The 56,698-nt window shown below is 71.5% G+C and carries 53 protein-coding genes, 1 tRNA gene and 6 pseudogenes (2 of these 60 cut by a window edge); 24 read left to right on the top strand and 36 right to left on the bottom strand.

What is annotated here, in order from left to right; translation table 11 throughout:
• Both ACZZ0J_RS14905 and ACZZ0J_RS14900 read left to right on the top strand, forming a co-directional pair.
• Nucleotides 1-574 carry the 3' portion of a DUF6882 domain-containing protein gene (locus tag ACZZ0J_RS14905; RefSeq protein WP_463437539.1) on the top strand. 125 nt of this gene lie to the left of the window's left edge, so the window shows 574 of its 699 coding nt (coding positions 126-699); its start codon lies beyond the left edge, outside the window; the stop codon is at nt 572-574.
• A gap of 107 nt (nt 575-681) precedes the next feature.
• Nucleotides 682-2,742: a cytochrome c oxidase assembly protein gene (locus ACZZ0J_RS14900; protein ID WP_463437538.1), complete on the top strand. Its 2,061-nt coding sequence runs from the start codon at nt 682-684 to the stop codon at nt 2,740-2,742.
• 73 nt (nt 2,743-2,815) lie between these two features.
• Here ACZZ0J_RS14900 and ACZZ0J_RS14895 read toward each other — a convergent pair whose 3' ends face one another.
• The 4 genes and pseudogenes from ACZZ0J_RS14895 to ACZZ0J_RS14880 form a co-directional block, all read right to left on the bottom strand.
• Entirely contained in the window at nt 2,816-5,731 is a 2,916-nt protein-coding gene (locus ACZZ0J_RS14895) for an Ig-like domain repeat protein (RefSeq protein WP_463437537.1), read from the bottom strand.
• Between the two features lie 221 nt (nt 5,732-5,952).
• Nucleotides 5,953-6,300, bottom strand: a complete 348-nt coding sequence (locus ACZZ0J_RS14890) for a hypothetical protein (protein WP_111085404.1) — start codon at nt 6,298-6,300, stop codon at nt 5,953-5,955.
• Nucleotides 6,290-6,466 (bottom strand): hypothetical protein, encoded by a 177-nt coding sequence (locus tag ACZZ0J_RS14885; protein ID WP_463437536.1) that lies wholly within the window; start codon nt 6,464-6,466, stop codon nt 6,290-6,292. The genes ACZZ0J_RS14890 and ACZZ0J_RS14885 overlap by 11 nt, the downstream gene beginning before the upstream one ends.
• A pseudogene (locus tag ACZZ0J_RS14880) lies at nt 6,463-7,385 on the bottom strand (DUF6177 family protein). The gene ACZZ0J_RS14885 and the pseudogene ACZZ0J_RS14880 overlap by 4 nt, the downstream one beginning before the upstream one ends.
• Before the next feature lie 199 nt (nt 7,386-7,584).
• On the opposite strand from ACZZ0J_RS14880, the gene ACZZ0J_RS14875 reads away from it, so the two are divergent.
• From ACZZ0J_RS14875 to ACZZ0J_RS14825, 11 genes are all read left to right on the top strand, one after another.
• A tRNA-Gly gene (locus tag ACZZ0J_RS14875) sits at nt 7,585-7,658 on the top strand.
• A gap of 14 nt (nt 7,659-7,672) precedes the next feature.
• Nucleotides 7,673-8,290 carry a GntR family transcriptional regulator gene (locus ACZZ0J_RS14870; RefSeq protein ID WP_194648383.1) on the top strand — a complete coding sequence of 206 codons (618 nt, stop codon included), beginning with the start codon at nt 7,673-7,675 and terminating at the stop codon, nt 8,288-8,290.
• Nucleotides 8,291-8,471: 181 nt separating this feature from the next.
• Nucleotides 8,472-9,257, top strand: a complete 786-nt coding sequence (locus tag ACZZ0J_RS14865; protein WP_463437535.1) for an MFS transporter — start codon at nt 8,472-8,474, stop codon at nt 9,255-9,257.
• Nucleotides 9,248-9,919 (top strand): MFS transporter, encoded by a 672-nt coding sequence (locus tag ACZZ0J_RS14860; RefSeq protein WP_463437534.1) that lies wholly within the window; start codon nt 9,248-9,250, stop codon nt 9,917-9,919. The genes ACZZ0J_RS14865 and ACZZ0J_RS14860 overlap by 10 nt, the downstream gene beginning before the upstream one ends.
• An 80-nt stretch (nt 9,920-9,999) precedes the next feature.
• A complete protein-coding gene (locus tag ACZZ0J_RS14855; RefSeq protein ID WP_123672130.1) occupies nt 10,000-10,902 on the top strand; it encodes an ABC transporter substrate-binding protein in 903 nt (300 codons plus the stop codon).
• Nucleotides 10,899-11,909: an ornithine cyclodeaminase family protein gene (locus ACZZ0J_RS14850; RefSeq protein ID WP_463437533.1), complete on the top strand. Its 1,011-nt coding sequence runs from the start codon at nt 10,899-10,901 to the stop codon at nt 11,907-11,909. The genes ACZZ0J_RS14855 and ACZZ0J_RS14850 overlap by 4 nt, the downstream gene beginning before the upstream one ends.
• Before the next feature lie 67 nt (nt 11,910-11,976).
• Nucleotides 11,977-12,900 carry a class A beta-lactamase gene (bla, locus tag ACZZ0J_RS14845; protein ID WP_463437532.1) on the top strand — a complete coding sequence of 308 codons (924 nt, stop codon included), beginning with the start codon at nt 11,977-11,979 and terminating at the stop codon, nt 12,898-12,900.
• 112 nt (nt 12,901-13,012) lie between these two features.
• Complete coding sequence (locus ACZZ0J_RS14840) at nt 13,013-14,281, top strand: NAD(P)/FAD-dependent oxidoreductase (RefSeq protein WP_463437531.1); 1,269 nt, start codon at nt 13,013-13,015, stop codon at nt 14,279-14,281.
• Nucleotides 14,278-15,414, top strand: a complete 1,137-nt coding sequence (locus ACZZ0J_RS14835; RefSeq protein ID WP_463437530.1) for an FAD-dependent oxidoreductase — start codon at nt 14,278-14,280, stop codon at nt 15,412-15,414. The genes ACZZ0J_RS14840 and ACZZ0J_RS14835 overlap by 4 nt, the downstream gene beginning before the upstream one ends.
• Nucleotides 15,411-16,970 carry an ABC transporter substrate-binding protein gene (locus tag ACZZ0J_RS14830; protein WP_463437529.1) on the top strand — a complete coding sequence of 520 codons (1,560 nt, stop codon included), beginning with the start codon at nt 15,411-15,413 and terminating at the stop codon, nt 16,968-16,970. The genes ACZZ0J_RS14835 and ACZZ0J_RS14830 overlap by 4 nt, the downstream gene beginning before the upstream one ends.
• Nucleotides 16,967-18,334, top strand: a complete 1,368-nt coding sequence (locus ACZZ0J_RS14825) for a M20/M25/M40 family metallo-hydrolase (RefSeq protein ID WP_463437528.1) — start codon at nt 16,967-16,969, stop codon at nt 18,332-18,334. The genes ACZZ0J_RS14830 and ACZZ0J_RS14825 overlap by 4 nt, the downstream gene beginning before the upstream one ends.
• Nucleotides 18,335-18,349: 15 nt before the next feature.
• Here the strand turns inward: ACZZ0J_RS14825 and ACZZ0J_RS14820 are convergent, their stop codons facing one another.
• The 7 genes and pseudogenes from ACZZ0J_RS14820 to ACZZ0J_RS14790 all read right to left on the bottom strand — a co-directional run.
• A complete protein-coding gene (locus ACZZ0J_RS14820; RefSeq protein ID WP_463437527.1) occupies nt 18,350-21,133 on the bottom strand; it encodes a hypothetical protein in 2,784 nt (927 codons plus the stop codon).
• A gap of 5 nt (nt 21,134-21,138) precedes the next feature.
• Nucleotides 21,139-21,972, bottom strand: a complete 834-nt coding sequence (locus ACZZ0J_RS14815; RefSeq protein ID WP_463437526.1) for an HtaA domain-containing protein — start codon at nt 21,970-21,972, stop codon at nt 21,139-21,141.
• Nucleotides 21,973-22,040: 68 nt separating this feature from the next.
• Nucleotides 22,041-23,429, bottom strand: a complete 1,389-nt coding sequence (locus ACZZ0J_RS14810; protein WP_463437525.1) for a hypothetical protein — start codon at nt 23,427-23,429, stop codon at nt 22,041-22,043.
• 62 nt (nt 23,430-23,491) lie between these two features.
• Nucleotides 23,492-23,662 carry a hypothetical protein gene (locus tag ACZZ0J_RS14805; protein WP_463437524.1) on the bottom strand — a complete coding sequence of 57 codons (171 nt, stop codon included), beginning with the start codon at nt 23,660-23,662 and terminating at the stop codon, nt 23,492-23,494.
• A complete protein-coding gene (locus ACZZ0J_RS14800) occupies nt 23,659-24,462 on the bottom strand; it encodes a heme ABC transporter ATP-binding protein (RefSeq protein WP_463438197.1) in 804 nt (267 codons plus the stop codon). Before ACZZ0J_RS14800 ends, ACZZ0J_RS14805 begins: the two co-directional genes overlap by 4 nt.
• The gene (locus ACZZ0J_RS14795) at nt 24,459-25,562 is read right to left on the bottom strand and encodes a FecCD family ABC transporter permease (RefSeq protein ID WP_463437523.1); all 1,104 of its coding nucleotides are present in this window, start codon (nt 25,560-25,562) and stop codon (nt 24,459-24,461) included. The genes ACZZ0J_RS14800 and ACZZ0J_RS14795 overlap by 4 nt, the downstream gene beginning before the upstream one ends.
• A gap of 145 nt (nt 25,563-25,707) precedes the next feature.
• Nucleotides 25,708-26,685: pseudogene (locus ACZZ0J_RS14790) on the bottom strand (heme/hemin ABC transporter substrate-binding protein); the annotation flags it as partial.
• A 62-nt stretch (nt 26,686-26,747) separates the two neighbouring features.
• On the opposite strand from ACZZ0J_RS14790, the pseudogene ACZZ0J_RS14785 reads away from it, so the two are divergent.
• The 3 genes and pseudogenes from ACZZ0J_RS14785 to ACZZ0J_RS14775 all read left to right on the top strand — a co-directional run.
• Nucleotides 26,748-27,224 (top strand): annotated as a pseudogene (locus tag ACZZ0J_RS14785) (glycerate kinase); the annotation flags it as partial.
• A 125-nt stretch (nt 27,225-27,349) separates the two neighbouring features.
• Nucleotides 27,350-27,841, top strand: a complete 492-nt coding sequence (locus tag ACZZ0J_RS14780; protein WP_463437522.1) for a glycerate kinase — start codon at nt 27,350-27,352, stop codon at nt 27,839-27,841.
• A gap of 114 nt (nt 27,842-27,955) precedes the next feature.
• Entirely contained in the window at nt 27,956-29,002 is a 1,047-nt protein-coding gene (locus ACZZ0J_RS14775; protein ID WP_463437521.1) for an NAD(P)-dependent alcohol dehydrogenase, read from the top strand.
• 75 nt (nt 29,003-29,077) lie between these two features.
• On the opposite strand, the gene ACZZ0J_RS14770 is transcribed toward ACZZ0J_RS14775, so the two are convergent.
• The 4 genes from ACZZ0J_RS14770 to ACZZ0J_RS14755 form a co-directional block, all read right to left on the bottom strand.
• Nucleotides 29,078-30,484, bottom strand: coding sequence for a hypothetical protein (locus ACZZ0J_RS14770; protein ID WP_463437520.1), 1,407 nt, complete (start codon nt 30,482-30,484; stop codon nt 29,078-29,080).
• Nucleotides 30,474-31,298, bottom strand: a complete 825-nt coding sequence (locus tag ACZZ0J_RS14765) for a TIGR03943 family putative permease subunit (RefSeq protein WP_463437519.1) — start codon at nt 31,296-31,298, stop codon at nt 30,474-30,476. Before ACZZ0J_RS14765 ends, ACZZ0J_RS14770 begins: the two co-directional genes overlap by 11 nt.
• Entirely contained in the window at nt 31,285-32,241 is a 957-nt protein-coding gene (locus tag ACZZ0J_RS14760; protein ID WP_463437518.1) for a permease, read from the bottom strand. The genes ACZZ0J_RS14765 and ACZZ0J_RS14760 overlap by 14 nt, the downstream gene beginning before the upstream one ends.
• A 140-nt stretch (nt 32,242-32,381) precedes the next feature.
• Complete coding sequence (locus tag ACZZ0J_RS14755; RefSeq protein ID WP_463437517.1) at nt 32,382-32,960, bottom strand: TetR/AcrR family transcriptional regulator; 579 nt, start codon at nt 32,958-32,960, stop codon at nt 32,382-32,384.
• 100 nt (nt 32,961-33,060) lie between these two features.
• Between ACZZ0J_RS14755 and ACZZ0J_RS14750 the strand changes: the two genes are divergently transcribed.
• Together ACZZ0J_RS14750 and ACZZ0J_RS14745 are read left to right on the top strand one after the other, a co-directional pair.
• On the top strand, nt 33,061-33,375 hold the full coding sequence (locus ACZZ0J_RS14750; protein WP_123293830.1) for a DMT family transporter: 315 nt from the start codon (nt 33,061-33,063) through the stop codon (nt 33,373-33,375).
• Between the two features lies 1 nt (nt 33,376).
• Complete coding sequence (locus ACZZ0J_RS14745) at nt 33,377-33,745, top strand: DMT family transporter (RefSeq protein WP_463437516.1); 369 nt, start codon at nt 33,377-33,379, stop codon at nt 33,743-33,745.
• Between the two features lie 142 nt (nt 33,746-33,887).
• Here the strand turns inward: ACZZ0J_RS14745 and ACZZ0J_RS14740 are convergent.
• From ACZZ0J_RS14740 to ACZZ0J_RS14730, 3 genes and pseudogenes are all read right to left on the bottom strand, one after another.
• Nucleotides 33,888-35,026: pseudogene (locus ACZZ0J_RS14740) on the bottom strand (CE1758 family FMN-dependent luciferase-like monooxygenase).
• An 85-nt stretch (nt 35,027-35,111) separates the two neighbouring features.
• The gene (locus ACZZ0J_RS14735) at nt 35,112-35,342 is read right to left on the bottom strand and encodes a hypothetical protein (RefSeq protein WP_463437515.1); all 231 of its coding nucleotides are present in this window, start codon (nt 35,340-35,342) and stop codon (nt 35,112-35,114) included.
• Entirely contained in the window at nt 35,267-35,722 is a 456-nt protein-coding gene (locus tag ACZZ0J_RS14730; protein WP_463437514.1) for a phosphatase PAP2 family protein, read from the bottom strand. Before ACZZ0J_RS14730 ends, ACZZ0J_RS14735 begins: the two co-directional genes overlap by 76 nt.
• Nucleotides 35,723-36,249: 527 nt before the next feature.
• On the opposite strand from ACZZ0J_RS14730, the gene ACZZ0J_RS14725 reads away from it, so the two are divergent.
• Nucleotides 36,250-36,699, top strand: a complete 450-nt coding sequence (locus ACZZ0J_RS14725) for a DUF4383 domain-containing protein (RefSeq protein ID WP_165901145.1) — start codon at nt 36,250-36,252, stop codon at nt 36,697-36,699.
• A gap of 75 nt (nt 36,700-36,774) precedes the next feature.
• On the opposite strand, the gene ACZZ0J_RS14720 is transcribed toward ACZZ0J_RS14725, so the two are convergent.
• The 12 genes and pseudogenes from ACZZ0J_RS14720 to ACZZ0J_RS14665 form a co-directional block, all read right to left on the bottom strand.
• Nucleotides 36,775-38,100 (bottom strand): ATP-dependent DNA helicase, encoded by a 1,326-nt coding sequence (locus ACZZ0J_RS14720; protein WP_214547865.1) that lies wholly within the window; start codon nt 38,098-38,100, stop codon nt 36,775-36,777.
• Complete coding sequence (locus ACZZ0J_RS14715) at nt 38,097-40,034, bottom strand: cytochrome c oxidase assembly protein (protein WP_463437513.1); 1,938 nt, start codon at nt 40,032-40,034, stop codon at nt 38,097-38,099. The genes ACZZ0J_RS14720 and ACZZ0J_RS14715 overlap by 4 nt, the downstream gene beginning before the upstream one ends.
• Nucleotides 40,035-40,209: 175 nt before the next feature.
• Entirely contained in the window at nt 40,210-40,497 is a 288-nt protein-coding gene (locus ACZZ0J_RS14710) for an HU family DNA-binding protein (RefSeq protein WP_111085379.1), read from the bottom strand.
• 279 nt (nt 40,498-40,776) lie between these two features.
• Nucleotides 40,777-41,082: a 30S ribosomal protein S14 gene (gene rpsN / locus ACZZ0J_RS14705; RefSeq protein WP_111085378.1), complete on the bottom strand. Its 306-nt coding sequence runs from the start codon at nt 41,080-41,082 to the stop codon at nt 40,777-40,779.
• Nucleotides 41,083-41,084: 2 nt separating this feature from the next.
• The gene (rpmG, locus tag ACZZ0J_RS14700) at nt 41,085-41,255 is read right to left on the bottom strand and encodes a 50S ribosomal protein L33 (protein WP_017886456.1); all 171 of its coding nucleotides are present in this window, start codon (nt 41,253-41,255) and stop codon (nt 41,085-41,087) included.
• Nucleotides 41,255-41,491: a 50S ribosomal protein L28 gene (gene rpmB, locus ACZZ0J_RS14695; RefSeq protein WP_111085377.1), complete on the bottom strand. Its 237-nt coding sequence runs from the start codon at nt 41,489-41,491 to the stop codon at nt 41,255-41,257. The genes rpmG and rpmB overlap by 1 nt, the downstream gene beginning before the upstream one ends.
• Nucleotides 41,492-41,719: 228 nt before the next feature.
• Nucleotides 41,720-42,412: an alpha/beta fold hydrolase gene (locus ACZZ0J_RS14690; RefSeq protein WP_132099422.1), complete on the bottom strand. Its 693-nt coding sequence runs from the start codon at nt 42,410-42,412 to the stop codon at nt 41,720-41,722.
• A gap of 10 nt (nt 42,413-42,422) precedes the next feature.
• The gene (locus ACZZ0J_RS14685; protein WP_123293457.1) at nt 42,423-42,866 is read right to left on the bottom strand and encodes a Fur family transcriptional regulator; all 444 of its coding nucleotides are present in this window, start codon (nt 42,864-42,866) and stop codon (nt 42,423-42,425) included.
• Nucleotides 42,863-43,849, bottom strand: coding sequence for a metal ABC transporter permease (locus ACZZ0J_RS14680; protein WP_463437512.1), 987 nt, complete (start codon nt 43,847-43,849; stop codon nt 42,863-42,865). Before ACZZ0J_RS14680 ends, ACZZ0J_RS14685 begins: the two co-directional genes overlap by 4 nt.
• A pseudogene (locus ACZZ0J_RS14675) lies at nt 43,849-44,684 on the bottom strand (metal ABC transporter ATP-binding protein). The gene ACZZ0J_RS14680 and the pseudogene ACZZ0J_RS14675 overlap by 1 nt, the downstream one beginning before the upstream one ends.
• A gap of 47 nt (nt 44,685-44,731) precedes the next feature.
• Nucleotides 44,732-45,643 carry a metal ABC transporter solute-binding protein, Zn/Mn family gene (locus ACZZ0J_RS14670; protein WP_463437511.1) on the bottom strand — a complete coding sequence of 304 codons (912 nt, stop codon included), beginning with the start codon at nt 45,641-45,643 and terminating at the stop codon, nt 44,732-44,734.
• A 187-nt stretch (nt 45,644-45,830) separates the two neighbouring features.
• On the bottom strand, nt 45,831-47,099 hold the full coding sequence (locus ACZZ0J_RS14665; protein ID WP_123310652.1) for a PTS transporter subunit EIIC: 1,269 nt from the start codon (nt 47,097-47,099) through the stop codon (nt 45,831-45,833).
• Between the two features lie 178 nt (nt 47,100-47,277).
• Here ACZZ0J_RS14665 and ACZZ0J_RS14660 point away from each other — a divergent pair, with 178 nt between their 5' ends.
• Nucleotides 47,278-47,514: a PTS transporter subunit EIIB gene (locus ACZZ0J_RS14660; RefSeq protein ID WP_071253138.1), complete on the top strand. Its 237-nt coding sequence runs from the start codon at nt 47,278-47,280 to the stop codon at nt 47,512-47,514.
• On the top strand, nt 47,511-47,963 hold the full coding sequence (locus ACZZ0J_RS14655) for a PTS sugar transporter subunit IIA (protein WP_463437510.1): 453 nt from the start codon (nt 47,511-47,513) through the stop codon (nt 47,961-47,963). The genes ACZZ0J_RS14660 and ACZZ0J_RS14655 overlap by 4 nt, the downstream gene beginning before the upstream one ends.
• Here the strand turns inward: ACZZ0J_RS14655 and ACZZ0J_RS14650 are convergent.
• From ACZZ0J_RS14650 to ACZZ0J_RS14625, 6 genes and pseudogenes are all read right to left on the bottom strand, one after another.
• Complete coding sequence (locus ACZZ0J_RS14650; RefSeq protein ID WP_463437509.1) at nt 47,855-48,784, bottom strand: GntR family transcriptional regulator; 930 nt, start codon at nt 48,782-48,784, stop codon at nt 47,855-47,857. The genes ACZZ0J_RS14655 and ACZZ0J_RS14650 overlap by 109 nt on opposite strands.
• 129 nt (nt 48,785-48,913) lie before the next feature.
• On the bottom strand, nt 48,914-49,444 hold the full coding sequence (locus ACZZ0J_RS14645) for a GNAT family N-acetyltransferase (RefSeq protein ID WP_463438195.1): 531 nt from the start codon (nt 49,442-49,444) through the stop codon (nt 48,914-48,916).
• Between the two features lie 208 nt (nt 49,445-49,652).
• Nucleotides 49,653-51,254: a dihydrolipoamide acetyltransferase family protein gene (locus ACZZ0J_RS14640; protein WP_463437508.1), complete on the bottom strand. Its 1,602-nt coding sequence runs from the start codon at nt 51,252-51,254 to the stop codon at nt 49,653-49,655.
• 46 nt (nt 51,255-51,300) lie between these two features.
• Entirely contained in the window at nt 51,301-52,260 is a 960-nt protein-coding gene (locus ACZZ0J_RS14635) for an alpha-ketoacid dehydrogenase subunit beta (protein ID WP_111087054.1), read from the bottom strand.
• Between the two features lie 86 nt (nt 52,261-52,346).
• On the bottom strand, nt 52,347-53,483 hold the full coding sequence (locus ACZZ0J_RS14630) for a thiamine pyrophosphate-dependent dehydrogenase E1 component subunit alpha (protein WP_111087051.1): 1,137 nt from the start codon (nt 53,481-53,483) through the stop codon (nt 52,347-52,349).
• Nucleotides 53,484-53,506: 23 nt separating this feature from the next.
• Nucleotides 53,507-54,585 (bottom strand): annotated as a pseudogene (locus ACZZ0J_RS14625) (histidinol-phosphate transaminase).
• A gap of 50 nt (nt 54,586-54,635) precedes the next feature.
• Here ACZZ0J_RS14625 and ACZZ0J_RS14620 point away from each other — a divergent pair.
• The 3 genes in view from ACZZ0J_RS14620 to purB are tightly spaced (at most 47 nt apart) and all read left to right on the top strand, a layout consistent with a single transcriptional unit that may run on beyond the window.
• The gene (locus ACZZ0J_RS14620; protein WP_111087052.1) at nt 54,636-55,034 is read left to right on the top strand and encodes a phage holin family protein; all 399 of its coding nucleotides are present in this window, start codon (nt 54,636-54,638) and stop codon (nt 55,032-55,034) included.
• A gap of 47 nt (nt 55,035-55,081) precedes the next feature.
• Nucleotides 55,082-55,594 carry a low molecular weight protein-tyrosine-phosphatase gene (locus ACZZ0J_RS14615; RefSeq protein ID WP_111087056.1) on the top strand — a complete coding sequence of 171 codons (513 nt, stop codon included), beginning with the start codon at nt 55,082-55,084 and terminating at the stop codon, nt 55,592-55,594.
• A gap of 19 nt (nt 55,595-55,613) precedes the next feature.
• Nucleotides 55,614-56,698, top strand: the 5' portion of a protein-coding gene (gene purB, locus ACZZ0J_RS14610) for an adenylosuccinate lyase (protein WP_463438193.1). The gene runs 277 nt beyond the window's last position; 1,085 of the gene's 1,362 nt are visible here — the first part of the coding sequence; its start codon is at nt 55,614-55,616; its stop codon lies beyond the right edge, outside the window.

The raw sequence follows: 56,698 nt of genomic DNA, 5'->3' as shown, positions 1-56,698 counted from the left end.
CACCCTGCAGTTCGTCGGGCCGCACCCGGGCGAGTTCCGGATCCAGCTCCTGGGCTCGGCCGCACCGGGGCCGCGCAGCTGGCTCTGGGGCTGGGCGAACCCGTCGCAGTACCCCGCGTCGGTGCTCGCCGCCGCCAACGCCACCCGCGCGCTGGGCGAACGGCTCGGCATCCCGGAACTCGTGCAGGGCGAGGTCCCGTTCGGCGAGCACCGGCAGGCCGACGCCGCAGACGCCGGGTACGAGTTCGCGTGGGACATGTCGATCGCGGCACGGCTGGCGACGGGTTCGTGGTTCGGCTTCGGCGGGCACGTCGGCGGAGGTGCCCGCCTGTGGGTGCTGTTCGAGGGCCTGCTCTTCGCGCCGCCGACGGTCCCCCGGATGGTCCGGGTGTTCGGTGAGGGCCTGCAGACGACCGAGGTGCACGACCACCGCCGCGCTGTGGGGAGCTGGGCGTCGCTCCGCGGTGTGCCCTGGGACGGGCGCACGCTGACGTTGGCGGACGGGACCATCACGGTCGACTTCGACGAGCTGGGCCGGATCCGCGACCTGCAGGGGTCGTCGGCGCGACCCTGAGGCGGGCCGCAGCGCGCGCTGCGGACTGACACCGCTCCTCCAGACCGACCCGCCTACCATGGAGGGTCCGCGGTCTCGCGGACGCACGCGTCCCTGGAACAAGGTTGATGACCGTCACGTCCCCCGCAACCCAGCCCGGAGGCCCGGCGCCGGAATCCGCGCCCGTCACCGCGCGCACGTCCACCGTCGCGACCGTGCTGGTCGTCGCCATCCCGCTCGCGGTCGCGTGCTCGATCCTCGGCCTGACGATCACCGGGGCGTTCACCGCGAACCAGCAGCTGGTGTCCGCCGGCGACGTGGTCGAGTACGGCCTGCCGATCGCCCGCGTGGTGCACGACACCATGGCGGCGCTGACCGTCGGCCTGCTCATCGTCGCCGCGTTCGCGCTGCCGGCACAGAAGAAGGACCACCGGGCGCTCTCGAGCGTGCAGCACCGCGCCACACGCTGGGCGGCGGCGACCGGATCGGTCTGGTTCCTCGCCGCGGCCGTCACCGTCGTGCTGACCGGCGCCAACACCCTCGGCGTCCCGATCACCAGTCCGGTGTTCGCCCGGAACTTCATGCTGTTCGCGTTCCAGGTCGAGATCGGGCAGGCGCTCGTGGTCTCCGCGGCGGCCATCCTCATCGCGACCGTGGTCGCCGCGTTCGCCACCCGGGTCACGACGCTCGCCGTCGCCACCGTGTTCGGCCTCTTCGCGCTGCTCCCCCTGGCACTGTCCGGTCACGCCGCCGGCTCGCTCGAGCACGCCAACGCCGTGAACTCCCTCGCGATCCACCTGATCGGGGTGTGCGTCTGGGCCGGCGGGCTCGTCGCCGTCGTGCTGCTGCGCACCCGCACGAAGGGCGCGACCGGGCGGGTGGTCTCCCGCTACTCCACGCTGGCCGGGTGGTCGTTCGGCGCCGTCGCGTTCTCCGGCATCGTCAACGCCTCGCTGCGACTGACCGGTCCGCTCGACCTCGTCACGACCCCGTACGGCGCACTCATCACCGTCAAGGCCGTCATCCTGGTGCTGCTCGGCGTCGCCGGTGTCGTGCAGCGCCGCAAGCTGGTGCCCGGGCTGCTCCGCGCGCCGCTCGACCGCCGTCGGTTCACCCGGTTCGCGCTCGCCGAGATCGTGTTCATGGCCGTGGCGATCGGCGTCTCGGTGGCCGTGTCCCGCTCGCAGCCGCCGATCCCGCAGACGCCCGAGACCGGTGAGGACACCCGCTCCGGCCTGATCGGGTTCCCGTTCCCGCCGGCCCAGACGATGCACACGTACCTGACGCAGTGGCACATCGACTGGGTGTGGCTCGGGCTCGCCGTCGTCGGGGCGGTCTGGTACCTGCTCGCGGTGCGGAAGCTCCGGAAGCGCGGCGACAAGTGGCCCGTCGGGCGCACCATCGCCTGGGTGATCGGCTGCGCCCTGTTCATCTGGACCACGTCGGCCGGACCGGCTGTGTACGGCATGATCCACTTCTCGTCGCACATGGTCCAGCACATGCTGCTCATGATGTTCGTGCCGCTGCCACTCGTGCTCGGCGGCCCAGTGCTGCTCGCCATGCGCACCCTGCCGGTCCGCAACGACGGTTCCCGCGGGGCCCGCGAGTGGCTCATGCTCTTCGTGCACTCCCGGTACATGCAGTTCATGGGGAAGCCCGCCGTCGCCGGTGTGATCTTCGCCGGGTCGCTCGTGGTGTTCTACTTCACGCCGGCGTACCAGGCGGCGATGCAGTCGCACGAGTGGCACGTCGCGATGGTCGTCCACTTCGTGCTGAGCGGCTACCTGTTCTTCTGGGTGTTCATCGGCGTCGACCCGGGGCCGAAGCGTCCGCCGTACCCGATCCTGATCATCGCGCTGCTCGCGACGCTGGCCTTCCACGCGTTCTTCGGCGTCGCCGTGATGACCTCGCAGTCGGTGTTCGCGATCGACTGGTTCCACGCTCTCGGCCAGACGAACGATGCCGCGCTGCTCGACGACCAGCACACCGGCGGCGGCATCGCCTGGGGCGCCTCCGAGCTGCCGATGGTCTTCGTCGCGCTGCTCGTGGTGCGGAACTGGATCCGTACGGACAAGCGCGACGCGAAGCGGCTCGACCGCAAGGCCGAACGCGACGGCGACGCCGACCTGAAGGCGTACAACGAACGTCTGGCGGCGATCAACGCGTCCGACACCGCGCGCCGCGACTGACGGACACCAGGCGCACGAACAGGACGGCGCCCCGGGCAACTGCCCGGGGCGCCGTCCTCGTCCGTGCGGTCCGTTACTCCGCGGTGGTGTCGGCGACCGTGCCGCGAGCGGCCCGGGTGCGACGGACCATCAGGAGCACCAGGCCCGCGATGAGCAGCGCTGCGGCGAGTGCCATGGCGGTGCCCACGGCCACGGGCGAACCCGTGAACGCGAGCGCACCGGTGGTGGTCGGCGCCGGCGTGGCGGACGCGGTTGCCGACGGTGCCGATGCGGGCGCCGAGGTCTCCGGCGTGGTCGGCTCGTCGGTCGGCCCCGGCGTCGGCTCGACGGCGGGGAGTGCCGCGACGACGATCTCGAGCGCGCTGCTCGACGCGGCGAACGACGCGTCACCGCTGTAGGCAGCCGTGACCGTGTTCGTGCCGACCGGCAGGGCGTCGGTCTCGCAGGTCGTCTCGGGCAGCGTGACGGTGCACAGGACGGAGCCGTCCGCGGCCGTGAAGGTCACGGTGCCGGTCGCGCCGGCGGGCAGGCCGGATGCAGTCAGGCGGACCTTCGAGCCGACGACCGGAGCCGTCGCGTCGGTGCTCGCCACGAGCGCCGTCGACTGCGCGGTCACGACCAGCTCGAACGGCGCACCATCGGCGGCCTCGTAGTTGTCGTCGCCGCTGTAGTGGGCGTGCACGGTGTACTCGCCACCCGGCAGGTCGGACGGGATCGCGCACGTGGTGTCGGGCAGCGTCGCGGTGCACAGGACGGTGCCGTCGTCGGTGACGTACTCGATGGTGCCGGTGGCGTCCTCCGGCACGTTCGGGGTGTCGAGCGTGGTGGTGTCGCCGTGCGTGACCGTCACCGTGGTGTCGGGTACGGTCGGCTCGCCGCCGTCGCTCGGGTCGCCGCCACCGGTGCCGGGCTGGGCGCCGATGGTCGCCGAGGCCTTGCGGACGGTCAGGTCCACTGCGACCGAGGTCGAGCCGGCGTGCAGCGCGCCGCCGGAGTAGACGGCGGTCACCGTGTGCGTGCCGGCGCCGAGGCCCTCGGCCACGCAGCTCGTGTCGGGGAGCGTCGCGGTGCACAGGACGGTGGTGCCCTCGCGGTACTCGATCGTGCCGGTCGGCGCGGCGACCGTCTCCGAGCCGGAGCCCAGGCCGGTGGCGTCGAGCGTGATCTGCTCGCCGTACGCAGCGGACGTCGGGCTCGACTCGACCACGACGGCCGTCGGCACCTTGGTCGCGGTGAGCGTCCCCGTGCCGGTCGCAGCGGTGTGGTCCGCGTCACCCTCGTAGGTCGCGGTGACCCCGCGGGAGCCGACCGTCGACGTCGACGTGTCGCACGAGGCCGCACCGTCGACGATCGTCGCCGTGCAGAGCACCGCGCCGGTCTCGGTGTCGGTGAACGTGACGGTGCCGGTCGGCGCGGTGGCACCGGTCTTCGCGGACGACGCGACCTGGGCGGTCAGCGTGACCGTGTCGCCCACGGTCGCGGTGGCGTCGTCGACCGTGACCGTCGTGCCCTGCGGCTCGACGGTCAGGCCGCGGGTGACGGTGACCGCCTCGGCGTCCGTGGACGCCAGGACGGTGGAGATCGTCGCGGAGCGCGCGGCGCCGGTCACCGTGTACGGGATGGAGAGCGTCGGCAGCACCGTGCCGGGTACGACAGGCGATCCGGCGTCGACGGCCTGGTCGCACGTGACGACCTGCCCGACGGGCGGCTGGCAGGTCCAGCCCGCGCCGGTCACGCCGGAGACGTCGGGCGTGACGCCCGTCGGGAACGTGGTGGTCGTGCGCACGAGCTGCGACTCGGAGCCACCGTCGGCGGAGACGGTGGGGGTGACCGTGTACGCGCCGGAACCGGCGTGCGCGACGCTGGCCGTGCCTCCCGTGCTGGCGGTCAGCACCGGCACCGGACCGGCGGCCGTCGTGGTGCGGAGGTAGTTGACCTCGTGGATGTCGTTCTGTCCGCCGGTGCCCGCGACCCATCCGTAGGTGAGCTTGTAGGGGTAGCCGGTGGCGGGGTCGACCCACGACGGGTCGACGTTCGCGGCGTTGCCGGTGGTGAGCTTCGGCAGGGCGCCACGGACGACCTGCTGCGTGCCGCCGATGGAGGTGAAGACGACCGCGTACTGCCCCGCGGGGACGGACACCGCGGTGTTCTCCTGCGCGGCGAGCGCCGACGACGTCGGGTTGATCACGATCTCGACGGGGACCTTGGCCTGCGCACGGTCCGTGACGCCGGTCTTGTTGAGCGAGCCGTTGACCACGGTGCGGGACTGCACGCAGTAGCCGGTGCCGCCGTCGCCGGGGCCTCGGACGGTCACGGCGTTCGCCGTGAGGGTCCGGTTCGTCCCCTGGTCGGTCGTGCAGCCGGTGCCGCCGAACTCGCGGTTGCCGAAGTTGCCGAAGCGGTCGAGGCCGATGCCGAGGTACGCGTGGGAGAGGCCCTGCGCGTTGTTCGCGGTGCTCGCGCTGTAGCCGAGCGAACCGCCCAGGTAGCCGATCTTCGCCGGCACGGTCGGGTTGTACGGGTCGGTCGCGGCGAGGTAGAAGACGATGCCGTCAGCCGAGGTGCCGTTGTACTGGTAGCTGTCGAAGACCGCGTCGACGCCCTTGGTGATCGGGACGGACTGCTTCGCACCGAGGCCACCGGCCTGGTTGTTCTCCGCACCGGTCAGGCGGAGCGCGCCGCTGCCGTCCGCGTCCGTGGCACCGGCACACGTCGGGACCGAGCCGGTGTTCGACGAGCCGGCTGCCGGCTTCGCCGTGAGGCACGCGACGTTCGCGGCACCGGACTGCGTCGACGGCAGGATGTAGGCGGTGCCGGCGCTCGCGCCGGTGAACCCCTCGTTCACGAAGGTGGTCTGCGCGGGTGCCGCGGCGGACGCGGTGGTCGTGCCGAGCCCGACGAGCGCGACGCCCGCGAGTCCGGCGACGACCACGCCGGTGAGGATCTTGCGAGCGCGCGCGACGGCGCGCCCCTGGTGGTGTGTACGCACTGGAGCCCTGTTCAGTGAGAAGGGTGCCGACGAGGAGCGTGCTCGCCCGGCTCGTCGGCTCGGGTCCTCACACCGTAGAGCGGTGCTGGGTACTCGCGGGCCTCGAAACCTGCGTTCTCACCACAACTGGGGGCACCGCGTGGCCGATCCGCGCGACGAGTCACTCCGGCAGTCGTCGCGTCGGGCCGCATCGGTTCCGTCAGTCGTCGCGCCCGGCTCCGTCAGTCGCCGTGGACGATGCAGACCGCGTCGAGGTCGAGTGCGGCCTCGAGTGCCGCCGAGATCCCGGACTCGCCGTCCGACCCCGCGGGGGTGACGGTGTCGACCCACCACAGCGGCGTCGCGATCGTGGGAGCGTCCGGCAGGATCCGTTCGACCTCGTCGAACGAGTCCACCCGCCGCACCCCGAGCACGGTGATCACCGGGTGCGTGGCGTCGCGGCAGACCTGCAGCATCGGGCCGTCGTCGAGGGCGCGGACACCCCAGGACTCGTCGTGCAGGAGCAGCGCCTCGGCGACCTCCCGCGGCTCGACCGGCTGGCGGCAGAGGATGGTGACGTCACGCGGCACCCTGACCGCCTGCCACGCGGGTGTCCCGCACGTGCCCGTCGAGCGTGCCCTCGTCGTGGGCCGGGTCGAGGGGCGCTCCGCCGACGAGCTGCAGGAAGCGGTCCTCGTCGATGCGGTCGAGGAAGGACTCGAGGGCTTCCCAGCCGTCCTCGAAGCGGACGATCATGCCGCCGTCGGCGACGTGCGTGTCGCCTGCTCCGGACCGGGTGCCGAACGTCGCCGTCGTGGTGCGCGGTGGCGGCCACACCCGTCGCGGTCCAGGAACTCAGAGGCTTCGGGTCCGACGACCACGGCGAGCGGCGACGGCTCGCCGTGCGACACCGCGCGGATCAGGTGGTCGGCATCGCCCCGGCGCTGCATCACCACTCCGAAGACGGGCACGACCTGGTCGGCGACCTGCTGCACGGCGTCGAACAGGCGGTTCGCGAGCTCCGGGTCGGTGTTCTCCTCGGGCACGGTCAGGACGGCGGACATCGTCTCGACGACGACGCCACCGACCAGGTGGGCGGTCATGGTGGCGGAGAAGCCCTCGCCGACGGCGTACGAGGTCGACACCCCGGGCGCCTCGTGCTTGGCGTACTGCGTGACGACCCATCGGTCCCACGGCACGGTGAGCGGTTCGGCGGTGCCCCAGCGGGTGGGGCAGGTGCCGACGGTGTGGCACAGGGCCTCGATCGCGGACCCCATGTCCACGGCTCGCTCGGCGTGGTGGCGGAGCGTCAGGTCGATGCTGATCTGGCGGACGGAGTCGGCCGCGACCGGGTGCTCGGGCGACGGTGTGCCGACGAGTTCGGGGCCGCGGTGCACGAAGTCCTCGATGCCCGAGGCTGCTGCACCCGTCCGGCCGTCGCGCAGTGTCCCGTCGAAGTCGGCGACGGCCCACGCGGCACCGTAGGCACCGAGCGCGTGCCGCAGGGCGGGGTGATCGCGGATTCGCGCCCGGTCCGCAGCACGACCATGCGGCCGGCGTCCGCCGAACGACGGAGCAGTGAGGCGAGGGCGTCCGTCAGCCACACGACCGGCGAGGCGGACTCGACCACGATGGCGGGACCGACCACGTCGTCGATGAGGGGATGCCTGACCATCCGGGTCCTCCTCGGGTTCTTCGGCGCTGGAACTCCCTGGACGGTACACACGACGACGACACCTGTCCGTCAGGCTGGCGTGCTCACAGCGGAGACTCGGGAGGCACGACACACGCCCGACAGGAGGCGTACGGTGCGCGGTCGGCTGGCTTCCAGGCGAGAATCCGCTAGGCTTGCCGAGTCCCGTTCTGCGGGGCGCGCGAGTGTAGTTCAATGGTAGAACTCCAGCTTCCCAAGCTGGTAGCGCGGGTTCGATTCCCGTCACTCGCTCCAACTAGCATCGTGCTGTGGAGTCCAAGCCGGCATCTGTCCTCAAGGCGATCAGGGCCGAGATCATCGCCGGCACGCTCGCCCGTGGCTCCCGGCTGAAGGAAGACGCCCTCGCCGAACGCTTCGGCGTCTCGCGGGTCCCCGTGCGCGAAGCACTCCGGCAGCTCGAGACCGAGGGGTTCGTCGAGTCCGAGAAGTTCAAGGGCGTCCGGGTCGCCGACTCCTCGACCGAGGTGGTCATCGAGCTCATGCAGATCCGCCGGGGGCTCGAGGTGCTCGCCGCCGAGCTCGCCGCGCGTCGCCAGGGTGGCGAGTGCGCCGACCTGCTCCGCGCCGTCGGTCGTGAACACCGGTCCGACCAAGAGGTCGAGGCTGCGCACTCACCGCGGTTCGCGTTCCACGGGCTGGTGGCACGCGCCTCGGGGAACAGCCGGCTCGAGACGATGATCGACCACCTGATCCACCAGACGGCGTGGGCGTTCGAGCGGGTCACGCAGGACGAGGTGGCGTCGAGCAGCGACGACCACACGGCCGTTGCCGGCGCGATCCTGCGCGGTGCCTCGGTGCAGGCGGGGCTGCTGATGGACGAGCACCTGCGTCGCGACGAAGCGATCTACCGGGCCCTGAACCCGTAAGAACGTATACAAAACGCCCCGCGAGCTTGGCGGGAGTGCGTCTGGATGCTTGAATATCCAGGTGATTCAGGCAGCCGTAACGAACCGTCTCGTGTTCGAAACCAGCCCGAAACAGCTTTTCGTATACAAAAGAGTGACCGCACGGTGCACCCACCTCACTCTTCCCCCGCTGGAGTTACGAATGACTGCTGTAACCCGCTCCACCGCACCAACCCGAACCGCTTCCGCTGCCCGAACCGAAGGCGGCATCGGATCCGCCCTCGACTCGATCGGCTTCACCCGGGCCCAGTTCTGGGTCCTCATGCTCATCCTCGCCGGGGAGTTCTTCGACACGCTCGAACAGAACTCCGTCGGCGCGATGGCCACCAACATCAAGGCCTCGCTCGCCATCGGCGACGTCCAGCTCTCCACGATCAACACCGCCACCGTCCTGGGTGGGCTGGTCGGCCGGTTCCTGGCCGGCTGGCTCGCCGACAAGTACGGTCGGCGGTTCTCGCTCGGGCTCAACCTGCTCGTCTACACGCTCGGCGGCCTCCTCAGCGCCGTCTCCTTCAACTTCGACATGCTGCTCGTCAGCCGGTTCATCGTCGGGATCGGCGTCGGCGGCGAGTTCATGATCGGCATCGCGATGCTGTCAGAGATGGTGGCCACCAAGTACCGCGGCGGCCTCATCGCGACCATCAACGTCGGTGCCGGCGGCATCGGCAACTTCATCTCCTACGGACTCTTCCTGCTGCTGCTCGGCCCGCTGGCCGTCCCGCTCGGTGGCGACGACCAGGTCTGGCGCTGGACGTTCGTGATCCTCGCGATCCCGGCGCTGTTCGTCGTCCTGTACCGCCGCAAGCTGCCCGAGACGCCTCGCTGGCTGCTGTCGAAGGGACGGGTGGACGAGGCGAACCGCTCGCTCGCGGTCCTCGCCTCGAACACGCTCACCCCGCCCGCCGACGCTGCTCCCCGGTGCGCCTGACGCCGGCCGACCTGCCCCCGGTCGCCCTGCACTCGTCGCCCGCAGCGGTGTTCCACAAGCTGGTGCTCCGTCGGACGATCGCCATCGGCGTCGCCTCGTGGATGGCCTTCGGCGTGCAGGTCACGCTGAACTTCCTGATGCCGACCCTGCTCGTCGAGCGTGGGTACACCGTGTCGCAGAGCCTGCTCTACACGATGATCATGAACATCGGATCGCTCCTCGGGTGCACGGCAGCGGCGCTCCTGGCGAACCGCGTCGGACGTCGGCCCCTCATCGCCGTCGCGGGCATCCTCGGCTGCCTCACCGCCCTGGCGTTCGCGGCCTTCGGCAACGACACCGCCGCGATCCTGGTGCTCGGCGCCCTGTTCCAGTTCTTCACGATGCTGACGAACACGACCCTCGCGGCGTGGACCGCCGAGGTCTACCCGACCGCGATCCGTGCCTCCGGCGCCTCGATCGTCAACGGCATCGGCAACATCGCCGGAGCGGTCATGCCGTTCGCCGCGATCGCGCTGTACGGCTCCTGGGCCTTCGCCGGCGTCTTCGGACTCGCCGCCGTCATGTACGCGGTCCTCGTCGTCGCGTCGCGCTTCGCCCCGGAGACCCGCGGCCGGTCGCTCGAGGACGTCAACGAGAACGCCCTCTCGACCACCACCGCCTGACCCACCTGACCACCCGCACGAACCGCACCACCCCGGTGGGCCGGACACCCCGGCCCACCACCCCACGATCGGAGAACACCATGGACACCCTCAAGATCTCGGCGACCGCGAACGGCCTCAACTACCTGCCCGAGTACGTCGCCGACGTGGGCGGACTGTTCGCCGAGCGCGGCCTGTCCGTCACCGCGAAGGCCTGCGACCCGTGGACCGGCGTCCTCGACGACATCGACTCGCACGAGGCCGACCTCGCCCTCGGCGGTCTCTGGGTCCCCGCGATGTACGCCGGGACCCCGCGCAAGCTGTCGGTCGTGGGCCAGCTCAACCACGGGTTCCCGATGACCATCGTCGCCCGCGACGAGACGACCCCGATCACCCTGGACTGGCTCGCCGGCAAGGTCGTCCTGGCGCCCGGCGCCGGCGGCAGCGCCCCGTACGAGTTCACGGCCGGACTCGTCCGCGAGGCCGGGTTCGACGTCGCGGCGACCCGCTTCGTCCGCGACCTGTCGACCGCGATGCTCATCGAGCTGTACCAGGGCGGGCTCGGTGACGCGATCATCCTCGACCTCGTCTCCGCCCAGGAACTCGTCGCCGCCGGTGGGGGCACGATCGTCTTCCGGCACCTCGACGCCGGTGGGGTGATGCCGAACAGCGTCTACTACACGCGCACGGACCGCATCGACGAGCTCGGCGACCGGGTCGACCGGTTCATGGACGGCATCGCCGCCGCGATGGCCAAGATCACCGCGGGCGACGCCGACGCCGAGATCGCGGCCGTGCTCGCCGCCCGGTGGCCGGAGAAGGACGCCGCCCTGCTGCGACGGGCCGCCGACGAGATGGCTGCGGGGGGCGTCTGGGACTCCGCGGTCGTCGACCGCGAGGCCTCGGACCGCTGGATGCGCATCCTGTTCGACGGTGGCCTCACGACCCACACCCCGTCGCTCGAGGAGCTGCTCGGCGCCTCGACCGCCGTCACCGCGTCGTGACCGTCGTCCTCGGCGCCACCGACGTCGCCGGTCTCATCGACGCCGTCGACGTCGTCGGGGCCGTGGAGGCCGTCCACGCCGACCTCGGGACCGGCGCGATGCAGCAGCCGGCTCCGGTCGCCCTGACCGGCGCCGACGACGCGCTCTTCCTGCCGATGGCCGTGCGCTCCGACCGACTCGGGCTCGTCGCCGTCAAGCTGATGGCCGACATCCCCGACAACGGTGCGCGAGGGCTGCCGTCGCAGCGGTCCACGATCCTGGTGTCCTCGTCGGTCACCGGTGAGTGCGTCGCCGTGCTCGACGGCATGACGATCACCCGGGCGCGGACCGCGGCGGCGACCGTCGTCGCGACGAAGCACCTCGCCCGATCAGCCAGCCGGACCCTCGGGATCCTCGGCGCGGGCAACCTCGCCGTCGAGCACGTCCGTGCCTTCGAGGCGACGCGACCGTTCGAGCGGATCGTCCTGTGGTCACGGTCGTCCGGAACGGTCACCCGGTTCCTCGAGGCCGTCGGACCGGACGTGGCCCGACGGTGCGTGGTCGTGCCGGAGGTCCGGCGCGTGGTCGAGGAAGCCGACGTGCTCTGCACCCTGACGCCCTCGGTCGACCCGATCGTCCGCGGCGCCTGGTTGTACGCCGGCCAGCACGTGAACGCGGTCGGGGCACGTCCCCGCCCGACGCACCGGGAGCTCGACGGCGCGGCGATGGCACGTGGCACGCTCTTCGTCGACAGCCGGGCCACCGCCTGGACGAAGTCGGGTGACCTGCTCGAGGCCGTGGTCGAGGGCGCGGTCCCGCAGGACCTCCACCCGGCGGAACTCGGCGAGGTCGTCGCCGGACGCGCACCCGGCCGGACCGGGGACGACGAGATCACCGTGTTCGACTCGGTCGGGCTCGGCGCGCAGGACCTCGCCGTCGCGGCCCGGCTGATCGACCTCGCACGCGAACGGGGTGTCGGGACGCAGGTCTCCGTCGCCCGGGTCGGGGTGCCGGTTCCCGGCGTGTGACCAGGGTCGAGCGGCAGGGTGCTCCCATGCGCCGTGCTCTCCCCTGGTCGTCGGCGGCACCGTCGCCGTGCTCGTCCTCGCCGGGTGCTCCGGTGGCGGCCCCGGTGCACCGACCGCGTCGGCCACGTCGTCCGCACGGTCCACGAGCACACCGACGAGCACCCCTGCGACGACGCCGCCGCGGACGGACGCCGCGACCACCGCCGCGGTCCGCCGGGCACTCGCGGGCCTCGAACGCGAGTACGACGCCACGGTCGGCGTCGTCGCGACCGACACCGTCACGGGTGAGACGGTCGCGTACAACGGCGACCGACGCTTCGGCTACGCCTCGACCATCAAGGCGTTCGCCGCGGCACAGTTCCTGCGCTCGGTGCCCGCGGACGCCCGGAACGAGGTCGTGCACTGGACGGCCGCGGACGTCGCCGCTGCCGGGTACTCCCCCGTGACGGAACAGCACGTGGCCGACGGGCTGTCGTACGGGCAGTTGGCCGAGGCAGCCGTCCGGATGAGCGACAACACGGCCCTGAACCTCGTGCTCACGCGCATCGGCGGTCCGAGCGGCCTGGACACCGCGTTGACCGAGCTCGGCGACACCACCACCGAGGTGGTCCACGGTGAGCCGGACCTCAACACCATCGAGCCGGGCAGCACCGAGGACACCACGACCCCGGCGGCGTTCACCGCAGCCCTGGCGACCGTGCTCGACGGCAGCACCCTGGACCGCGCCGACACCGCGCTGCTGGTCGACTGGATGGGCGGCAACGCGACCGGCGACGCACTCATCCGGGCCGGGGCACCCGACGGCTGGGTCGTGGTCGACAAGTCCGGGGGCGCCGGACCGATCCGGAACGACGTGGCGCGGGTGACCCCGCCCGGCGGCGACCCGATCGTGCTCTCGGTCCTGACGACGCGGAACGACCCCGACGCCGCCTACGACGACGCCCTGGTGGCCCGGTCGACATCGGCGGTGCTCGACGCGTTCGACCGCTGATCGACCGCCGAGCGACCGCTGATCGACCGGGGCAGCGATCGCCGTTCTGCACCGCGTCACACGGCGTCATGAACGACACCTGTCGGGGACCTCGGGACACTACGCTCGCTCCATGTCCTCCTCCGGATCCCCCGTGGTCGTCGTCGGCGCCGGCATCATCGGGCTGAGCGCCGCGTGGCACCTCGCCGCGCTCGGGCAGCGGGTCCTGCTCCTCGACAGCGGCACGGTCGCCGGGGGCACCACCACCGCAGGTGCCGGGTTCGTCGGCCAGTGGGCAGCCGGGTACGCCTGGTACTGGAACGAGTCCGAGCGCGACGTCGAGCAGTACGGCATCGACTTCTACCGCGACCTCGCCGGCGCCGGCCACGGCCCGACCGGGTACCGGCAGAACGGCAACGTCTGGCTGACCGTCACCGAGCAGGGTCGGGCCGACCACCTGCCGCCGTTCGAGCAGCACCCGCTCCGGCCGGCCGGGGCGCGGACTCTCACCCCGGCCGAGGCGGCCGACCTCGTGCCCGGACTCGACCCGGCCGCCGTCACCGCGGGCTTCCTCCATCCGGACGGCATCCAGATCAGTGCGCCGGACACGGCCGCAGCGCTGGTGCACGCGGTCCGTGCGCGGGGCGTCGAGATCCGCGAGCACACGCCGGTCGCCGGTCTGGAGGCCCGTGGGGACTCCGTCACGGGCGTCCGGACCGCGAACGGCGAGGTCATCGACGCCGCGAAGGTCGTGCTCGCCGCCGGCAGCTGGACGAACACGCTCCTCGCCCCCTTCGGGCGCGAGCTGCCGACGGTCCGGGTCGTCGCCAGCCGGCTCGTGACGACGCCGTTCGGTCTGCCGGGCACCCTGCCGACCCTGATGCTGCCGGAGCTGCACGGCCTGTGGATCCGTGAACACCGCGGCGGTCTGACGTACGGTGCCGGCCCCGGGTACGAGCCGCTGCACGTCGGCGGTGCGGACCGGAGCGACGAACCCGACCGCCGCCCGGTGCGCTCGGACCTGCTCGACGCCATGCGGACGTACCTGCACCCGATCGTCGCCCGGCTGCTCCCCGCCGCCGCGAGCGTGCTCGGGGTCGACGAGACCCCCACACAGGGCGTCGTCTCGATGACCGCCGACCGGAACTTCATCGTCGGCGCGGTCCCCGAGCTGGACGGACTCGTGGTGGCCGGTGGCGACAACGAGTCCGGCGTCACGCACGGACCGGGGCTCGGGCGGATCGCGGCGGAACTGAGCGTCACGGGCACGACCACCCTCGGCGACGCGAGCCGCTACGCCCCGGCACGGTTCCCGGCGGCGGCGCCGACCGAGGCCGAGGTGGTGGCGATGATGCCGGCGCGACGCGAGGCCGACGCCCGACGAGCCGGAGCCCTGGCATGAGCGACGTGCTGAGCGACCGGGCCCCGACGCACGTCGTGATCGGCGGCGGGGTCGTCGGCGCCGCCACCGCGTACGCCCTCACACTCCGCGGCGAGCGCGTCCTGCTCGTCGAGCAGCACGCGCGCGGGCACCACAACGGCTCGTCCCACGGCGCGACCCGGATCTTCCGGCAGGGCTACGCCGACCCCGAGTACGTGGCCCTGACCTCCCGCGCCCTGGTGCTGTGGGAAGCGCTCGAGGGCGCTGCGGACGAGGAGCTCATCGTCCGCACCGGTGCCGTCGACCACGGCCGCGCCGAGGTCGTCGACGCCATCGCCGCCGCGCTGACGGACGCCGGCATCCCGCACGAGACCCTCAGCCCGGACGCCGCAGCCGCACGCTGGCCGGGGATCGCGTTCGAGGGGCACGTGCTCGCGCACGCCACGGCCGGTCGCATCCGGTCCAACCGCGCCATCGAGGTGTTCCTCACCCTGGCGGAACGGACGGGGCTCGCCGAGCTGCGCTTCGACACGCGGGTCAGCGGGCTCGAGGACCACGGCGACGACGTGACGGTGACGCTGTCGGACGGGTCCACCCACCGCACCGCGTCCGTGGTGGCGGCCGTGGGGTCGTGGGCCCCCGCGCTGGTCGGCGACCTGCTCGCCGGACGCGGGGCGGGCCTCCCGGCCATCCGCGTCACCCAGGAGCAGCCCGCGCACTTCCCCAGCCGTCTGCCGGACCACGCGTGGCCGAGCTTCGTGCACTGGGCGGCCGACGACGACGTGTACGGCCTGCTCACCCCGGGCGAGGGCGTCAAGGTCGGGTTCCACGGCACCGGCCCCGTCGTCGATCCGGACCACCGCGACTTCACGCCCGTGCCGGCCGAGGCCGAGCGGCTGCAGGCCTACGCCGCGCGGTACGTGCCCGGTGTCGACGCGACGAAGCCGACCTTCATCAGCTGCCTGTACGACAACTCCCCCGACGAGGACTTCGTGATCGACCGACGTGGTCCCGTCACCGTCGCGACCGGGTTCTCCGGCCACGGCTTCAAGTTCGCACCGCTGCTCGGCGACATGATCGCCGACCTCGCGACCGGCGGGGCCGCACATCCCCGTTTCTCCCTCTCGAAACCATCCCCCTCAGGAACCCCGTGACGACCCGACTCCTCTCCGCGCTCGCGCTCTCCGCTGCCGTCGCCGCCGTGCTCACCGGCTGCGCCTCGACCGGGGCGTCCACCGACGTCTCCGACGGCCTGGTGATCGGGACCACCGATCCCGTCACCTCGCTCGACCCGGCCGGCGCCTGGGACCGCGGCAGCTACACGGTGCAGACGCAGCTGTACCAGCACCTGCTCACCTACCCGGCCGGCAAGACCACGACGAGTCCCGAGGTCGCCGAGTCGTGTGACTTCACCGACGGCACCCACTACGTGTGCCGGATCCGCGACGGGCTCACGTTCTCGAACGGTGACGCCCTGACGGCGAAGGACGTCGTGTTCTCGTTCGAGCGCCAGGTCGGCATCGGCTCCGAGAACGGTCCGGGGTCGCTGCTCGCCAACATGGCGTCCGTGGCGGCCGACGGCGACGAGGTCACGTTCACCCTGAAGCAGGCGAACGACCAGACGTTCCCGTACGTCCTGGCGAGCATGGCCGGGGCGATCGTCGACAGCAGGGTGTTCTCGAAGACGAAGGTCCACGCGGACGACGGGGTCGTCGGGTCCGGTCCGTACGCGCTGCAGCAGTCCGCCGACGGCGGGGCGACCATCGCGTTGACGGCGAACAAGGAGTACGACGGCACCGCGCCGGAGTCGTCGAGCGTGACGATCAAGCAGTACACGAAGTCCGCCGACCTCAAGCTCGCGGTGCAGGAGGGTGACGCCGACGTGGCGTACCGCCAGCTCACGCCGACCGAGGTCACCTCGTTGTCCGAGGACGACGGCCTGCAGCGGGTCCAGGGCTCGTCGGGCGAGGTCCGGTTCCTCGGCTTCAACCTCGACACGATGCCCGGTGACGACACCGCGCAGAAGACCGCGATCCGCCAGGCCGTCGCCGCGACGGTCGACCGCGCGGCGATCGCGAAGGACGTCTACCAGGGCACCTACGCTCCGGCCTACTCGATCGTGCCGTCCGACTTCACCGGCGCGACCGATGCGTTCCAGACGGAGTACGACGGCGCCGACCCCGCGGCCATCCTCGAGAAGGCCGGCGTGCGCACGCCCGTCGCGCTGCCGATCGAGTACACGACCGACCACTACGGCTCCGGGTCGGACGACGAGTACGCACTCATCAAGCAGCAGCTCGAGGACACCGGCCTGTTCACGGTCGACCTGCAGTCGGCGAGCTGGGACACCTACGTCGGGAACGTCGGCAAGGGCGAGTACCCGGTCTTCCAGCTCGGGTTCTTCCAGGACTACCCCGACGCCTCGTCGTACCTGACGCCGGCCTACGGTTCCGAGGACGTCAACCTGCTCGCGAACCACTTCGACGACCGGGCCGTGCAGCAGCTGGTCGCCGCGCAGGCGGTCGAGGCCGACGCGACCGAGCGGACCAAGCAGATCGAGGAGATCCAGCAGGACACCGCCGAGTCCGTGCCGCTCATCCCGTTGCTCGCCGGGCAGGAGAACGTCATCGGGCAGAAGTCGCTCACCGGGCTGACGAAGTCGGTCGACGCCTCTGGTGAGTTCCGCATCTGGGAGATCGGGCGCTCGTGAGCACCGGTGACGCAGCGCTGCGCGACGCGGTCCGCGCCGGGATGCCCGCGGGGCTCGACGAGCTCGCGGCGCTCGTCGCCATCCCGTCCGTCCACGATCCGGCCGTGCAGTCGCTCGACGACTGCCGCCGCGTCGCCGAGCGCGTGCGGGGTGCGTTCGACGGCCTCGGCCTGACCTCGCGCCGCGTCACGACGTCGGACGGCTCGCAGGCGGTCCTCGCGACCCACCACGCGCCGCCCGGCGCCCCGACGGTCCTGCTCTACGCCCACCACGACGTCCAGCCCGCGGGCGACCTCGCGGCGTGGACGAGCGACCCGTGGACCCTGACCGAGCGCCAGGGCCGGCTGTACGGTCGCGGCGCTGCTGACTGCAAGGGCGGGGTCGTCACCCACCTCGTGGCGCTGCGGGCGCTGCTCGACGTGCACGGATCGTTCCCGGTCGGACTCGTCGTGGTCGTCGAGGGGTCCGAGGAGCAGGGCACCGACGGCCTCGAGGAGTACGTGTCCACCCACGCAGCGGACTTCGCCGACGTCGACGCAGCCGTCGTGATGGACGCCGGGAACGCCGCCGTCGGGGTCCCCGCGCTCGTGACCACCCTGCGCGGCACGGCGTTCGTCGAGCTGCGCGTCCGAGCGCTGCACGGCAACGTGCACTCGGGGATGTTCGGCGGTGCCGCACCCGATGCCGTCGCGACCCTGGTGGCCCTGCTCGCCACGCTGCGCGACGACGCCGGGGACACCACCGTCGACGGACTCGAGGCCTCGCAGACCTGGGACGGCCTGCCCTACGACGCCGACCGGTTCGCCGCCGATGCCGGGCTGCTCGACGGCGCGGTGCCGATCGGGTCCGGGGACCCGGCATCCCAGGTCTGGGCACGGCCGGCGCTGACCGTCGTCGGCATCGATGCGCCGGCCGTCGCCGGGTCGTCGCCGTCCGTGCAGGCGACCGCCGGTGCCGCGCTGAACCTCCGGGTCCCGCCGGGTGTCGACCCCGCTGCCGCCGGCGAACTGCTCGTGGCGCACCTGCTGCGGCGAGCGCCCGCCGGGGTCGAGGTCACCGCGCGGGTCACGGGCACGGGCGACGGCTTCCGGGCGACGGCGGGGCAGTACTCATCGGCGTTCCGGAGCGCACTGGCGTCGTCGTACCGGGTGTCCTCCGTGGGCTCCCTCGGCGGCGGCGGATCGATCCCGCTCTGCGCGACACTCGAGCGGGCGATCCCGGGGGTCGAGGTCATCCTCGCAGGGGTGTCGGAGCCTGCTGCGAACGTGCACGCGCCGGACGAGAGCGTCGATCCGTCCGAGATCGAGCACATGGCCCTGGCCGAGGCGTCCTTCCTCGCCGGGCTCGGGCGCGCCCGCAGCTGACGTCACACGACGTCGTCAGACGCCCGCCGCAGCCGATGCCACCACCGGCTTCCGACGCGTCCGAACCTGCAGCACCCCGGTCAGCAGCAGCACGACCAGGCCGATCGCGAGCACCACGAGCCCGCCGAGGAACCCGATCACCACGAGCAGCAGGGTCTCGGTGGTCATCCCGCCGCCTGCGCCGCCGTCTGCCGCCGCCGTGACGGACCCGGCTCCGGAGTCGGCCGACTGGGCGACCGCTCCGACGCCGTCGACCACGGTGAACGGCACCGCGACGACCGTTCCCTGGTCACCGACGAGCACGACGTGGTGGTCGCCGCCCTCCAGTCCGGTGGTGTCGACCGAGGCGGTGGCCGTGGCGTCCTCGACGGCGAAGTCGTCGCCCTGCACCGGTTCGGAGTAGGTCCACACGCTCCCGCCCTCGTCGTCGCCCGTCCACGGCAGGCGGAGCTCGAACTGGTCACCGGCGGTGACCTCGTCGGGGATCCCGGCGTCGGCGGCCGCGACGGTGGGGATGTCGCCGGCGTCGATCTTGCGTGCCAGCTCGTCGGAGTCCGCGGCGGGGGCCGTGGGTGGCTCGGCGGCCGAGGGTGCCTTCGCGCTGTTCCGGGGCTGGGCGGCGGTGTTCCGCGGCACAGCGGTCGGCGCGGCGATCGGCGCGGCCGTCGGCGCCGTGTCCGAGGCGTTCGTGATGGTCGGTGCGGTGGCGGCCGGCGGCAGCTGCACGACGGGCGGCTGGATGACCGTGCCGCCGTTGCCACCACCCGTGTTCGGACCGGTCGGCAGGGTGCCGGGGACCGTCTGTCCGGCGAAGTACACCGGCGTGAAGGTCTCGAGCGCGGCGTCGGCGGCGCCGTGCGCACCGATGGTGAGGACACCGCACTGCACGGCCCCGGACAGGCAGTCGACGCGCTTGGTCGACTGGCCGGTGAACGTGGAGCGCGCGATGACGCCGCCCTGCGTGAAGCCGGCGTTCTTCGTGCCGCTGAGCTTCGCGGTCGCCGCGGCGCCGGTGCCGGTGTTGTCGGGCCAGGCGACGAAGCCCTGGCCGTCCTGCCCGGTGCCGCCGGACCCGGGGACGTAGTCGTAGCCCGCGCCGGCCGCTCCCCCGGCGCTCGGGTGCTTCGTGACGTACCCGAACAGCACGTACAGCCCGGAGCCGTTCGTGTTCTTCGTGAAGCCCGAGCCCGTCACGGTGAGCTTCGAGCCCGCCGCGGCGGTCGAGAGTCCGGTGGCCGGCCGCACGTTCGTCGAGGCGCCCCGAGCGTTCTCCGCCCCGGTGATCGACCCGTCCGCGCCGACGACGGTCGACCCGCCGCCGCCGTTCCCGCCACCCGGGTTCGTCGGCGCCTGCACGGTGACGCGCAGGGTCGCGGTGTCCGAAGCGACCCGACCGACGACGGTCGCACCGAGGACGTTCGTGGCGACCGCGCGGTACCGGTCGCCGTTCAGCCCCTCGGTGGCGGTGATGCGGAGTGTGCTGGTCGTCGCGCCGGCAACCGAGGGACCGTCCTGCAGGTCGGCCCAGCCGGACGGGGTGTGCTGCTGCCACTGCACGGTGGGCGTCGGGGTCCCGGTCGTGGTGACCGCGAAGGACACCTGCTGCGGCGTGGCGGGGGTCGTGCTGCCGTCGGTTCCGGTGGTCGCACCGGTCAGCGTCACGGCGACGTCGGCTGGCTGCGCCGTGACGGTCGGGGTGGTCACGACCCGGAACGTGCGGAGCCCCTGGTCGGCGGCGTCGGTCGCGGCGTTCACGACGCCGACCACCGCGCGGCCGTCGGCAGCGACCACGATCGGGTCGCCGGTGTAGCTGGTGCCGGGCGTGTACTCGGCACCGAGCGTGGGCGCGGCGCTGCCGTCGATCGCGTACGCGCGGACGACGTTGCCGGTGTCGGTGCTGCCGGCGGCCGACACCCAGAGGCGCTTCGCGGACTCGTCGACGGCCAGGTACGCGGCACCGCCGACCCGGTCGATCGAGGTCGTCACAGCCGGGGTCCCGCGCAGCGACACAGCTCGGAGGGTGGCGTCGCCGTCGTTGCTCCACCACGCCCGGCCCCGGGAGTCGACGACGGTCCCGCCGGCGGCCCCGGACGTCGCGGTGGCGCCGATCGACACGTCGGCGACCGAGGCTCCGGTGTCGAGGGCGACGACGCGGGCGAGCGCGGCGGCCTGGTCGAAGACGACGGCGCGCTTGCCGGCCCAGTCGACGCCGACCGAGGAGATCGTCCCGGTGACCGAGCCGATCAGGGTGGCCGTGCGGGTGACGGCGCGGACGGTCCCGCCAGCGGGGCTGGTGCCGACCTCGGACACCGCATCCGAACCAGAACCAGAACCGGAACCAGCGCCAGAGTCAGCACCAGAACCCGAACCCGAACCAGCGCCAGAGTCAGCACCGGAACCAGAACCGGATCCGGCACCCGCCCCGACGGCGGCCACCCGCAGCAGCCCCGCGGACCCGCTGTTCGCGGCCGGGGCGACCTGCGCGACGATCGAGCCGTCGGCGGGGTCGATCGCGAACGCCTTCGCGGCGGGCACCGCGACGGAGGGCTTCACGTGCACGACGTCCCGGTACGCGGCGTCCGTGCCGCGCACGACGACGACGTAGCCCTGGACGTTCGCGCCGGTGCCGCCGAACTCCGCGGCGGGCAACGACGCGGTCGCGACGATGTTCCCGGTCGACGGGTCGACGCTCGGCTTCGAGGTGGCGACACCGGGGTCGATCGGCCCGGCGACGCGCTTGCCGTCGTCGTCCACGACGAGGTAACTCGCCTTGGCGGTTCCGGCAGCCGGTACCTGCACGACGGTCAGGCGCGCGCGGCGTCCCGCACCACCGTGGTGACCCGGCCGATCGTGCTGTCACCGACCGTGGTCTGCACGCCGGTGCTCACGAGTCCCTGGACGCCGGGGTCGCTGAACCCCTGGTCGCCGTCGGCGCCGCCGTCACCGTCCGTCCCCTCGGCAGCCCAGTCGCCCGTCACGGCGACCGAGAGCGGGTCCAGCGCGGTGCCCGCGGCGTAGAACTGCGTCGGGTTGCCGCCGCCGGTGACGTCGGCTGCGAAGGCCGCTGCACCCGCCGCGGTGATCGTGGTGGGCAGACCGGTCCACGAGTACGCCCCGTCGGTGACCGATCGGGTGCCCTTGGTGACGTCGATCGTCGCGAACGCGATGCGCTTCGTCCCCGGGTCGGACGTCGTGGCACCGGTCGTCGGGTCCACCAGCCGCACGTCGACCCCGGCCGTCAGGGTGCCGGTGGTCGGCGTGAGCTCGATCGCCGGGTCGCGCAGCGAGATGACGAACGTGTGTGCCCGGTAATCGAACACCGCGGCACCGGAACCCGTGACGGTGAGCTTCCGCGTGGCGGGGTCGTAGCTGCCGCCCGATGCGGTGAACCGGAACGTGCCGTCGGCGTTCCTCGACGCACCGCCGGACACCGACTGCCCTGCGGCCGGCACGTAGTTCCGGAACGACTGCTTGAACCCCCAGTCGAGCGTGCCGCCCGTGACGGACGTGCTCGGACCCGAGGCGGCGGTCGCCGCGGTGGGCACGGTGCCGGCGATGGCCGCGGTCAGGCCGATGATCGCGGCGACGGTGGCGCTGAGCGCGCGGAGGCGACGGGCCGGTCTGGTCTGGGTGTGCATCGGTTCCTCGGGTCGGGGTGGTGCGCGTGGGAGACGGTGCCCCGGGCGGACCCGGGGCACCGCGTGGGTCACCAGGTGACGGGGACCTGGACCTCGTCGAGGTCGACCGGGTTGTTCGCGACGCCGTGCGCCGAGAACGTCTGGACGAAGCACTCGTACTGCCCGAGCGCCGCGTTGGCGGTCGCGGTCTTCGTGGCGTCGTAGTCGCAGCTGACGGTGGCGGCCGCGTCGCCGGTGTGGTGCGGGTCCGCGGTGTAGGACTTCGCGACGTCGATCGTCGTGGTGAAGCCGCCGCCGGCCGTGAAGGCGCTCTTCGACACCCACTGGGCGGAGCCGAACCAGCCGGAGTTGGTGGCGTAGTCCGCCTGCTTGGGCCCGTAGACGACGTAGACGCCGAAGCCGCGCCCCTGCGCGTTCCCGTCGAAGCCGCTGCCGGTGACCGTGACGGTGCCGTCCGAGACGCCGTGGAGCGCCCCCGAGCCGTCGGTCACGACCGAGGCCGGACCGCTGACGGACAGGCTGGCGCCGTAGTCGTTCGTGACCGCGGTGGCCGCGGACGCGCTGACCGCGGGCAGGACGGCGATGCCGACCGCGGCGACCCCTGCCGCCAGCGTGATCCCGAACGAGCGTGCGATTCGTGTCATGTTCGTGTTTCCCTCTCGATGTGGGCGCCCCCTGTGAGCACCCGGGTCCGGTGGTCCTACGGCGCGACGTCGGTCGCGGTGCGTCGTGCGGTGCGACGGGAGTGCACGATCGCGAAGACGACGAGCGCCGCGACGGCCACGACGAGCGCGGACAGGCCGCCGAGGACGATCCGCAGCACGCCCGGGTCGATCCCGCCCGAGGAGCCGTCGGCAGCCGCGGCCGACGAGGGAGTCGCCCCGGTCGGCGTGGTGGGGGTCGCCGACGCGGTCGGCTCCGGCGGTGGCAGTCGGCTTCGCCGATCGCGCGGATGGCTTCGTGGTCGCGCGGGTGTCGGCGCTCGCCTCGGACGACGGCTCGGCGGACGGACGGGAGGCACTGCCCGCGTCCGTCGTGTCGGCCGGCGTCTGCCCGGTGGTCGCCCTGGTACCGCCGCCGGCCAGCGTGCCGCCGCTGCCGTACAGGTTCTGCACGGAGACGGGTGTGAACGACTCGTTGTTCGCGTTCGCGACGCCGTGCGCGCCGATCGTGATGATCCCGCACTGCACGACCCTGCAGTCGACGGTCTTCGCGGCGCCGTTCCGGTCGAGCGCCTGGAACGTCGAACCGGGGACCTTGAGGGTCGCGGACCAGGTGCCCGTGGCGGAGTCGACCGTGCCGCCGTTCGCCGCCGATGCGGTGGTGCTGCCCTCGAAGGCCACGAAGTCGAGGTACCCGGTGGGGTTGGACTCGTCGTCGGGCACGTAGCTGTAGTCCGCGCCCGTCGCCCCGCCCTTGCTCGGCTGCCAGGTGCCGTTCACGGTGCCGAACGCCACGTAGATGCCGCCGTACCCGTTCTTGATGCCCTGGAACCCGGAACCACGCAGTCGCAGCGTCGTCAGGTAGGTCGAGTCGACCTGGTTCGTGACCGCGGGGTGCCCTCGATCGCGACGCTGACACGGCCGGCTGCCGATGCTGGGGCGACGCCCACCAGGGCGGCGCCCCCGGCACCGAGCGCGACGAGCAGTCCGGCGAGCGCGAGCCGCAGCGGGCGGGTGCGGGTGGTCACGAGGAGGCCTCCTGGAGGGTTCGGGACGGCACGACGACGGGCGTACCGGTGTTCGGGTCGGGCACGACGGTGACCGGGTGCCGGTAGACGGTGCCGATGCGGTCGGCGGTCAGGACGTCGATCGGGGTGCCGTCGGCGACGATCCGGCCGCCGGCGAGCATGGCGACGCGGTCGGCGTACGCCCCGGCGAGGCTCAGGTCGTGGAGCACCACGACGACGGCACCACCGGCCCGGGCGTGCGCACGGGCGACGGCCAGCACGGCCTCCTGGTGTCGCAGGTCGAGGGCGGCGGTCGGTTCGTCGAGCAGCAGCACCGGGGTCGACTGCGCCAGGACCCGGGCGAACGAGGCCCGGGCGCGCTCCCCGCCCGACAACGAGGGGAACGCCTGGTCGATCCGGTCGGCGAGTTCGACCTGGTCGAGCACCCGCGCGACCACGGTGTCGTCGTCGACCGCGCGCGGGGTCCCCCGCCACGGAGCACGGCCCATCCGGACGACCTCGCCGACGCGGAACCCGAAGGCCACGGCGGTGTCCTGCTCGAGCACGGCGCGCCGACGAGCGGTGGCGAGCGGTGCTTCGCCGCCGGTGCGCACGCCGTCGATCGCGACCGTGCCGCTGTGCGCGAGGTCACCGGCGATCGCCCGGAGCAGGGTCGACTTGCCGGCACCGTTCGGACCGACGAGCGCCAGGACCTCGCCCGCGCGCACCGTCAGGTCGACGTCCGTGAGCAGCGGTCGCCCGTCGATGACGACGCCGATCCCGGAGGCGACCACGGCGCCGACAGCGCTCGTCTCGGTCATGCCCAGCCTCCCGACCGTCGGCGCGCGCGGCGGAGGAGCCAGAAGAAGAAGGGACCGCCGACGAGCGAGGTCAGCATGCCGATCGGCAGGTCCGCGTACGGCACCAGGGTGCGCGCGAGCAGGTCGGCGATCGTCAGGAGCAGGGCGCCGCCGAGCGTCGAGACGAGCAGCAGCGGGCCGTGCGCCGGGCCGATGACCATCCGCATCAGGTGCGGGACGACGAGCCCGACGAACGCGATGATGCCGGCGAACGCGACCGCTGCGCCGACGAGCAGGGCGACCACCACGATCGCGACGACCCGGACGGCCTCGACCCGCACCCCGACGTGCCGCGCGGCCCGGTCGCCGAGGGCGAGCAGGTCGAGCGAGCGCGTCAGCACGACGGCGCCGACGAGGCCCGCACCGATGACGGGGGCGATCGCTGCGGCCTGGTCCCACATCGAGCCGTTCAGGGACCCGAGCTGCCAGAACACGATCTGCTCGCGCGCCTGCTGGTCGCCGAGGAACGTGAGGAAGGCGAGCCCGGCCCCGGTGAACGCGTTCACGGCGATGCCGGTGAGCAGGAGCGTGACGACCTCGGTGCGGCCACCGGCACGGGACAGCCCGTAGACGAGCAGCGTCGCGACCAGGCCAGCGGCGAAGGCCATCAGCGGCGTCGTCCAGTACCCGGCGAACTGCAGCCCGAACACGATCGAGGCGCAGGCTTCGAACGCCGCGCCGCCGGACACACCGACGACGCCGGGGTCGGCCAGGGGGTTCGCGAACACGGCCTGCATGAGCACACCGGCTGCGGCGAGCGCGGCTCCGATCAGCAGCGCCATCACGACCCGCGGGAACCGGATCGTCCACAGCGCCTGGGTGACGAGGTCGTCGGCGGGACCGTCCACGGGCAGGCCGAGCGACCGGCCCACGGTCCGGAGCACCTCGGCGGGCGAGATCCCGAGCTGCCCGACGCTCGCCGACACGAGCGTCGCGACGACGAGCGCCACCACGAGCCCGGTGGTGAGCAGTGCGATGCGGCCGACCCGCGACCTGGACGTGACCGCCGGTGCGGCGGGGACGTGCGTGGCGGGCGCGATCCGTTCCTCCCGGACGGTCACGAGGGTCCGCCGGACCGTAGATCGCCGCTGCCAACGCGGCCACGATCTCGGGGGTGCGCGGCCCGAAGCTCATCACCGTCGTGTCGGCCATGTCCACGATGCGGCGGTGCTCGCCCGCGGGCGTCTTCGCGATCGCGGGGACCTGCTGGAGCAGTCCGTCGACGCCGTCGACGGACTCGAGGCCCTTGGTCATCATGATGACGAGGTCCGGCTGCATCGCGACGAGCGCCTCGGCGTTGACGGGACGCATGCCCGTCCAGTCCTGTTCCGTCGCGACGTCCCGCCCGCCGACGGCATCGATGAGCGAGTCGGCGCCGGACTCGCCGCCGAACAGGTAGTAGATCCCGGCGTTCCCCCGCACGTACAGGAACACCATCTTCAGCTTGTCGGCCCGAGCCGACGGCGCGATCCGGGCCACCTGCGCGGCGACGGCCTGCTCCTGCGCGTGCACCTCGGCGGCCAGGCGGTCGCCGGTCGCCGGGACGCCGAGCGCGGTCGCGACCTGCTCGATGATCGCGTCGGTGTTCGTGGTGTCCCGGTGCGGGTCCAGGACGACGACGGGGACGCCGGCCTTCCGGATCTGCAGCACGACGTCCCACGGTCCGAGCGAGGTGTCGGTCAGCAGCACCGTCGGGCGGAGCGCGAGGATCGCCTCGGCGGAGAGTTCGTGGCCGTTCTGGGTGACGAGCGGCAGGTCCTCGGTGCCCGAGAAGCCGGTCGAGACGTCCCGTCCGACCAGGTGGTCCCCCAGGCCGAGGCCGTACACGGTGGACGACAGCGTGCCGGAGATGTCGAGCGCGAGGATCCGGTCCGCGCTCGTGACGGTCACCTCGGTGTCCTGGTTGTCGGTGACGGTGACGGGCAGCTCGGGCTCGTCGACCGTGCTCGCCGTCGGCGGCAGGTCCGTCGCCAGGGTCGCGGTGCGCTCGCCGGTCACGTCCTTCGCGTCGGTCACCGGGGCGATGGCCTGGAGGCTCGCGGCCGGGTCCGTCGCGCTCGTCCCGCGACCCGCCGCCTGGGTCGCCCCCGCGGTGCCGGTGCCGCCGCCCGAGCAGCCGGTCGCCACGGCGAGGACGACGAGGGCGGACGCTGCGGCCGTGAGGGCGCGACGGAGTGACGACATGGAGATGATCCCGAGTGCTGGTTCGTGAAGTTAGGGTGAGCCTCACCTAACCGTTAACTTAGGTGAGCCTTGCCTACCTTGTCCAGCACGTGTCGCCGTCTCCCCGCTACGGTGGTCCCGTGCGCATCGTGGTGGCTCCGGACTCGTTCAAGGGCACCGCGACCGCGGCGTCCGTCGCCCAGGCGGTCCGCGACGGCTGGCTGACCGAACGCCCCGACGACGACGTGGTGCTCGTGCCGATGGCCGACGGCGGCGAGGGCACCCTCGAGGCGTTCGGCGACCGCGGTCCCCGGTGCGGTCCGGGTCCCCGTCACCGTGACCGGTCCCGCCGGCACTCCCGTCGAGACGTGGTGGCTCATGCTGCCCGACGGCCGTGCGGTGGTGGAGCTCGCGGCGACGAGTGGTCTGCCGCTGCTCGACGAACTCCTGCCGGACACCGCGACGAGCCGGGGTTCGGCGAGGCGATCGCCGCCGCGCTCGACGCCGGCGCCACGGGGCTCGTGCTCGGCATCGGCGGCAGCGCCTCGACCGACGGCGGCCGGCCCGTGCTCGAGGCGCTCGGGTACGACGCCGACCACGACGCGCTGCGTGCCCTGCCGCCGCTCGGCGTCACCGTGCTGACCGACGTGACCTCTCCCTGCTCGGCCCGACCGGCGCGGCTGCCGTGTTCGGGCTGCAGAAGGGGATCGAGCCCTCGCGGGTCGCATTCTTCGACGAGCAGCTGGCCGCCTGGGCCGCACGGTTCCCAGACGTTGACCCGGCCACGCCCGGCGCCGGCGCCGCGGGCGGCGTCGGCTTCGGCCTGCTCGCCTGGGGTGCGACCCTGGCCCGCGGCGCGGACGGTGTCGCCGAGGTCCTCGGGCTGGCCGACCGACTCGACGGCGCCGACGTCGTGATCAGCGGCGAGGGCCGGTACGACGGGCAGTCCGCCGCCGGCAAGGTCCCGTCGGTGGTGCGGTCGCTCACGGCGACGCACGCACCCGGGGCCCGGTCGATGCTCGTCGCCGGCGCGATCGAGGCCTCGCTCGACGACTACGCCGCAGCCGCCTCGCTCACCGTCCTCGCCACGCAGACCACCGGGGAACCGCACGACGCCTTGGCCGACCCGCTGCGCTTCGCCACGATCGCGGGCCAGCGCCTCGCACGGCTGGCCTGACCACTCCGATTCCCGCGCTGGGGAGCCCCATTGGAACCTCCCACGCTGTGGCGCGCTCCATCAGACTGGTTCCGGGCCGGAACCGGCCCGCAACGCACCCCCACGAGGAGATCATTGCGCACCGTCAACGCGTACGCGGCACCGTCAGCGACCGAGCCGCTCGTCAAGACCACCATCACCCGTCGTGACGTCGGAGCGAACGACGTCGAGATCGACATCGCCTACGCCGGCATCTGCCACTCGGACATCCACACCGTCCGCGGGGAGTGGGGCCAGATCCAGTACCCGCAGGTCGTCGGCCACGAGATCGTCGGCCACGTCTCCGCCGTCGGCGAGAACGTCACCAAGCACCAGGTCGGCGACCGCGTCGGCGTCGGCTGCATGGTCAACTCCTGCGGCGAGCGCGAGAACTGCGTCGCCGGCGAGGAGCAGTACTGCCTCAAGGGCAACATCGGCACGTACACGAGCGTCGACCCGGCCGACGGCTCGATCACCCAGGGCGGCTACTCGCAGGCGATCGTCGTGAACGAGGACTTCGTCCTCCGCGTCCCTGAGTCGCTCGACATCGAGAAGGTCGCGCCGCTGCTCTGCGCCGGCATCACCACCTACTCGCCGCTGCACCACTGGAAGGCCGGCCCCGGCACGAAGGTCGCCGTCATCGGCATGGGCGGCCTCGGCCACATGGCCGTCAAGATCGCCGTCGCCCTGGGCGCCGAGGTCACCGTCCTGTCGCAGACCACCTCGAAGGAAGCCGACTCGCTCCGCTACGGCGCGAAGGCCCACTACGCGACGAAGGACCCGGAGACGTTCGAAAAGCTCGCGAACTCCTTCGAGCTCATCATCAACACCGTGTCGGCGAAGATCCCGATGGGCTCGTACCTCGGCCTGCTCAAGGTCGACGGCACGCTCGTCAACGTCGGTGCTCCGTCCGAGCCGCTCGAGGTCCCGGCGTTCGCCCTGATCCCGCGCCGGCTCAGCTGGGCCGGGTCCGCCATCGGCGGCATCCGCGAGACCCAGGAGATGCTGGACTTCTGCGCCGAGCACGACATCCTGCCGGAGACCGAGCTCATCGGCGCCGACCAGATCAACGAGGCCTACGAGCGCGTGCTGTCCTCGGACGTCCGCTACCGCTTCGTGATCGACGCGGCCACGCTGGCATAGTCGTCACCACCTGCATGACAGGGAGGCCCGGTACCAGCTGGTACCGGGCCTCCTGTCCGTCTGTCCGTCGGGCCGTCAGCCGACCTCGTCGCCGGACGGCAGCGCGCCGCACCAGTCGACGGAACCCGCGTCGATGCTCGCCTCGAGCGCACCGGAGGTCGCGTCGACGATGCTCACCAGCTCGTCGGTCGCCGACTTCGTCGCGACCGCGACGAACTGGCCGTTCGGGGACGGGCAGACCGCCGTGACGCTCGCGTCGTCGGGGATGGTCACCGGCAGCCGGGAGGCCCGCCCACCGTCCACGCGCACGATCCGTGCCGAGACGGTCCCGTCCGACCGCACGTCCCCCAGCACGCGCAGGTACGTGTCGTCCGTCAACGGGGCGATGCGGCCGAGCACCGCCGCGTCGGTGCTCGCGGCCGGCGCCCGCAGCGCCGTCTTCGCGCCGTCGGTCAGGTCGAGGCCCTCGATGCCCGTGCCGGTCTCGACCACCGCCGTGGTGCCCGAGCCGACGAACCCGTGCAGGTACGTGGCGCTGCCGAGCCGGACGGGGTCGGCGCGGCCGCTCATGTCGACGAGCACCAGGTCGTCGCTGCCCGTCCGCACCAGGGCGCTCTCGGTCCGGGGCACGTAGGCCCACTGCCCGACCGTCATCGGCACGGCGCCCGTCTGCGGCTTCCCGTCCTCGGCGATCGCGGTGGGCAGGTGCGTGCCCGTCATGTCGACCACGTACAGACCGGTGTTCCGCGACTGCCCGGTGGACGTGTCGGCGTACTCGAACCCGAACGAGGCCGCGTCGTCGGCGACGTGCAGCGCGGTGACCCGGCCCTGCGAGGACGGCAGGGTGAGGTGCTCGACAGGAGCGTCCGGGTCCTGCACCCCGCCGGACAGCGCGACCACGTCGACCGAGGAGCTCGCGTCGCTGCCGCTGACCACCACCAGGGACCGTCCGAGCCGGGCGTACTCCGAGATGTCGGCGCCCTGGTACACGGTCGTCGCACCGCCGGCGTCGAGGGAGCGGCGCACGATGCGGTCCTTCGCGCCGTCGGCTCCCGGCACGAGGGCGAGGACGTCGGTGCTGCCGGTCCGGATCGCGGCGGTCAGGTCCGCGGTGGCACGCTGCCCCGGAGCCCGGACGTTCGCGACGGTCACGGTGTAGTCGCGGTCGTAGGCCAGTGGTCCGGCGAACTCGACCGCGATCGTGTTGCCGCTCGAGGTCACGGTGTGCGCGGCCGCCGGGGTGACGCGGACGTCGGCGGCGGACACCTGCTGCAGTGCCTGGTTCGCCGTCAGGATCACCCGCTGCGCCGGACGGGACACCAGACCGGTGGCGTCGTACGACACGTCGCGCAGGCGCGGCCCCTGCTGCGACCCGACGACGGCGGCGAGCGCGGCGACGACCGCCAGGACGAGCACGACGGCGAGGTACCGGCGGTGGAACCGGCGCGTGACCGGGCGGCGGTCGGTGCGCTCAGTACTCATACGGGTCCTTCGGCTGCGCGATCTCGGTGACCTTCGCGGCCTTGATGACGATGCGGGCGTCGGCGGACTGGTCCGGGTTCGCCGCGAGTGCGCCGGTCACCGTGACCCACTGCCCCTCGTCGGGTGCGGAGCCGTCGGCGTCATCGGTCACCACGCCGAGGCCGACGGGCTGGGCGTCGACGGCGCAGCAGCTGATCACGAAGCGGGTGAGGGTGAACGAGCCGCCCTCGCCCGGCACCACGAAGCCGGACAGCCGCACCTGCTTGCCGACCAGTGCCGTGGTGTCGGTGGTCTGCCGGATCAGCGCCGCCCAGTCCTTGACGCCGTACTCCGAGGTGTCGACCCCCTCGCTGCCGAGCAGGGAGACCGCCGCCTCGGAGCCGGTCGCGTTCGACAGGGTCGCCGAGTCCACGCTCCGCTGCTGCGCGGTGCGGGCGGACAGCGTCGTCGGGGGCAGGACCAGCATCGACACGGTGACCCCGACCGTGACGATCGCGGCAGCCCCGCCGAGGGCGAGGCGGACAGCGCGACCACGGCCGGGCCCGCGCCGCCCGTGGTCGTGGTCCGGCTCGTGCTCATCCGCTTCGTCACCGTGCGTGTGGCCGTGGCCGCGCGCGATGACCACCAGGCCCGCGACCGAGGCGGGCACCGCGACGGCGGCGAGCACGATCGTGAACACCGAGTACCGCGGGTTGATGTACAGGTCGAGGTGCCCGACCAGCGCGAGCCAGAGCGTGCACAGGGCGACCGCGAGCACGGACCCGAGCCCGAGGTAGGCCGGGGCGTTGCTGCTGCGTGCGTCAGACGAGGACATTCATCACCAATCCCACGGCGCCGGCGAACAGCACGCACACGACGGCGAGCAGCACCAGGAACCGGACCCGGAACGTCGTGCGGAGCAGGGCGATCATCTTCACGTCGATGATCGGCCCGATGATCAGGAAGGCCGTGATCGACCCGGGCAAGAACGTCGAGGCGAACGACAGCGCGAAGAACGCGTCGACGTTCGAGCAGAGCGACACCGTCATCGCGAGCAGCATCATCGCCGCGACGGACAGCACCGGGTTCGAGCCGATCGCGACGAGCGTGGAACGGGGCACGGCGACCTGGATCGCCGCGGCCAGGCCGGCGCCGACGAACAGGGCCGGCATCATCGTCGCGGTCTCGCCGCCGAACTGCGCGGCGCTCTCCCGCCAACGGTTCCGGCTCCGTGGTGCGCCGATCGCAGCGCGGCACCGGGCCTCGAACGCGGGCAGCAGCAGGTCGGCCGGGCGGCGGTGCGCGGCGACGATCCAGCCGACCAGGTTCGCGATCACGAAGCCGCCGACGATCCGGACCGGCAGGATCCAGCCGGACCAGCCGAACGCCTGCGCCGTGCTGATGATCACGAGCGGGTTGAGGATGGGGGCGGCGACCAGGAACGTGACGGCCTCGGCAGGGGTGAACCCGCGCATCATCAGGCCGCGGGCGAGTGGCACGTTCCCGCACTCGCACACCGGGAACAGCATGCCGATCAGCGAGATCACGGCGCGGCGGCCGAAGGCGTTCTGCGGCAGGACCTTCTCGAGCGCACCGACGGGCACCCACACCTCGACGACGATCGACAGCACGATGCCGAGCACCACGAACGGCAGGGACTCGACCACGACGCTGATCGCCAGCGTCAGGAAGTCCTGCACGACGTCCGGCAGGCCCGCGGTCCCGATGCTCGGGGACAGCAGCCGGATCCCCAGGAGCACGACGACGGTGAGCAGCACGAGGCCCGGGCCCGTCAGGGAACGGGAGCGGAGCGCTGCTGCGGCGGCGTGGTCGTCGTCACCCGGAAAGGATAGGCGACGCGTGCTGCGTGGCGGTCCGCGCGGCCGCCTGCGCACCGTGCGAGCGCAGCGGGCCGCAGTCAGACCCGGGCGATGCCCGCCACGTGCCGGTCGAGCGTGTCGATCGCCCACGAGGCGTCGCCCCCGGGATCGACCCGCACGATGTGCATCGCGAGCCCGTCCACCAGGGCGTGCAGCCGCCGGGTCTCGTAGGGCACGTCGGCGTCCGGCACCCCGAGCGCCCGCAGGATCCGCCCGCACCACTCCCGCATCTCGTCGACGACCCGGTCGTGGAACGGCCGGAGCTCAGTGTCGGTCAGCGCTGCCGTGCCGAGGCCCAGGTAGACGTCGAGCTCGATGCGTCGCTCCTCGTCGAGGGGCAGGAGCTCGAGCAGGACCGCGTGCGCGTACGCCGTGCTCCGCAGGTCCGCGGGCACGGCGTCGATCCGGGCCGCGGTCGCGTCGAACACGAGCTCGAGCGCGTGCGACCGGACGCTCGCCTGGGTCGGGAAGGTGTAGCGGACGGTGCTCGGCGGCAGTCCGGCCTCTGCCGCGACGTTCCGGACGCTGAGCGCCCCCAGTCCGTCGCGGGCGAGCACCCGGCACGCGGCTTCGGACACGGTGCGGCGCCGCTGCTCGACGTCCATGCTCCTGGCCACCACGCCATACTCGCACAGTCGTACGAACCCGTGCTACCGTCGAGGTCATTGTCGTACAGTCGTGCGACTATGCGACCGAACGAACGAAGGGAACATCGTCATGGCATGGGTCATCCTCGTGCTGAGCGGCGTGCTCGAGGCCGTCTGGGCCACCGCACTGAGCGCCTCGAACGGCTTCAAGAAGGTCGTGCCGACGATCGTGTTCATCGCCGGCATGGCGCTGAGCATGGTCGGGCTCGCGTTCGCGATGAAGTCGATCCCGGTCGGCACCGCCTACGCCGTCTGGGTGGGCATCGGCGCCTCGCTGACGGTCGTCGTGTCGATCCTGCGCCGGCAGGAAGCCGCGTCGCTCGCACGACTCGGCCTCGTGTTCGGCCTGGTCGCCTGCGTCGTCGGCCTCAAGGTGGTGAGCTGAGGTGGCCTGGATCGTCCTGTTCGTCAGCGCCACGCTCGAGACCGTGTGGGCGACCGCCCTCGGCGAGAGCGACGGCTTCACCCGGCCCGGCCCGACGATCGTGTTCGCGATCACGATCGTGGTCAGCCTGGGCGCGTTCGGCTACGTGCTCAAGCACATCCCGATCAGCACCGCGTACGCCGTGTGGACCGGCGCCGGAGCGGCGCTCACGGTGCTGTGGGGCATGGCCACCGGCGCCGAGCCCGTCACCGTGCTGCGCGTGCTGTTCATCGCCGGGATCGTCGGCTGCGTCGTCGGCCTGAAGCTGGTGCCGGCCCGTCCGGCGGTCGCGCCCCGGGTCTCGGCGGGGCGAGCCCGAGACTCGGTCTGAGCGACCGATCTCGCGCCGCGTGCCCCGAGAACCGTCGCTGACCCCGAGACTCGGGTCGCGCTGGCGACACAGGCGGTGACGGACGGGAGGCCCGGTGCCAGCTGGCACCGGGCCTCCCGTCCGTCAGGTGGTCACGTGACGATCAGACGGAAGCGCCCGTCCACTCGTCCTCGGCGGCGACGTGGTCGCTGCCGACCGTGCCGGCGGCGAGCGCCGCGGCGGCGCGTTCCGTGTGGCTCGGCGGGTTGGACGGCACGTCGGACGGACGGCCCTCGTCGTTCAGCTTGCGGAGCTCGGGGACGATGTCCGTCGCCAGGATGTCGATCTGCTCGAGCACGGTCTTGAGCGGCAGCCCGGCGTGGTCGACCAGGAACAGCTGGCGCTGGTAGTGGCCGACGTGGTCCTTCATCGCCGCGTACCGGTCGATGACCTGCTGCGGCGAACCGACCGTGAGCGGGGTCTGGGCGGCGAAGTCCTCCATCGAGGGGCCGTGCCCGTAGACCGGGGCGTTGTCGAAGTAGGGCCGGAACTCGTTGACCGCGTCCTGCGAGTTCTTGCGGGCGAAGAACTGCCCACCCAGACCGACGATCGCCTGGTCCGCACGGCCGTGGCCGTAGTGCTCGAAGCGCTGGCGGTACAGCCCGACCATCTGCTCGGTGTGCTGGATCGGCCAGAAGATGTTGTTGTGGAAGAAGCCGTCGCCGTAGTACGCGGCCTGCTCCGCGATCTCGGGCGTGCGGATCGAGCCGTGCCAGACGAACGGCGGCACGCCGTCGAGGGGCGCGGCGTCGAGGTGAAGCCCTGCAGTGGCGTGCGGAACTTGCCCTGCCAGTTGACGACGTCGTTCTCCCAGAGCTGGCGGACGAGCGCGTAGTTCTCGATCGCCAGGTTGACGCCCTGGCGGATGTCCTGCCCGAACCACGGGTAGACCGGGCCGGTGTTGCCGCGCCCCATCATGAGGTCCATGCGGCCGTCGGAGATCACCTGGAGCATCGCGTACTCCTCGGCGATGCGCACCGGGTCGTTCGTGGTGATGAGCGTGGTGCTCGTCGAGAGCGTGATGTCCTTCGTCTTCGCCGCGAGGTAGGCCAGCAACGTGGTCGGCGACGAGGCGACGAACGGCGGGTTGTGGTGCTCGCCGGTGGCGAAGACATCGAGTCCGGCCTGGTCGGCGTGCTGCGCGATCGTGAGGATGTCGCGGACGCGCTGGGTGTCGTCCGGCGTGGTGCCGGTCGTGGGGTCGGTCGTGACGTCACTGACCGTGAAGATGCCGAACTGCATGATGCGCCGCCTTTCGCGATATCGATGCGTTTGCATCGACTTGCTGGGTACAACGTAGCGTACGCCGGTGCATTCCCACCAGGCGTCAGCGCGCTGCGGGCAGTGCTGCGGGGTCCGTCCGGGCCGCGTGGTGCATGCCGTCGAGGAACCACACCGCGGTCACCACCGCCAGGACGCTCGCGCTCGAGGCCAGTCGTCCGGCCATCAGGATCGCGGCGTGGTCGTGGGCGCCGTCCCCCGTCAGGCCGACGACGAGCGCGGCGACGCCGACGGCCAGCGTGACCCCGGTCGCGACGAGCAGGACGACGCTGACCACCCGGCGCGGTCCCCGTCGGCCGTCCCGGTCACCTCGGAGTCCCCGGTCGACCTCGGACCGAACGCCCGGACGACGCCGAGCCAGAACATCGCGATCGCGCACGCCCCGATGATGTCGCTCACCCGGTGCCAGCCGTAGACGACCGTCTGGTTGGCGACGAACACCGCGTAGGCGGCGCCGAGCAGGGTGACGATCGGCCGGAAGCGACGGGGCGTGACCATCAGGACGGCGAACAGTGCGGCCAGCGCGATGGTCGCGTGCCCCGAGGGGAACGAGTTCGGCGTCGTCGACTGGGCGATCTCCGGGCGCTCGGCGATACGCTTGACGAGCGTCGAGGTGGCCGCCGACGCGAGCACCACTGCACCCGCGCCGAGCCCCACCGAGAGCCGTCGCCTCGGCGAACGCCACCGCGACGATCACGACAACGAGCAACAGGATCACCGGCACCGAGATGACGTTGAGCGCAGTGTCCGAGCTGAACAGGTCGGACTCACGGACCCCGCCGAGCGCGGCGTCCTCCATGCGCTGCCCCACCGGCGTCAGCACCGCGGCCGCGTAGACGGAAGGCACGATCACGAACCCCAGAGCCGACAGCACACCCCACCGCAACCGTCGCGAGACGCTCGGTCCACGCGACTCCGGTGCATTGCGCTCGGGTGTCAAGGTCACCGGGCTGGTCCTCCTCGGAGTGGTCGTCGTCGGTCTCGTCGCCCGCCTGGTGACGGCGCTGCGATTCGGACGGTCGGGGTCGGACACGATACCGTTGGCTCACCGGCCGGAGGCTGGGAACCGCGCGGCCGTCACCCGCGGATCCCGCGCTGTGCCGCTCAGTGCCGCGCCGCTCAGTCCGGCGGGCACCGCCGGACTGACGCACGTCGCGTCGGCAGTGTACGAGGAGGAGACCGAAGTGGCCATCAAGGAACCGGGCATCACCGCCTCACCGAACCGCGGGCTCGCGCTCACGGTCGGTGGCGTCCTCGCACTCTGGGGCATCCTGGGCTTCTTCTTCGCCGCCGACGGCGACCCCGGCTTCTTCAGCCGCCAGGGCGGGATGCTCTGGAACGCCTTCGGGGTCAACCCGCCGCTCGCCCTCATCTGGGTGCTGCTCGCCGCGGTCCTGCTCATCACCGGGCTCGGCACCACCATCGGTTCGCGGAACGGCAACCTGGTCGTCGGCGCCGTGCTCGTCGTGTTGGCCGTCTACGGCTTCGTCTTCGTGAACACCTCGGCGAACATCTTCGCGCTGAACACCACCGACAACGTGTTCCACGCGATCGTCGGTGTCATCCTGCTGCTGACCGCGCTCGGTGCCGACAAGGAGAACCTCCGCGCGCTGCGTGCGGCGGCTCGCGCCTGACGCTCTGACACGATCCCCGACGCCCGTCTGCCGCTCCGGCAGGCGGGCGTCGTCGTTCGTGCGCGGCGAGGAGCGTCAGGCGTCGTCGTCGGAGTCGTCGTCGCGTTTCGGCTTCCGGGCTTCGAGTGCCGTCGCGACGATGCGTGGCGCCTCGGACATGAAGCGCCGGACGTCCGTGTCGACGATGATGTCCTGCGGCCGCAGGGGCCGGGTCAGGTACAGCCCCTCGAGCGAGGTCAGGCGTGACAGCGCGACGTAGGTCTGTCCGGCGCTGAACACCCGGTTGCCCAGGTCGACCACCGCGCGGTCGTAGGTGCTGCCCTGCGACTTGTGGATCGTCACCGCCCACGCGAGCCGCAACGGGAACTGCTGGAACTCACCGACGGTGTCCTTCTTGAGTTCCTTCTTGTCGGCGTCGTAGGAGTACTTGAACTTCTCCCACACCGACGGCTGGACCTCGAAGGACTCCCCGTCGACGTCGACCCAGACCGTGTCGCGGATCGCCGTGACGATGCCGAGCGTCCCGTTCACCCACCGCTGGTCGGCGTCGTTGCGCAGGAACATCACGTGCGCACCGGGCTTGAGCTCGAGGGCTTCGTCGGCCGGGAAGTTCCGCCCGCCGAAGTCACCGTTGACGTCGGCCTTCGCGGTCTTCACCTTGCCGGGCAACCGTTCGAGCGCCGCCTTGTTGATGCGCGCGACGGTGTCGTTCCGGGTGGCGAGGGTGATGGCGTCGTCGGGCGAGGGCCGTGCGCCCGCGGTGTTCAGCTGGTCGGCGATCTCGGCGGTCACCCGGCCGTGCCGCACCGCCGTGAGCATGGCGGCGAAGGCGTCGTCGCGCTGGCGGTGCACGGTGGCGAGCTCGATGATGTTCAGCTTCGCCTCGAGCCAGACCTTGGCGTCGAAGAACCACATCGACCGGTAGTGGTCGGTGAAGTAGGCGCGTTCGTCGGCACCGCCCGGGACCGGCGGCAACTGGTACGGGTCGCCGAACATGACCACCTGCACTCCGCCGAACGCCTCGAACTGCCGCCCGCGGGCCTTGCGGAGCGAGCGGTCCATCCCGTCGAGCAGGTCGGCGTTCACCATCGAGACCTCGTCGATGACCAGGGTGTCGATGGTGTTCAGGAGCTTGCGGGTGTCCGGTCCCTGGCGCAGCTCGGCATCGGCGATGAGGCCGATCGGCAGGCGGAACAACGAGTGGATCGTCTGGCCACCGACGTTCAGGGCCGCGACCCCGGTCGGTGCGCAGATCACGACCTGCTTCTCGGTGTTCCACGACAGGTGGTTGAGCAGGGTCGACTTGCCCGTGCCGGCACGACCGGTGATGAAGACGTGGTCGCGGGTGTGCTCGATGTACTCGAAGACGGCCCGCTGCTCGTCGCTGAGCTCGACGCTCATCGTGCGTCCTGCTCGAGGGTGCGCGCGTCTGCTCCGAGCGTGCGCTCCGGGGATCCAGCGCGCCGCAGCTGCACGAGCACCACCACGACGACCGCCACCAGGAGCAGCACCCCGGCGGCCACGAGCACGAGCCCACCACGGGCCTGGTCGACGAGCGGATCGGGGCCCCACGTCCGCCCCATCGCCCCGAACCACGACGCCTGCAGGAGCCCGAGCGGCCCGCGCATCGCGACGCCGAGCGACACCGCTCCGGCGGCGACGACCGCGGCCCCGATGATCCGCACGGCCGCCGCACCGCGGGTCGGGTGCTGCTGGCCGACCGCGATCGGGGTGAACAGCGTCGGCATCGCCAGGAGCCCGACGAGCAGGAAGCCCACGTCGATGACCGTGCGCCCCGTGGAGTCGCTCACCGACCAGCGGACGGCGTCGGTGGCGAAGTACGCCCACCACACTGCTGCGGCGAACAGGAACGCCGGGAAGGGCTGCACCAGGTAGCGGACCGCGGCGTTGTCGACCAGCACACCGGTCCACTCGCGCACGCCGGTGCTGTCGTCGTCGCGCGGGTGCACCGCGGCCCGGATGAGCACGACCGGAGCCGCCGCCCACACCAGCGCCGGCACCACCAGGCCGAGCAGCACGTGCGCGCCGACGTTCGCCGACACCAGGAACCGGTCGTACTGGTGCAGCGAACCGGACGTCGCGACCACGAGCGAGATGATCGCGAGGGCCGCCGCCACCGAACGGCGCACCGGCCAGTGGACCCCCGCGCGGCGCAGGCGCACGACACCGGCCGCGTACGTCGCGGCGAGCAGCACGGCGGCCATCAGCCAGAACAGGTCGATGTTCCACTGCGTCAGCCACCCCCAGGCCCCGGGCGCATGGGGCAGCAGGTCGTCGGAGAGCAGCTCGGCGGGGCTCGGGTCGGTCGTCTTGCTCAGCGCGATCTGGTCGACCGGCGTGGCCGTGCGTCCGAGCGCCGCGGCGAAGCCCGATGCGACGCCCATCACGGCGAGCTCGACCACGATCAGGGTCCAGAACGGGCGGTGTCGTGCCGGCGCCTCGGTCAGGGAGCGGATCGCACGCCGACGCTGCACGGCACCGAGGACCTCGATGGCGACGATCGCGCCGATCTTGACCAGCACGAGGGTGCCGTACGGCGTGAACAGGTTCGACAGGGCACCCACGCGGATCTGCGCCGAGGCGACGCCCGACACCGCCACGAGCACGAAGCACCCGAGCGCGATGCTCGAGTACCGCGCCACGACCACGGCCAGGCGGTCACCGGGCAGCACGCCGCGCAGGAGCACGAGCATGGTCAGGCCACCGACCCAGAGCGCGGCGCCGATCAGGTGCAGGCCGAGGGCGGTCACGGCGGCGTCGTGGCTCGCGGTACCGGCGGCGTGCCCCTGCTGTGCGAGCGGGATGAGGCCGATCATCGAGACACCGGCGGTCAGGGCGACCATGCCCCGGGAGCGGACGGCGAAGCAGAGCACCGTGACGGCAGCCGCGACGAGCACCGTGACGAGCCAGGCGAGCCCGAGGTCCGTGCCGGTGAGGAACACGCCCATCGACTGACCGAACTGCTCGTCGATGCTGATCTTCGAGCCGGCGACGCTCAGGAACGTGAAGAAGGTGGTGACCGCGGACGACACCGTCCAGAGCCCGCTGGCGGCGGCCGCGACGTCGATGGCGCGGTTCCACTCCGGACCGGAGCGCGAGAGTCCGACGGTGGCCAGCGCGAGGCCGCCGATCGTCGCGGCGGCGGACAGGTCCACGACCAACCGGGAGATCGGCAGACCGAAGCGGACCAGGGCACCGGGGTCGGCGATTAGCGCTGCGTTCGCACCACCGCCGATGACGAGTGCCGTGAGCAGCGCCACGAACCCGACGAGCAGGAGCACGGCGGGACCGGCGATGCGCGCGATCCGATTCACCCGTCAAGCCTAGGCGGTGCCCACCCGGCCACCGAACCGGCCGGGCCGACCTGTGGGAACCGGCACGGGCCTCCCGGTCGACCCGACGCACCGAACGCGACCCGACGCACCGAACGCACCCCGGAAACGACGAAAGGGACGGCCGAAGCCGTCCCTCCCGATGCGCGGAACAGTCTTACTTGACCGCAGCCTTGAGCTTCGAGCCGGCGCTGACCTTGACCGAGTCGCTCGCGGCGATCTCGATGGCCTCACCCGTCTGCGGGTTGCGGCCGGTGCGGGCGGCGCGGTGCGTCTTCTCGAAGGCGATCCAACCGGGGATCGTGACCTTCGTGCCGTCCGCGACGGACGACGAAACGACGCTGAAGAGCGCGTCGACGACGCCGTTGACGGTGGCCTGGCTCTGGCCGGACTCGGCGGCGACGGCAGCGACGAGCTCGGTGCGGTTCAGTGACTTGTCAGCCATTGGATGTCCTCCTCGGACTTCTTGCAGTATCGGTCGGACGGACGTGCCGTCCGGCGCCCGGAGCGGTTGCCCCGTGCCACGGTGCCAGTGGGCCGAGGGCCCGGCGGAACCGGAGTTGAACCTACCAGCCACATCGGACGAATTCAGCCGACTCGCCCGGATTTCCGGGCTTGTCGCGGGTCCAGCGGGGCAGATGTGACCACTGAGGCGCCCTTGTACCCCGGACACAGCGAACGCCCCGCCACCAGGAGGTGACGGGGCGTCGGGTGCTGCGAGTGCTTACCAGGAGCTCTTCGTGATGCCGGGGAGCTCTCCACGGTGGGCCATGTCGCGGAAGCGGACACGACTGATGCCGAACTCACCCAGGTGGCCACGGGGGCGGCCGTCGATCGCGTCGCGGTTGCGGTAGCGGATCGGGGATGCGTCGCGGGGCAGCTTCTGCAGGCCCACGCGAGCGGCCTCACGCGACTCGTCGGAGCCGTTCGGGTCCACGAGGGCCTTCTTCAGCTCGAGACGACGCTCGGCGTAGCGCGCGATGATGACGGCACGCTGGTTGTTCTTCGCGATCTTGCTCTTCTTCGCCATGCTTAGCGCTCCTCACGGAAGTCGACGTGCTTGCGGATCACCGGGTCGTACTTCTTCAGCACGAGACGGTCGGGGTTGTTCCGACGGTTCTTCTTGGTCACGTACGTGAACCCGGTGCCCGCCGTCGAGCGGAGCTTGATGATCGGACGGATGTCCTGACCCTTTTTCGCCATCAGATCTTCTCCCCACGGGCGAGGACGTCCTTGACGACGGACTCGATGCCCCGTGCGTCGATGACCTTGATGCCCTTAGCGCTGACGTTGAGCGTCACGTTGCGACGCAGCGACGGCACGTAGTACGTCTTCTTCTGCACGTTCGGGTCGAAGCGGCGCTTCGTCCGGCGGTGCGAGTGCGAGATGTTGTGACCGAAGCCGGGAACGGCGCCGGTCACCTGGCACACTGCTGCCATGGTTTCCTCCTGAGGTACCGTGCGACCGGACGGCCGCACCCAAGTTCACTTGCCTGGTGCGCACGCGCAGGACCACCGGAGTGGTGCATGCGAGGGGTTGTGCACACCGCCCAGGCCCGCAGCCCCTGTCGAAGGGGGAACGGACACCACGCGACCGCGGCGTTCGCGACGGTCGGAGGGCTTGGAACAACGGGTCTACCACGCGGACGTGGAGGACCAAGGAAGAGCCTACGCGAGCTCCGGGCGTGTCGCAAGCGCACGCACCATGAGCTCGCCGAGTTCGAGCGGCGCCGTGAACATCGGCCAGTGTCCGGTCTCGAGTCCGACGATGCTGAGCTCCTCGGTCGCGACGAGTTCCGCGGCCCAGGTCTGGTGGTCTGCCACCATCGTCGCGAGCTCGGTCGCCGGGATCTCGCAGGTGATCACCGTCGCCGGGATCGTGTGCCGGGCGGCGTCGGCGTAGTGGAACCGGTCGGACGGCACGGCGGCCGGCTCCGGGATCGCGCGGTGCTCGAAGGACTCCCGCAACGCCGGCGTCATCCCGCGCACCGTGGCCGGCTCCCAGACGTCCCACGACGGCAGCGGCACCACACCGTCGACCACGGGCAGTTCGTCGTTCACGCAGCCGCCGGCGGGACCGGGGAACGTGTCGACGTAGAGCAGGTGCGCGACGAGCGAGGGCCGCTGGTCGGCGGCCATGTACGCGATCGGTCCGGCACCGGAGTGTCCGGCCAGCACGACGGGCTCGTCCGGGCTGGCGACGTCGTCCAGGCGCTCCACGAGCGCCGCGACCTGCTCGTCGAGCGTGTCGCCGTCGCGGGTGATCGCCTCGACCGTGTGGCCTGCCTGCAGCAGCACCGGGGCGACGTCGTCCCACGCGCTCGCATCGAGCCAGAACCCGGGGACCAGGATGACGTGCATGGCGCGGACGCTACTCGCCGTCGGCGTCGCCGGTCCGCGGTCCGGCTGCGGCGGCAGATGCCGTGCACACCGCGCACTCGCCGAAGATGTCGACGACGTGGCTGGCGTTCGTGAACCCGTTGGCGGCGGCGACGTCCTGCGCCCACTGCTCGACGGGGTCCGCCTCGATCTCGACGGTCCGGCCGCAGTTCCGGCAGATCAGGTGGTGGTGGTGCGCGTCCGTCGTGCAGGCCCGGTACAGCGATTCGCCGTCCTGCTGCAACGAGTCGGCGTCACCCTCGGTCGCCAGGTCCGCGAGCGCCCGGTAGACGGTGGCGAGGCCGATGGTCGAGCCCTCGTCACGCAGGTGCTGGTGCAGCGCCTGCGCACTGACGAACCCCTCGGTGGAGTCGAGGGCACCGCGCACCGCTTCGCGCTGCCACGTGTTCCGCTTGACCTTCTGCACGGCGTTCATGCTGGTGCACCCACCTTCGTTTCGGCTGACGTTCCGGTTCCGGTTCCGGTTCCGGTTCCGTCCGTTCCGGTTCCGGTTCCGTTCGTTCCGGACGGGAGGCCCGGTGCGCCCCCGCCACGCTGGTCGCGGCGGACGACCCGGTCGCGTCCACGGCGGTCGCGCCTGGCCCCGACGATCCGGCAGACCACCCAGATCGCGAACGAGATGGTCGTCACGTAGGGGCTGATCGGCAGGCCGCCGCCGAGTGCCAGCAGGATGCCACCGACGACCGACACCACGGCGAACACCGTGGAGAGCACCGGCACGACGACCGGGTGCGAGCTGAGCCGCAGGGCCGCGGCGGCCGGGGTGACGAGCAGCGACAGCACGAGCAGGGCGCCGACGATCTGCACCGACACCGCGGTGGCCAGGCCGAGGACGAGCATGAACACGATCGCGAGCGTCCGCACCGGGATGCCGGCGGCCGCGGCCACGTCGGGGTCGACCGACGCGAACATCAGCGGCCGCCAGATGACGAGCAAGGTCGCGACCACGATGGCGGCGATGACGATGAGGAACGTCAGCTGGGGGTTGTCCACCGACACGATCTGGCCGGTGAGCAGCCCGAACTTGTTGGCCGCACGCCCCTTGTAGAGCGCCAGGCACAGGATGCCGAGCCCGAGGCCGAACGGCATGAGCACGGCGATGATCGAGTTGCGGTCGCGCGCTCTCGAGCCGAGCACCCCGATGAGCAGCGCCGCGATCACCGACCCGACGAGCGAGCCCGTGACGACGTTGACGCCGAGCAGCAGGGACGCGCTCGCGCCGGCGAAGGACAGCTCCGAGATGCCGTGCACCGCGAAGGGCATGTTCCGGGCCACGACGAACGGGCCGATGAGCCCGCCGACGACGCCGAGCACCGCGCCGGCCCAGATCGAGTTCTGCACCAGGGTCACGAGCTCGCCGTAGTCCTGGAACGAGAAGACCGTCGACAGGACGTCCATCAGATCCGCCCTTCGTCCGACGCCGGGGCGTGCGGGTCGACCTCGCCGTGGTGGTGGTCGTGCGCGTCGTTCGCGCCGACGATGACGATGCGGCCCATCGTGCGGACGACGTCGACGGGGGTGCCGTACAGGTCGCTCAGGACGTCGGCGCGCAGGACGTCGTCCGGGGAACCGATCCGGAACCGGCCGCCGGCGATGTACAGGACCCGGTCGACGACGTCGAGGATCGGGTTCACGTCGTGCGTCACGAACAAGACGGCTGCATCGTGCTGCCGGTCGATGAGCTCGGTGACGCCGCGCTGGTGCCGCAGGTCGAGCGAGATGAGGGGTTCGTCGCACAGCAGCAGTGCCGGGTCGGCGGCGATGGCCTGACCGACGCGGGTGCGCTGCTGCTCGCCGCCGGACAGCTCGGCCACCGGGGCGTCTGCGAACGCGGTGGCGCCGACCTCGTCGAGGATGCGGTCGATGCGGGCGCGGTCGGCCTTCGACGTCGGCAGGACGCCCCACCGGTGCCCCGTCACACCCTGCGCGATCATGTCCCGCGCGCGCAGGGGGTGCCGGCTTCCATGAGCCGCTGCTGCGGGATGTAGCCGATCTTCCGGTGTCCACGCCGGACGGGCTGACCGAGGAACGACATCGTGCCGCTCGTCAGGCGCTGCTGCCCGAGCACCGTGCGCAGGAGCGAGGTCTTGCCGGCGCCGTTCGGGCCGAGGACCGCGACGAACTCCCCCGGCGCGATGTCCAGGTCCAGGTGTCCCCAGAGCTTCCGTTCACCGAAGGACAACCCGGCGTCGCGCAGGGCCAGGACCGGACGGGCCGCAGCCCGGTCGTCCACCGAGGTGGTCGCCGGGCTGTCGGTCGTCGCTGCTGCGGTCGAGGTCGTCACTTCTGGAGCGCCGCCTGCACCGCGTCGATGTTCGCCTGCTGCCACGAGACGTAATCCTGCCCCTTGGGGAGCGTCTCCGTGACACCGACCACCGGGACGTCGTTCTGGTCGGCAGCCTTCTTGATCTGTTCGGTCTCGGCGCTCGAGGTCTGGTCGTTGTAGGCGAGCAGCTCCACGCGCTTGCCACTGAACAGCGCGAGGGTGTCCTTGAGGGCTGCCGGCGGGACGTCGTCGCCCTCCTCGATCGCCTCGGAGAACGCTTCGGGGGTGACGTTGTCGAGACCGATCGCGTCGAAGAGGTAGCCCGGCACCGGCTCGGTGTACGCCACCTTCTCGCCGTCGTACGTCTTCTTCAGGTCGGCGGTCTGGGTTTCGAGGTCCTCCAGCTTCGTCGTGAGCGCGTCGGCGTTCTTCTCGAACGTGGCCTCGTCGCCCGCATCGAGCGCGGACAGGCGCTTCGTGACGTCGTCGACGAGCTTCACCATCGTCGGGTAGCTGTAGAACACGTGCTCGTTGAACTCGGCGTCGCCGCCCTTGTCCAAGCCGGAGAGCTTCACGACGTTGATGGTGTCGGCCTTGGTGTCCGAGGCGTCGGCGAGCGTGGTCATGAAGTCGTCGTACCCGCCGCCGTTCTCGATGAGCAGGTCGGCCTTCGACACCGCGAGCTGGGTGCGGGCGCTCGACTCGAACGAGTGCGGGTCCTGCGAGGGGTCGTTCAGGATGCTCGTGACCGACACCTGGTCGCCACCGATCGACTGGACGATCGAGCCGTAGACGTTGGTCGAGGCGACGACGGCGATCTTCCCGTCGCTGCTGGCGTCGCCCGAGGCCGAGGAGGTGGCGCAGCCCGTCAGGGCGAGCGCGGCGGCGCCGGCGACGAGCGGGAGGGCGAGGAGGCGGTTGTGCATGCTCCGACGGTAGCGCTTGCTGATAACGATTGTCAAAACCGGTATCAGCGCTCTGGTGGTGACGACAGCACGACGGGAGGCCCGGTGCCAGCTGGCACCGCCTCCCTCGCAGGCTCGGTCGGCGCGCCCCGCGCAACGCTTCGCGTTGCCGCTGAGCGGGGCGCGCCCGTCCGTCACGTGGTGATGTCTACGGCTTGGTGGCCGCCTCGATCGTGTTCTCGGCGATAGTGTCCTCTTCACGCCCGGGGGTGCGGAGGTTCCACTTCTTGATCACGAAACTGAACAGGAAGTAGTACACGACCGCGTAGCCGAGGCCGATCGGGATGAGCCAGATCGCCCCGTCCGCCTTGCCGAAGTTCAGCACGTAGTCGATCGCACCGGCCGAGAACGAGAACCCGTCGTGGATGCCGAGGGCGTTGACCAGCGCCAGCGAGGTCCCGGTGAGCACCGCGTGGATGATGTACAGCGGGAACGCGACGAACATGAACGAGTACTCGAGCGGCTCGGTGATGCCGGTCACGAACGAGGTGAGGGCGGCCGAGATCATGATGCCGCCGACGAGCTTGCGGTTCTGCGGCTTGGCGTTGCGCCAGATCGCGAGTGCACCGGCCGGCAGCGCGAACATCATGATCGGGAAGAAGCCGGTCTGGAAGATACCCGCGGTCGGGTCGCCGGCGAGGAAGCGCGGGATGTCGCCGTGCACGATGTCGCCGGCCGCGTTCGTGAAGCTGCCGAGCTGGAACCACGGGAAGAAGTTGAGCAGCTGGTGCAGGCCGATCGGGATGAGCATGCGGTTCGCGAACCCGAAGATGCCGCCACCGATCACGGCGTTGTCCGCAACGGCGGTACCGGCTGCCGTGAGCGCGATGTCGAAGTAGCGGTAGACGAATGCCATGAGCACGGCGATGACGAGACCAGCCGCAGCGGTCAGGATCGGGACGAGGCGACGACCGGAGAAGAAGCCCAGGAAGTCGGGCATCTTCGTGCGGTGGAACTTCTCCCACATGACCGCCGAGACAAGCCCCATCACGATGCCGCCGAGGACGCCGAAGTTGATGGTCGCCTGGTCGCCGTTCGCGTCCTTGACCCCCGCGAGCACAACCGGGGACATGACTGCGAACACCTGGTACATGACCATGTAGCCGACGACGGCGGCCAGAGCGGTCGTGCCGTCCGACTTCTTCGCCCACCCGATCGCGATGCCGACCGCGAAGAGGAGCGGCAGCCAGGTGAAGATGGCCTGGCCGGCAGCCGAGATGACCCCCGCGCCCGTCTCGAAGCCCGGGATCGCGCCGAGCAGATCGGGCTGCCCGATGCGGTTCAGGATGCCCGCGGCCGGCATGACCGCGATCGGCAGGAGCAGGCTCCGTCCGAGGCGCTGGGCGTTGGCGAACAGCCGGGACTGCTTCTTCGGCTTCTTCTTCTCCGGCACGTCCGTGGCAGTGGTGGCGCTCATCGGAGGTCCTCTCGTCATTGGGTGGAGCTGTCGGGGTGAGTTGAGTCGTGCAGCCAGCGCAGGTAACCTCGGCGGTGTCGCCAGGTCCGGTCCTGTCCGGTCATGACCAGTTCCGTAGTCTGAACCGAGACCGGTCCCGTGTCAACCTGGTACGAGAACCCTTAACGAGGAGGAAACGATGGCCGACATCAAGGCAGCCGACATCATCGCCGCGCTCGGCGGTGCCGACAACATCGAAGAGGTCGAGGGCTGCATCACGCGCCTCCGTGTCGAGGTCGAGGACGGCGACCTCGTCGACAAGGCCGCGCTGCAGGCTGCGGGCGCCCAGGCCGTCGTCGGCGGTGGCACCGGCTGGCAGGTCATCGTCGGCACCGTCGCCGACAACCTCGCGCAGGACATCCAGGACGAACTGTGACGGCGGTCCGCACGCCCTTCGCCGGCCCGGTCGTCGCCCTCGCTGACGTACCGGACCCGGTGTTCGCCGGCCAGCTCGTCGGCGCCGGTGTGGCCGTCGACCCGACGGGTGTCGAGGGCGCGGTCACCGCGGTGGCCCCGGTCGACGGCACCATCGTGAAGCTGCACCCACACGCGTTCGCGCTGCAGGGCTCGGCAGGCACGGACGTCCTCGTGCACGTCGGCATCGACACCGTGAAGCTCGCGGGCGAGGGCTTCGAGATCCTCGCCACCGAGGGGTCGACGGTCACGGCCGGCGACCCCGTCGTCCGGTTCACGCCCTCGGTGATCTCGGCCGCCGGCTACTCGCCGATCTGCCCCGTCGTGGTGCTCGGCTCCGCGCCGGACACCGTCGACCAGGGCACGGTGGGCACCTCGGTGCTCGACGGCGACACCCTGTTCGAGGTCTGACCCGGACCTCCCCGGTTCTTCCTTGCCGAAGCGACTCTGTGCTGCGGAACGTTCGCAGCACAGAGTCGCTTTCGCGTTCGTGCCGGACTACGCGACCGCCGGGGTCGCGGTGACCTCCATCTGCACGCGGTAGCGGTCCGAGCGGTACCAGCTGCGGGTGTGCTCCACGGGGCGCTCCCCGCGTACGACACCCGGTCGAACTCGAGCACCGGGGCACCGGTCTTCGTGCCGAGCAGGGTCGCGACGTCGTCGGCGGCCGGGTTCGCAGCCACCGTCTGCTGTGCCCGGTCGATCGGGGTGCCGTACTCGTTCGCGATGATCGAGTACACCGACCCGGACAGGTCGTGGTCGAGCAGCCCCGGGAACGCATCGGCCACGAGCCAGGCGTCGTCGATCGACACCGGAGCGCCGTCCGCCATCCGGAGTCGCTTCACGTGGAAGGCCGACACCTCGGCGTCGAGCCGCAGGGCCGCCACGGTGTCACTCGGCGGCACACGTTCCTCGCGCACCAGGACCACCGTCGTCGGGACGTGGCCCATCGCGCGCATCTCCTCGGTGAACGACGCCAGGTGCAGCGTCGACTGCACGGGGCGGTGTGCCACGAAGGTGCCCTTGCCGCGGACGCGCTCCAGGTAGCCCTCGTTGACGAGCTGCCCGAGGGCTTCGCGCACGGTGATCCGTGAGACGCCGTACTCGGCGATGAGCTGGCGTTCGGACGGGATCGCGGCCCCGGGCGCCAGGCGAGCGGTAGCGAGGTCGAGCAGGATGCGCCGCAACTGCTGGTGCTTCGGTTCGGCACCCTCGGTGATGCGGCTCGTCATGCGTCCCTCGTGCTCCGTTGCTGGTCCTGGGTGGTGGTCATGCGCGGACATGACCAGTTCCCATCACAGTAGCGAGTCGACCTCGGAACGCCAATGTGCGTGACGTTCCGCGTGGACCGGCGGGAGGGTTCAGGCGTTGCGGACGAGCCAGGCGAACTGTTCGTCGGAGAGCAGCCGGTCGGTCCAGACCTGCCCCTCGACCCCCGCAGCGGAGGACGTCTGCACCCCGGGAGCCCCCTGCCACACGAGTGACAGCCCGGCACGACGGAGCACCGCGGCGGACGCGGGGTTGTTCGTGAGCACGCGACCCGTCACGGGGACGTCCGGCGCGGTCTCGGCAGCAGCGCGCACGGCAGCGAGGGCGATCTCGGACGCGAAGCCCTGCCCCCAGGCGGCGGGAGCCAACCGGTAGCCGAGGTTCCACACCCCACCGGCGGTCATGTCGACACCGCCGACCCCGACGAACGCGTGGTCAGCAGCGGTCCGGACGGCCCACGAACCGAGTCCGTGTCGGGCCCGCCCACCGATCTTCCGCTGCACCAGGTCCACGCTCGAGCTCCGGGCGACGTGCCGTCCGCTCGGCAGGTGCTGCCAGGTGCGGGCGTCAGCGAACACCGCGTGCACGTCGTCGATGTCGGCCGGCGTGAGCGGGGTGAGCAGGAGGCGATCCGTTCGGATCTCCTGCGAGGGGTCAGGAGCTGGTGGACCATGCCCCGATCATCCCCCGCACCACCGACATCCGTGTGAACACCACGCGACGTTTGCGGAAGGCCGCAGATGGTGAGCAGAAATGGTCGAGTGGCTCGAAGCCACCCGACCCTTTCTGCTCACGAAGCGGAACGACCGACGCGCTGGCCCCGAACGCCACTCAGTCGAGCAGGAGCGCGGGCTCCTCGAGCACCGAGGCCACGTCGTGCACGAAGCGCGACGCCACGTCACCGTCGACGACGCGGTGGTCGAACGAGGCGCCGATGGTCGTCACCATGCGCGACCGGACCTCGCCGTCGACGACCCACGGCTTCGGCTTGATCGTGCCCATGGCGACGATGGCGACCTCGCCCGGGTTCAGGATCGGGGTCCCGGTGTCCATGCCGAACACGCCGATGTTCGTGATCGAGACGGTGCCGTTCGCCATCTGCTTCGGCGTCGTCTTGCCGTCACGGGCGGTGAGGGTGAGTTCCTCGAGCGCCTGCGCCAGTTCGAGCAGCGACATGTCCTGCGCGTCCTTGATGTTCGGCACGATGAGCCCGCGCGGGGTCGCCGCGGCGATGCCGAGGTTCACGAAGTGGTGGACGATGATCTCGCGATCGGTCCAGGTCGAATTCACCGAACGGTTGCGGCGGACGGCCCAGATGACGGCCTTCGCCACGATGAGCAGCGGCGAGACCTTGACGCCGGCGAACGTCGGCGACGCCTTGAGGCGCTTGACGAACTCCATCGTGTGGGTCGCGTCGACGTCGACGAACAGCGACACGTGCGGTGCGGTGAAGGCCGAGGTGGTCATCGCGGTCGCGATGGCCTTGCGGACGCCCTTGACCGGGATCGTCTCGCTGCGCACCTCGCCCCACTCGGGCGTCTCGATGTTGCGGAAGACGCTGGCCTGCTTCGCGTGCCGGATGACGTCGTCGCGGGTGACCTCGCCGGCGAACCCGGTCGCGACGATCTCGGTCAGTTCGACACCGAGGTCCTTCGCGAGCTTCCGGATCGGCGGCTTCGCGAGCACGTTGGTCGCGAGGGTCTGCTTGCGCGCGGGCGCGGAGGCCAGACCGGCGATCGCCTCGGCGGTGGTGTCCTCACCGGGATCGCTGGCCGCTTCGGCCGCTGCTGCGGCATCCACACTGGAGGCACGGCTCGCCTCGGCCGCGAGGGCTGCGGCCCGGCGGGCACCCGGCTTGCGACGCGACGGCGACGAGGTCGCCGAGCCGTAGCCGACGAGGACGGCGCCGGAGGACTCGTCCGTCCCGACGACGGAGGCACCGTCGGCGACGGGCTGCGCGGTTGCCGCAGGGGCAGCCGCGGGCGCGGCAGCGACGACGGGAGCAGAGGCAGCAGCGGGTGCCGGGGCCACCGTGGGGGCGGGCGGGGTCTGCGCGACCGGAGCTGCCGGGGCGGGCGCCACGGGCGGGGTCGGGGCGACCACGGGCGAGGTCGGGACGCTGTCGGCGACCGGTGCCGGGCCTCCCGACTGGACGGCCGGGGCTGCGACCGGCGCACCGGACGCGACCGACGCGTCGGACTCGACACGGATGATCGGCTTGCCGACCTCGACCGTGTCGCCCTCGGACACGAGCAGCCCGGTGACGGTACCGGCGAACGGCGACGGCAGTTCGACGAGCGACTTCGCGGTCTCGATCTCGACCAGGACCTGGTCGACGGTGATCTCGTCCCCGATCGCGACGCGCCAATGCACGATCTCGGCCTCGGTGAGGCCTTCGCCCACGTCGGGCAGGGGGAATTCGGCGACGGCCACTGACGGCTCCTTCGGCGTTCGGACGAGTTGGGTCGGTCGAGCTGGATCAGTACGCGAGGGCGCGGTCGACGGCCTCGAGGACGCGGTCGGCGTCCGGCAGGTGCAGGTGCTCCAGCTTCGAGACCGGGAACGGGATGTCGAACCCGGACACCCGCAGCGGCGGCGCCTGCATCGTGTAGAACGCCTTCTCGGCGACCGTGGCGGCGATCTCGCTGCCGACACTGACGAAGCCGGACGCCTCTTGCGCGATGACCAGGCGACCGGTCTTGCGGACCGAGGTGAGGATCGGGTCCCAGTCGATGGGCGAGATCGAGCGGAGGTCGATGACCTCGCAGCTCGTGCCCTCGGACTCGGCGAGCTCGGCGGCCTGCATGAGGGTCGCGACCATCGCACCGTGGCCGACGAGGGTGACCTCGGTGCCGGTGCGTGCCACACGCGTGGTGTGCATCGGGACGTGCCCGTCGACGAGGTCGACCTGGCCCTTGGGCCAGTAGCGCGACTTCGGTTCGAGGAAGACGACCGGGTCCTTCGAGGCGATCGCCTCTTGGATCATCCAGTAGGCGTCGTTCGGGGTGCTCGGGCTGACCACGCGCAGACCGGGGGTGTGCGCGAAGTACGCCTCGGGCGACTCCTGGTGGTGCTCCACGGCACCGATGTGGCCGCCGTAGGGGATGCGGATGACGACGGGCAGCGACATGTGCGCCGGCAGCCGGTTCGCCATCTTCGCGAGCTGCGAGGTGATCTGGTCGAAGCCGGGCCACACGAAGCCGTCGAACTGGATCTCGACGACGGGGCGGTAGCCGCGCAGGGCGAGGCCGATCGCGGTGCCGATGATGCCGGCCTCGGCGAGCGGGGTGTCCCGCACGCGCTCGGGGCCGAACCGGTCCTGCAGGCCCTCGGTGATGCGGAAGACGCCGCCCAGCTGGCCGATGTCCTCGCCCATCAGCAGGACCTTGTCGTCTGCCTGCATCGCCGCGGCGAGCCCGGCGTTGAGGGCCTTCGCCATCGGCAGGGTCGGGGTGGGGTCGCTCGGGACCTCGCCGGCGCCCGGGTGGGACCGCAGCGTGTAGTCGAAGAGCTGCTCGGTGGTGCTCATGCGTGGGCGCCCCCTTCGAAGCCGGCCTCGTACTGTTCGAGCCAGGCCTTCTGCTCGGCGACCAGCGGGTGCGGTTCGCGGTAGACGTTGTCGAACATGACGTCGACGGACGGCGGGGTCAGCGCCACGGTGCGGCGGCGGACGTCGGCGGCGATGTCCTCGCCCTCTTCGTCGAACGCGGCGAACTGCTCGTCCGTCGCGCCCTTCGAGCGCAGGTACGCCTCGGAGCGGACGATCGGGTCGCGGCGGACCCAGTCCTCGAGCTCGCCGTCGGCGCGGTACCGGCTCGGGTCGTCCGAGCTCGTGTGCGCGCCGATGCGGTACGTGTCCGCCTCGATGAACGCGGGACCCTGACCGCTGCGGGCGTGGTCGGTGGCGACGACCGACGCCGTGTACGACGCCAGGATGTCGTTGCCGTCGATCAGCACGCTCGGGATCCCGAAGCCGCGAGGACGGTCGACGAGCGGCGTGGGCGACTGCACCGACACGGGCACCGAGATCGCCCAGTGGTTGTTCTGCAGGAAGAAGACGACGGGCGCCTTGGTCGACGCCGAGAACACGTACGCCTCGTTCACGTCGCCCTGGCTCGTCGCGCCGTCGCCGAAGTACACGATGGAGCACGCGTCACGGTCGGGGTCGCCCGTGCCGACGTCGCCGTCGAGCTTCTGGCCGAGCGCGTAGCCCGTGGCGTGCAGGGTCTGCGAACCGATCACCAGGGTGGAGATGTGCGTGTTGCCGCGCTGGTCCGGGTCCCATCCACCGTGGGTCTGCCCGCGGTACATCGCGATGATCTCCATCGGCTCGACACCGCGCTGCATCGTGACGGCGTGCTCGCGGTACGAGGGGAAGACGTGGTCCTGGGCGCGCAGGGCGAAGGCGGAACCGGTCTGCGCGGCCTCCTGCCCGTGACTCGGCACCCAGAGGCCGAGCTGGCCGGTGCGCTGCAGGTTGTGGCCGGCGTGGTCGAACCGTCGGGTGAGGACCATGCGGCGGTGCATCGCCAGCAGGGTCTCGTCGGGGATCGCCCGCGCGGCGGCGGCGAACTCGGCGTTCTCGTCGGACTCCACGAACCGACCCTCGGGGTCGAGGAGCCGGACGGTGGTCGTCGCGGGAGCCGCGGCGCGGAATGACATGCGGGCCAGCGTAGCGGCAGGCATCAGTCGGCCACCTGGAGGTCCCCCACAAGCGAGCGGGCCGTTTCGAGGAGCGTTTCCACAGCCTCGTGCTCGCCGATCGAGATGCGGATGCCCTCCGGCGGGAAGGCCCGCACGATGATGCCGGCCTCCTCGAAGGCCGCGGCCGCGGCGACCGTGCGGTCCCCGTCGGCAGCCAGACGAAGTTGCCCTGGGCGTCCGGCACGGCCCAGCCCTGCTCGCGGAGCTCGGTGACGATGCGGTCGCGCAGCGCGGCGATCTCGGAGACCCGCTCGAGCAGTTCGCCCTCGCGTTCCAGGCTCGCCAGTGCGGCCGCCTGCCCCTGGGCCGTGACGGAGAGGGGGATCGCGCACGCGCGGACCGCCTCGAGCACGTACACCGGGCCGAGGGCGTAGCCGACGCGCAGCCCGGCGAGACCGTACGCCTTCGAGAAGGTCCGGAGGACGACCAGGTTCGGGTAGCGGGCCAGCAACGGGTGCCCGTGCACGGCGGCCTCGTCGGTCGCGAACTCGGCGTATGCCTCGTCGAGCACGACCAGCACGGACTGCGGCACCGCGGCCATGAAGGACGCGAACTCGGACTCGGTCACGATCGGGCCGGTCGGGTTGTTCGGCGTGCACACGATCACCATGCGGGTGCGGTCGGTGACGGCAGCGGCCATCGCGTCGAGGTCGTGGCCGCCGTCCGGCCGGTTCGGCACCTGCACGCTCGTGGCACCCGCGACGGTGACGACACCGGGGTAGGCCTCGAACGACCGCCAGGCGTAGACGATCTCGTCGCCCGGACCGGAGGTCGCGCGGGCGAGCTCGTGCAGGATCGCGACGCTGCCCGGGGCGACGTGCACTTCGTCGGCGGTCAGACCGAACCGGTTCGCGAGCGCGGCACGGACGGCCAGGGCGGTGGCGTCGGGGTAGCGGTTGAACGCGGTCTGCGCCTGCACGGCCTGGACCACCCCGGGGAGCGGGGGGAACGGGTTCTCGTTGCTCGACAGCTTGAAGGCGTCGTCGGCGGCCTGGCGTCCCTGCTTGTAGGCGGGGAGGACGGCGATCTCGGGCCGGATGTGCACACGCTCGTCAGTCACCGGTTCAGGTTACCGGCACGTGCGCGGGGACCGGAGGGCATCATGGGTGCATGCGATTCCTCGTCCGCCTCGTCGTCAACGCCGTGGCCCTCTGGCTCACCACGCTCATCGTCAGCGGCGTCTCCGTCACCGCGTTCGGCGACGGCGGGACCACGGCGACCGTGCTCACCTACCTGCTCGTGGCCTTCGTGTTCGGGCTCGTCAACGCCGTGATCGGCACGCTGATCCGGATCGTGGCGTTCCCGATCTACATCCTGACCCTCGGGCTCATCTCCTTCATCGTGAACGCGATCCTGCTGCTCATCGTCGCGGGCATCTCGGACGCGTTCGGCTTCGGGCTCGAGGTCGAGTCGTTCGGCTGGGGCATCGTGGGCGCCTTCGTGCTCGCCGTCTTCGCCTGGCTGATCGGGCTGTTCGTCCGTCCGGTGCTGAACCGCCAGCGGGCGTGACCCGGACGGACCTCGCGGAGGACCCCTCCCTGCGTCATGATGTGACCATGGCCCCGGACGTCGACGCCCCGTTCCGCGTCTCGTTCGTCTGCAGTGGCAACATCTGCCGGTCCCCCATGGCCGGCGTCGTCTTCGCGCAGATCGCGGCGGACGCCGGGCTCGCCGACCGCTTCCACGTCGAGTCGGCCGGCACCGGTGACTGGCACGTCGGCGAACCGGCCGACGAGCGCACGATCGCAGCCCTCGCGGCACGCGGATACGATGGCAGCAGGCATCGCGCCCGTCAGTTCGACCCGGACCGGTTCCCGGACCTCGATCTGGTGGTCGCACTCGACCGCTCCCACGAACGCGTCCTGCGATCGTGGGCACCGACCATGGACGACTCCGCCAAGGTGACGCTCCTGCTGCGGTACGACGACGCCTGGCCCCAGCAGACCGACGTACCGGACCCGTACTACGCGGACCGGCACGAGTTCGACCGAGTGCTCTCGACCGTCGAACGGGCCTGCCGGGCGCTCTTCCACCAGCTCGAGCCGGCCGTCCGTCAGGGAGCCCCATGACCCCCTTCCCCCGCAGCCGATCAGCCCGCTCGACGGGCGCTACTACCCGATCGTGCACACGGTGGGCGAGCACCTCTCCGAGGCCGGGCTCAACCGCGCGCGCATCGTGGTCGAGGTCGAGTGGCTGGTCTTCCTGACCGACCACGCGATGTTCACCACCTCGCCGCTCAGCGTCGACGACAAGGCCGCACTCCGACGCATCGTGGAGACCTTCGGCCACGACCAGATCGCCGAACTCGCCGAGATCGAGGCGACGACCCGCCACGACGTCAAGGCCGTCGAGTACTTCGTCCGCCGCCGCCTCTCGGAGCTCGGGCTGGACGCGATCGCCGAGCTCACCCACTTCGCCGCCACGAGCGAGGACGTCAACAACCTGTCCTACGCCCTGACCGTGCGGGACACCGTCGACCAGGTCTGGCTGCCGGCGTACCGTGCCGTGCTCGAGAAGCTGCGGACCCTCGCCGTCGAGCTGCGCGCCGTCCCGATGCTCTCCCACACGCACGGGCAGCCCGCGACCCCCTCGACGCTCGGCAAGGAACTCGCGGTCGTCGTCTACCGGCTCGAGCGCGTCCTGGCCCAGATCGAGGGCGGCGAGTACCTCGGCAAGTTCTCCGGCGCGACCGGCACCTTCTCAGCCCACCTCGCCGCCGACCCCGAGGCCGACTGGCCGACGCTGTCGCGCGAGTTCGTCGAGGGCCTCGGGCTCACCTGGAACCCGCTCACCACGCAGATCGAGTCGCACGACTGGCAGGCCGAGCTGTACGACCGGATCCGGCACGCCAACCGCATCCTGCACAACCTGGCGACCGACGTGTGGACCTACATCTCGATGGGGTACTTCACGCAGATCCCGGTCGCCGGTGCCACCGGGTCGTCGACGATGCCGCACAAGATCAACCCGATCAAGTTCGAGAACGCCGAGGCGAACCTCGAGATCTCGTCGGCGCTGTTCTCCACCCTGTCCGAGACCCTCGTGACGAGCCGCCTGCAGCGCGACCTGACCGACTCCACCACGCAGCGGAACATCGGCGTCGCGTTCGGGCACTCGCTGCTCGCGCTCGACAACCTGCGCCGCGGCCTGGGCGAGATCTCGGTGAACGAAGC

It is taken from the genome of Curtobacterium sp. AC272 (assembly GCF_979258155.1).
Note: the sequence above shows the minus strand (reverse complement) of the source record. Positions and strands in the feature narration are given on the sequence as shown.

Bases quoted from the DNA above. Each gene is read 5' to 3' on its own strand.
- ACZZ0J_RS14900 (WP_463437538.1), top strand. From the start codon at position 682: ATGACCGTCACGTCCCCCGCAACCCAGCCCGGAGGCCCGGCGCCGGAA.
- ACZZ0J_RS14885 (WP_463437536.1), bottom strand. From the start codon at position 6,466: ATGATCGTCCGCTTCGAGGACGGCTGGGAAGCCCTCGAGTCCTTCCTC.
- ACZZ0J_RS14865 (WP_463437535.1), top strand. From the start codon at position 8,472: ATGACTGCTGTAACCCGCTCCACCGCACCAACCCGAACCGCTTCCGCT.
- ACZZ0J_RS14855 (WP_123672130.1), top strand. From the start codon at position 10,000: ATGGACACCCTCAAGATCTCGGCGACCGCGAACGGCCTCAACTACCTG.
- ACZZ0J_RS14840 (WP_463437531.1), top strand. From the start codon at position 13,013: ATGTCCTCCTCCGGATCCCCCGTGGTCGTCGTCGGCGCCGGCATCATC.
- ACZZ0J_RS14835 (WP_463437530.1), top strand. From the start codon at position 14,278: ATGAGCGACGTGCTGAGCGACCGGGCCCCGACGCACGTCGTGATCGGC.
- ACZZ0J_RS14815 (WP_463437526.1), bottom strand. From the start codon at position 21,972: ATGCACACCCAGACCAGACCGGCCCGTCGCCTCCGCGCGCTCAGCGCC.
- ACZZ0J_RS14800 (WP_463438197.1), bottom strand. From the start codon at position 24,462: ATGACCGAGACGAGCGCTGTCGGCGCCGTGGTCGCCTCCGGGATCGGC.
- ACZZ0J_RS14770 (WP_463437520.1), bottom strand. From the start codon at position 30,484: ATGAGTACTGAGCGCACCGACCGCCGCCCGGTCACGCGCCGGTTCCAC.
- ACZZ0J_RS14765 (WP_463437519.1), bottom strand. From the start codon at position 31,298: ATGTCCTCGTCTGACGCACGCAGCAGCAACGCCCCGGCCTACCTCGGG.
- ACZZ0J_RS14750 (WP_123293830.1), top strand. From the start codon at position 33,061: ATGGCATGGGTCATCCTCGTGCTGAGCGGCGTGCTCGAGGCCGTCTGG.
- ACZZ0J_RS14720 (WP_214547865.1), bottom strand. From the start codon at position 38,100: ATGAGCGTCGAGCTCAGCGACGAGCAGCGGGCCGTCTTCGAGTACATC.
- ACZZ0J_RS14710 (WP_111085379.1), bottom strand. From the start codon at position 40,497: ATGGCTGACAAGTCACTGAACCGCACCGAGCTCGTCGCTGCCGTCGCC.
- rpsN (WP_111085378.1), bottom strand. From the start codon at position 41,082: ATGGCGAAGAAGAGCAAGATCGCGAAGAACAACCAGCGTGCCGTCATC.
- rpmG (WP_017886456.1), bottom strand. From the start codon at position 41,255: ATGGCGAAAAAGGGTCAGGACATCCGTCCGATCATCAAGCTCCGCTCG.
- rpmB (WP_111085377.1), bottom strand. From the start codon at position 41,491: ATGGCAGCAGTGTGCCAGGTGACCGGCGCCGTTCCCGGCTTCGGTCAC.
- ACZZ0J_RS14690 (WP_132099422.1), bottom strand. From the start codon at position 42,412: ATGCACGTCATCCTGGTCCCCGGGTTCTGGCTCGATGCGAGCGCGTGG.
- ACZZ0J_RS14685 (WP_123293457.1), bottom strand. From the start codon at position 42,866: ATGAACGCCGTGCAGAAGGTCAAGCGGAACACGTGGCAGCGCGAAGCG.
- ACZZ0J_RS14680 (WP_463437512.1), bottom strand. From the start codon at position 43,849: ATGGACGTCCTGTCGACGGTCTTCTCGTTCCAGGACTACGGCGAGCTC.
- ACZZ0J_RS14670 (WP_463437511.1), bottom strand. From the start codon at position 45,643: ATGCACAACCGCCTCCTCGCCCTCCCGCTCGTCGCCGGCGCCGCCGCG.
- ACZZ0J_RS14665 (WP_123310652.1), bottom strand. From the start codon at position 47,099: ATGAGCGCCACCACTGCCACGGACGTGCCGGAGAAGAAGAAGCCGAAG.
- ACZZ0J_RS14660 (WP_071253138.1), top strand. From the start codon at position 47,278: ATGGCCGACATCAAGGCAGCCGACATCATCGCCGCGCTCGGCGGTGCC.
- ACZZ0J_RS14650 (WP_463437509.1), bottom strand. From the start codon at position 48,784: ATGACGAGCCGCATCACCGAGGGTGCCGAACCGAAGCACCAGCAGTTG.
- ACZZ0J_RS14635 (WP_111087054.1), bottom strand. From the start codon at position 52,260: ATGGCGAAGGCCCTCAACGCCGGGCTCGCCGCGGCGATGCAGGCAGAC.
- ACZZ0J_RS14630 (WP_111087051.1), bottom strand. From the start codon at position 53,483: ATGTCATTCCGCGCCGCGGCTCCCGCGACGACCACCGTCCGGCTCCTC.
- ACZZ0J_RS14620 (WP_111087052.1), top strand. From the start codon at position 54,636: ATGCGATTCCTCGTCCGCCTCGTCGTCAACGCCGTGGCCCTCTGGCTC.
- ACZZ0J_RS14615 (WP_111087056.1), top strand. From the start codon at position 55,082: ATGGCCCCGGACGTCGACGCCCCGTTCCGCGTCTCGTTCGTCTGCAGT.